The sequence below is a fragment of the Polynucleobacter sp. UB-Raua-W9 genome (assembly GCF_018687435.1).
Classification (GTDB): domain Bacteria; phylum Pseudomonadota; class Gammaproteobacteria; order Burkholderiales; family Burkholderiaceae; genus Polynucleobacter.
The window spans coordinates 1,229,362-1,287,032 of sequence record NZ_CP061290.1 but is presented as its reverse complement, the minus strand read 5'-3'; the positions used below and the strand labels follow the sequence as shown (position 1 = coordinate 1,287,032).

The 57,671-nt window shown below is 46.7% G+C and carries 49 protein-coding genes and 1 pseudogene (1 of these 50 running past the window's edge); 34 read left to right on the top strand and 16 right to left on the bottom strand.

All coding sequences use genetic code 11. The features are described from left to right. From AOC07_RS06595 to AOC07_RS06565, 7 genes are all read left to right on the top strand, one after another. On the top strand, nt 1–516 hold the 3' portion of the coding sequence (locus AOC07_RS06595; RefSeq protein ID WP_215357204.1) for a Crp/Fnr family transcriptional regulator. It extends 102 nt beyond the left edge of the window; 516 of the gene's 618 nt are visible here — the last part of the coding sequence; its start codon lies off the left edge, out of view; the stop codon is at nt 514–516. A gap of 212 nt (nt 517–728) precedes the next feature. Beyond that, nucleotides 729–2,438 (top strand): oxalyl-CoA decarboxylase, encoded by a 1,710-nt coding sequence (gene oxc, locus AOC07_RS06590; protein ID WP_215357203.1) that lies wholly within the window; start codon nt 729–731, stop codon nt 2,436–2,438. Nucleotides 2,439–2,528: 90 nt separating this feature from the next. Next, nucleotides 2,529–3,779: a formyl-CoA transferase gene (gene frc / locus AOC07_RS06585; protein WP_215292459.1), complete on the top strand. Its 1,251-nt coding sequence runs from the start codon at nt 2,529–2,531 to the stop codon at nt 3,777–3,779. Between the two features lie 83 nt (nt 3,780–3,862). Continuing rightward, nucleotides 3,863–4,291, top strand: coding sequence for a PAS domain S-box protein (locus AOC07_RS06580; RefSeq protein ID WP_215357202.1), 429 nt, complete (start codon nt 3,863–3,865; stop codon nt 4,289–4,291). 139 nt (nt 4,292–4,430) lie between these two features. Next, complete coding sequence (frc, locus tag AOC07_RS06575) at nt 4,431–5,678, top strand: formyl-CoA transferase (RefSeq protein WP_215357201.1); 1,248 nt, start codon at nt 4,431–4,433, stop codon at nt 5,676–5,678. A gap of 1 nt (nt 5,679) precedes the next feature. After that, the gene (locus AOC07_RS06570; protein ID WP_215357200.1) at nt 5,680–6,612 is read left to right on the top strand and encodes a methionyl-tRNA formyltransferase; all 933 of its coding nucleotides are present in this window, start codon (nt 5,680–5,682) and stop codon (nt 6,610–6,612) included. Between the two features lie 31 nt (nt 6,613–6,643). Continuing rightward, the gene (locus AOC07_RS06565; protein WP_215292452.1) at nt 6,644–6,844 is read left to right on the top strand and encodes a hypothetical protein; all 201 of its coding nucleotides are present in this window, start codon (nt 6,644–6,646) and stop codon (nt 6,842–6,844) included. Nucleotides 6,845–6,864: 20 nt separating this feature from the next. Here AOC07_RS06565 and panC read toward each other — a convergent pair whose 3' ends face one another. The 4 genes from panC to metG form a co-directional block, all read right to left on the bottom strand. Next, nucleotides 6,865–7,716, bottom strand: coding sequence for a pantoate--beta-alanine ligase (gene panC, locus AOC07_RS06560; protein WP_215357199.1), 852 nt, complete (start codon nt 7,714–7,716; stop codon nt 6,865–6,867). Then, on the bottom strand, nt 7,713–8,576 hold the full coding sequence (locus AOC07_RS06555) for a ScpA family protein (protein ID WP_215357198.1): 864 nt from the start codon (nt 8,574–8,576) through the stop codon (nt 7,713–7,715). The genes panC and AOC07_RS06555 overlap by 4 nt, the downstream gene beginning before the upstream one ends. Next, nucleotides 8,569–8,757, bottom strand: coding sequence for a DUF3460 family protein (locus tag AOC07_RS06550; RefSeq protein ID WP_215292446.1), 189 nt, complete (start codon nt 8,755–8,757; stop codon nt 8,569–8,571). The genes AOC07_RS06555 and AOC07_RS06550 overlap by 8 nt, the downstream gene beginning before the upstream one ends. 103 nt (nt 8,758–8,860) lie before the next feature. Then, nucleotides 8,861–10,531, bottom strand: a complete 1,671-nt coding sequence (gene metG, locus AOC07_RS06545; RefSeq protein ID WP_215357197.1) for a methionine--tRNA ligase — start codon at nt 10,529–10,531, stop codon at nt 8,861–8,863. Between the two features lie 154 nt (nt 10,532–10,685). Between metG and AOC07_RS06540 the strand changes: the two genes are divergently transcribed. The 4 genes from AOC07_RS06540 to AOC07_RS06525 all read left to right on the top strand — a co-directional run bounded on the left by AOC07_RS06540 (nt 10,686) and on the right by AOC07_RS06525 (nt 15,346). Next, nucleotides 10,686–11,516, top strand: a complete 831-nt coding sequence (locus tag AOC07_RS06540; RefSeq protein ID WP_215357196.1) for a formate dehydrogenase accessory sulfurtransferase FdhD — start codon at nt 10,686–10,688, stop codon at nt 11,514–11,516. A 71-nt stretch (nt 11,517–11,587) separates the two neighbouring features. After that, nucleotides 11,588–12,154, top strand: coding sequence for a dCTP deaminase (gene dcd / locus AOC07_RS06535; protein WP_068948880.1), 567 nt, complete (start codon nt 11,588–11,590; stop codon nt 12,152–12,154). A 13-nt stretch (nt 12,155–12,167) separates the two neighbouring features. Further along, nucleotides 12,168–13,082, top strand: coding sequence for an ion channel (locus AOC07_RS06530; RefSeq protein WP_215292435.1), 915 nt, complete (start codon nt 12,168–12,170; stop codon nt 13,080–13,082). Then, the gene (locus tag AOC07_RS06525; RefSeq protein WP_215357195.1) at nt 13,079–15,346 is read left to right on the top strand and encodes an arginine/lysine/ornithine decarboxylase; all 2,268 of its coding nucleotides are present in this window, start codon (nt 13,079–13,081) and stop codon (nt 15,344–15,346) included. Before AOC07_RS06530 ends, AOC07_RS06525 begins: the two co-directional genes overlap by 4 nt. Nucleotides 15,347–15,387: 41 nt before the next feature. On the opposite strand, the gene argH is transcribed toward AOC07_RS06525, so the two are convergent. Next, nucleotides 15,388–16,806, bottom strand: a complete 1,419-nt coding sequence (argH, locus tag AOC07_RS06520) for an argininosuccinate lyase (RefSeq protein WP_215357193.1) — start codon at nt 16,804–16,806, stop codon at nt 15,388–15,390. Nucleotides 16,807–16,849: 43 nt separating this feature from the next. Between argH and hemC the strand changes: the two genes are divergently transcribed. Together hemC and AOC07_RS06510 are read left to right on the top strand one after the other, a co-directional pair. Then, nucleotides 16,850–17,815, top strand: a complete 966-nt coding sequence (gene hemC, locus AOC07_RS06515; protein WP_215357191.1) for a hydroxymethylbilane synthase — start codon at nt 16,850–16,852, stop codon at nt 17,813–17,815. A gap of 13 nt (nt 17,816–17,828) precedes the next feature. Further along, the gene (locus tag AOC07_RS06510) at nt 17,829–18,653 is read left to right on the top strand and encodes a uroporphyrinogen-III synthase (RefSeq protein ID WP_215357189.1); all 825 of its coding nucleotides are present in this window, start codon (nt 17,829–17,831) and stop codon (nt 18,651–18,653) included. A gap of 4 nt (nt 18,654–18,657) precedes the next feature. Here the strand turns inward: AOC07_RS06510 and AOC07_RS06505 are convergent, their stop codons facing one another. The 3 genes from AOC07_RS06505 to AOC07_RS06495 all read right to left on the bottom strand — a co-directional run bounded on the left by AOC07_RS06505 (nt 18,658) and on the right by AOC07_RS06495 (nt 22,390). Further along, a complete protein-coding gene (locus tag AOC07_RS06505) occupies nt 18,658–19,221 on the bottom strand; it encodes a chorismate lyase (RefSeq protein ID WP_215357187.1) in 564 nt (187 codons plus the stop codon). 2 nt (nt 19,222–19,223) lie between these two features. Then, complete coding sequence (locus tag AOC07_RS06500) at nt 19,224–20,756, bottom strand: DEAD/DEAH box helicase (RefSeq protein WP_215357186.1); 1,533 nt, start codon at nt 20,754–20,756, stop codon at nt 19,224–19,226. A 236-nt stretch (nt 20,757–20,992) separates the two neighbouring features. Continuing rightward, the gene (locus AOC07_RS06495; RefSeq protein ID WP_215357185.1) at nt 20,993–22,390 is read right to left on the bottom strand and encodes a coniferyl aldehyde dehydrogenase; all 1,398 of its coding nucleotides are present in this window, start codon (nt 22,388–22,390) and stop codon (nt 20,993–20,995) included. A gap of 49 nt (nt 22,391–22,439) precedes the next feature. Here AOC07_RS06495 and msrA point away from each other — a divergent pair, with 49 nt between their 5' ends. After that, nucleotides 22,440–23,012, top strand: a complete 573-nt coding sequence (msrA, locus tag AOC07_RS06490) for a peptide-methionine (S)-S-oxide reductase MsrA (protein ID WP_215357184.1) — start codon at nt 22,440–22,442, stop codon at nt 23,010–23,012. Here the strand turns inward: msrA and pdxH are convergent. Then, nucleotides 23,009–23,644 carry a pyridoxamine 5'-phosphate oxidase gene (pdxH, locus tag AOC07_RS06485; RefSeq protein ID WP_215357183.1) on the bottom strand — a complete coding sequence of 212 codons (636 nt, stop codon included), beginning with the start codon at nt 23,642–23,644 and terminating at the stop codon, nt 23,009–23,011. The genes msrA and pdxH overlap by 4 nt on opposite strands. Before the next feature lie 20 nt (nt 23,645–23,664). Between pdxH and AOC07_RS06480 the strand changes: the two genes are divergently transcribed. From AOC07_RS06480 to AOC07_RS06455, 6 genes are all read left to right on the top strand, one after another. Then, nucleotides 23,665–24,417 (top strand): ThiF family adenylyltransferase, encoded by a 753-nt coding sequence (locus AOC07_RS06480; protein WP_215292416.1) that lies wholly within the window; start codon nt 23,665–23,667, stop codon nt 24,415–24,417. Between the two features lie 245 nt (nt 24,418–24,662). Next, nucleotides 24,663–26,045 (top strand): amino acid permease, encoded by a 1,383-nt coding sequence (locus AOC07_RS06475; protein WP_215292414.1) that lies wholly within the window; start codon nt 24,663–24,665, stop codon nt 26,043–26,045. A gap of 12 nt (nt 26,046–26,057) precedes the next feature. Continuing rightward, entirely contained in the window at nt 26,058–27,176 is a 1,119-nt protein-coding gene (gene ald / locus AOC07_RS06470; protein ID WP_215292412.1) for an alanine dehydrogenase, read from the top strand. Between the two features lie 105 nt (nt 27,177–27,281). Then, a complete protein-coding gene (locus tag AOC07_RS06465; RefSeq protein WP_215357182.1) occupies nt 27,282–27,857 on the top strand; it encodes a TMEM165/GDT1 family protein in 576 nt (191 codons plus the stop codon). Between the two features lie 51 nt (nt 27,858–27,908). After that, nucleotides 27,909–30,518, top strand: a complete 2,610-nt coding sequence (gene pepN / locus AOC07_RS06460; RefSeq protein WP_215357181.1) for an aminopeptidase N — start codon at nt 27,909–27,911, stop codon at nt 30,516–30,518. Between the two features lie 69 nt (nt 30,519–30,587). Further along, nucleotides 30,588–31,586: a class 1 fructose-bisphosphatase gene (locus tag AOC07_RS06455; RefSeq protein WP_215358501.1), complete on the top strand. Its 999-nt coding sequence runs from the start codon at nt 30,588–30,590 to the stop codon at nt 31,584–31,586. Nucleotides 31,587–31,606: 20 nt separating this feature from the next. Here AOC07_RS06455 and cphA (AOC07_RS06450) read toward each other — a convergent pair whose 3' ends face one another. Further along, on the bottom strand, nt 31,607–34,177 hold the full coding sequence (gene cphA, locus AOC07_RS06450; protein WP_215357180.1) for a cyanophycin synthetase: 2,571 nt from the start codon (nt 34,175–34,177) through the stop codon (nt 31,607–31,609). A 9-nt stretch (nt 34,178–34,186) separates the two neighbouring features. Further along, nucleotides 34,187–36,370 (bottom strand): annotated as a pseudogene (cphA, locus tag AOC07_RS06445) (cyanophycin synthetase); the annotation flags it as partial. A 199-nt stretch (nt 36,371–36,569) separates the two neighbouring features. On the opposite strand from cphA (AOC07_RS06445), the gene AOC07_RS06440 reads away from it, so the two are divergent. From AOC07_RS06440 to AOC07_RS06395, 10 genes are all read left to right on the top strand, one after another. Continuing rightward, nucleotides 36,570–38,915 carry an ABC transporter ATP-binding protein gene (locus AOC07_RS06440; protein ID WP_215357178.1) on the top strand — a complete coding sequence of 782 codons (2,346 nt, stop codon included), beginning with the start codon at nt 36,570–36,572 and terminating at the stop codon, nt 38,913–38,915. Then, nucleotides 38,912–39,379, top strand: a complete 468-nt coding sequence (locus tag AOC07_RS06435; protein WP_215292402.1) for a DUF1854 domain-containing protein — start codon at nt 38,912–38,914, stop codon at nt 39,377–39,379. The genes AOC07_RS06440 and AOC07_RS06435 overlap by 4 nt, the downstream gene beginning before the upstream one ends. Nucleotides 39,380–39,749: 370 nt before the next feature. After that, nucleotides 39,750–40,748 carry a tripartite tricarboxylate transporter substrate binding protein gene (locus tag AOC07_RS06430; protein ID WP_215294340.1) on the top strand — a complete coding sequence of 333 codons (999 nt, stop codon included), beginning with the start codon at nt 39,750–39,752 and terminating at the stop codon, nt 40,746–40,748. An 85-nt stretch (nt 40,749–40,833) separates the two neighbouring features. Next, entirely contained in the window at nt 40,834–41,361 is a 528-nt protein-coding gene (locus tag AOC07_RS06425; protein ID WP_215357176.1) for a tripartite tricarboxylate transporter TctB family protein, read from the top strand. A gap of 41 nt (nt 41,362–41,402) precedes the next feature. Continuing rightward, complete coding sequence (locus AOC07_RS06420; RefSeq protein WP_215292398.1) at nt 41,403–42,899, top strand: tripartite tricarboxylate transporter permease; 1,497 nt, start codon at nt 41,403–41,405, stop codon at nt 42,897–42,899. A 95-nt stretch (nt 42,900–42,994) separates the two neighbouring features. Next, nucleotides 42,995–43,366 (top strand): DUF2946 family protein, encoded by a 372-nt coding sequence (locus tag AOC07_RS06415; protein WP_215292397.1) that lies wholly within the window; start codon nt 42,995–42,997, stop codon nt 43,364–43,366. Between the two features lie 72 nt (nt 43,367–43,438). Then, nucleotides 43,439–45,586, top strand: coding sequence for a TonB-dependent receptor (locus AOC07_RS06410; RefSeq protein ID WP_215357174.1), 2,148 nt, complete (start codon nt 43,439–43,441; stop codon nt 45,584–45,586). A 56-nt stretch (nt 45,587–45,642) separates the two neighbouring features. Then, on the top strand, nt 45,643–46,827 hold the full coding sequence (locus AOC07_RS06405) for a sialidase family protein (RefSeq protein ID WP_215357172.1): 1,185 nt from the start codon (nt 45,643–45,645) through the stop codon (nt 46,825–46,827). Beyond that, nucleotides 46,827–47,303: a TlpA disulfide reductase family protein gene (locus tag AOC07_RS06400; RefSeq protein ID WP_215357171.1), complete on the top strand. Its 477-nt coding sequence runs from the start codon at nt 46,827–46,829 to the stop codon at nt 47,301–47,303. The genes AOC07_RS06405 and AOC07_RS06400 overlap by 1 nt, the downstream gene beginning before the upstream one ends. Before the next feature lie 44 nt (nt 47,304–47,347). Then, complete coding sequence (locus tag AOC07_RS06395) at nt 47,348–47,824, top strand: copper chaperone PCu(A)C (RefSeq protein ID WP_215357169.1); 477 nt, start codon at nt 47,348–47,350, stop codon at nt 47,822–47,824. Between the two features lie 69 nt (nt 47,825–47,893). On the opposite strand, the gene ilvD is transcribed toward AOC07_RS06395, so the two are convergent. After that, nucleotides 47,894–49,585 carry a dihydroxy-acid dehydratase gene (gene ilvD, locus AOC07_RS06390; protein WP_215357167.1) on the bottom strand — a complete coding sequence of 564 codons (1,692 nt, stop codon included), beginning with the start codon at nt 49,583–49,585 and terminating at the stop codon, nt 47,894–47,896. Nucleotides 49,586–49,812: 227 nt separating this feature from the next. Here ilvD and AOC07_RS06385 point away from each other — a divergent pair, with 227 nt between their 5' ends. Both AOC07_RS06385 and AOC07_RS06380 read left to right on the top strand, forming a co-directional pair. Then, on the top strand, nt 49,813–50,442 hold the full coding sequence (locus AOC07_RS06385; RefSeq protein ID WP_215357165.1) for a response regulator transcription factor: 630 nt from the start codon (nt 49,813–49,815) through the stop codon (nt 50,440–50,442). Between the two features lie 78 nt (nt 50,443–50,520). Continuing rightward, nucleotides 50,521–51,510 carry a helix-turn-helix transcriptional regulator gene (locus AOC07_RS06380; protein ID WP_215357163.1) on the top strand — a complete coding sequence of 330 codons (990 nt, stop codon included), beginning with the start codon at nt 50,521–50,523 and terminating at the stop codon, nt 51,508–51,510. Nucleotides 51,511–51,535: 25 nt separating this feature from the next. Here the strand turns inward: AOC07_RS06380 and AOC07_RS06375 are convergent, their stop codons facing one another. From AOC07_RS06375 to ppa, 3 genes are all read right to left on the bottom strand, one after another. Continuing rightward, nucleotides 51,536–51,874 (bottom strand): P-II family nitrogen regulator, encoded by a 339-nt coding sequence (locus AOC07_RS06375; RefSeq protein ID WP_215292382.1) that lies wholly within the window; start codon nt 51,872–51,874, stop codon nt 51,536–51,538. 72 nt (nt 51,875–51,946) lie between these two features. Continuing rightward, complete coding sequence (locus AOC07_RS06370; protein WP_215357161.1) at nt 51,947–53,566, bottom strand: NAD+ synthase; 1,620 nt, start codon at nt 53,564–53,566, stop codon at nt 51,947–51,949. A gap of 40 nt (nt 53,567–53,606) precedes the next feature. Continuing rightward, nucleotides 53,607–54,143, bottom strand: coding sequence for an inorganic diphosphatase (gene ppa / locus AOC07_RS06365; RefSeq protein WP_215292378.1), 537 nt, complete (start codon nt 54,141–54,143; stop codon nt 53,607–53,609). Between the two features lie 171 nt (nt 54,144–54,314). Between ppa and AOC07_RS06360 the strand changes: the two genes are divergently transcribed. Then, on the top strand, nt 54,315–56,375 hold the full coding sequence (locus AOC07_RS06360; protein WP_215357159.1) for a sodium-translocating pyrophosphatase: 2,061 nt from the start codon (nt 54,315–54,317) through the stop codon (nt 56,373–56,375). Between the two features lie 69 nt (nt 56,376–56,444). Here the strand turns inward: AOC07_RS06360 and trxB are convergent, their stop codons facing one another. Next, a complete protein-coding gene (gene trxB, locus AOC07_RS06355) occupies nt 56,445–57,401 on the bottom strand; it encodes a thioredoxin-disulfide reductase (RefSeq protein WP_215292374.1) in 957 nt (318 codons plus the stop codon). A gap of 39 nt (nt 57,402–57,440) precedes the next feature. Between trxB and AOC07_RS09415 the strand changes: the two genes are divergently transcribed. Beyond that, the coding region (locus AOC07_RS09415) for a DNA translocase FtsK 4TM domain-containing protein (RefSeq protein WP_251371651.1) at nt 57,441–57,671 on the top strand (231 nt) is incomplete at its 3' end.

Below are 57,671 nucleotides of genomic sequence, written 5' to 3'. Positions count from 1 at the left end.
GAGCGCCATCTAGAGATCTCAGACCTCAAAAAATCAGAAATTCTGTTGCACCAAGGTGATCACCAAATGGAGCAGTACTTTGTGCTGGATGGAATCCTGAAGCGCATTGTTTCGAGTGCGGATGCAAAGGAAATGATTCTGCGCTTTGCCATTGAAAAAGATATCGAGACAAGCTACGCCGCTTGGCGTCTAAAGACTGCTGCGCCCTACAGCATTGCTAGCGTAACTAAAGCCCGTGTTGCGCGGATGCCCCTCAAAAAGTGGGCTGAATTCTTGGACGAGCATAAGCCTTTGAAGGAAAGCTTTGAGTTCGAAGTCATGCGCTTGATGAGTGAGATCATGGCTCATACCATCACTTTGCACATGCTCGATGCTCCAGGCCGAGTAGAGCGCTTCCTGCGCAAATATGAAGACTTATTTGAGCTTCTCCCAAAAAAAGAGTTGGCCGCCTACCTTAATCTCTCTCCTGAGACCTTGAGCCGTCTTAAAACAAAGCATAAAGAGCTCTTTATCTAGGTTTTTTGGGTTTGCGCCCCCTCGGAGAGCTTGATTTAAGGGGAAATTGACCGAAGTCAATGATGAACCCCCACCCCGAGCCTAATATTCATTTCTGCCTAAGCGGGGACTAATACCCGCAGTGCAATTAATAACTTCATTGGAGACATTAGCGTAAGCTAAATTGCATAGATCCATCACTAAATGGTGACCTGCAATTCACATAAAAATCTATGACTACAGATAACCAAAACACACAATTAACCGACGGCTTCCATCTCGTCATTGACGCTTTAAAAGCAAATGACCTAGACACCATTTTTGGACTCGTTGGTATTCCAATTACCGACCTCTGCCGCTTAGCTCAGGCAGAAGGTTTGCGTTTCATTGGCTTCCGTCATGAGCAGCATGCGGGTAACGCTGCTGCGATTGCTGGCTACATGACGCAAAAGCCCGGTATCTGCATGACAGTTTCTGCACCTGGCTTCTTGAATGGCTTAACAGCATTGGCAAATGCCACTGTGAACTGCTTTCCAATGATTTTGATTTCTGGCTCAAGCGAGCGTGAAATCGTTGACTTGCAGCAAGGTGACTACGAAGAGATGGATCAGCTCAATGCCGCCAAGCCGTATTGCAAGGCTGCATACCGCATCAATCACATTGAAGATATCGGCATTGGTTTTGCCCGTGCGATTCGCGCTGCAGTTTCTGGTCGTCCAGGCGGTGTTTACTTAGATTTGCCGGCACAGTTGCTTGCGCAAACAATGCCTGCTGATGAAGCGAAGAAATCGATCTTTAAAGTAATCGACCCAGTGCCACGTCAAATTCCAGCTCCTGATGCAGTTGCGCGCGCATTGGATGTATTGAAGGGCGCTAAGCGTCCATTGATTCTCTTGGGTAAAGGTGCAGCTTATGCACAGGCCGATAAAGAGATTCGTGACTTGATCGAGAAGTCTGGTATTCCTTACCTGCCAATGTCGATGGCTAAAGGTTTGTTACCAGACAATCATCCACAATCTGCTTCTGCAGCACGTTCATTTGTATTGGCTGAAGCTGATGCAGTGTTATTGGTTGGTGCACGTTTGAACTGGTTGCTGGCTCACGGTAAAGGCAAGACTTGGGGTAAAGATCCTAAGAAATTTATCCAGATCGATATTCAAGCAAACGAAGTGGATAGCAACGTGCAAATCGCCGCTCCATTGATTGGTGATGTTGGCTCATGTGTTGAGGGGCTCCTGAAGGGTATCGCTTCTGTACCTAAGCCAAGTGCCGAGTGGATCAACGCAATCAATGAGAAAAAAGATAAGAACATGGCTAAGATGGCTGAAACATTGGCCAAAGAAGCTAACCCAATGAACTTCCATGGTGCATTGCGTGTAATACGTGATGTCATTAAGAAGAACCCAGATGTGAACTTGGTAAACGAAGGCGCAAATACTTTGGATTATTGCCGCGCCATCGTAGATATGTACAAGCCACGTAAGCGTTTTGACTCTGGTACTTGGGGCATTATGGGTATTGGTATGGGTTACTCCATTGGAGCAGCTGTCATCAGTGGTTTGCCAACTGTTGCAGTCGAGGGCGATAGTGCATTCGGCTTTAGCGGCATGGAGCTCGAAACTGTTTGCCGTTACAACTTGCCAATCACGACTGTGGTATTCAATAACAACGGCGTATATCGTGGTACCGATATAAATCCAACGGGTGGCGCTGATGTAGCTCCAACCGTATTCGTAAAAGATGCGCGTTACGACAAGATGATTGAAGCATTTGGTGGAGTGGGTTACTACGTAACCACCCCAGCAGAATTAGAGGCGGCGCTAACAGAGGCAATTGCTGCCGGTAAACCAGCCCTCATCAATGCTGTTATTGATGAGACTGCAGGTACTGAGAGTGGCCGTTTGACGAACTTGAACCCATCTACTGCAGCTGCTAAGAAATAAAGATTGATTAGAAATTAAAAACGGTAATAAAAAGTTAATATTTTTAGACTAAATTTGTAGCAAACAAGAAATACTTAAGGAGAAACAAACATGACTAAACCATTAGACGGTATTCGCATTATTGACTTCACCCACGTTCAAGCGGGTCCTGCATGTACTCAGCTTTTGGCTTGGTACGGTGCTGACGTTATCAAAGTAGAGCGTCCAGGTTCTGGTGACGTAACCCGTAGCCAATTGCGCGATATTCCAGGTGCAGATGCTTTGTACTTCACCATGCTCAACGGTAATAAGCGTTCTTTGACTCTCGATACTAAGACTCAAGAAGGTAAAGAAGTTTTAGAAAAAATGATCAAAACTTCTGATGTGATGGTTGAGAACTTCGGTCCTGGTGCTTTGGATCGCATGGGATTCTCTTGGAAGCGTATCCAAGAATTGAACCCAAAAATGATCATGGCATCTGTTAAAGGCTTTAGCGATGGCCACTCATACGAAGACTTAAAAGTGTATGAGAACGTTGCTCAGTGTGCTGGTGGTGCTGCTTCCACAACCGGTTTCTGGGATGGTCCTCCTACAGTTTCTGCTGCAGCTTTGGGCGACTCCAATACTGGTATGCATTTGGCAATCGGCATCTTGACAGCCTTGATGCAACGTGAAAAAACTGGCAAAGGTCAAAAAGTATCTTGCTCAATGCAAGATGCTGTATTGAACTTGTGTCGTGTGAAGTTGCGCGATCAACAACGTTTGGACAAAATTGGTTACTTGGAAGAGTATCCACAATATCCACACGGTTCATTCACTGACGTAGTGCCACGTGGCGGTAACGCTGGTGGTGGCGGTCAGCCAGGTTGGGTGTTGAAGTGTAAGGGTTGGGAAACTGATCCAAACGCATACATCTATTTCACCATTCAAGGTCACGCTTGGGAGCCAATTACTAAGGCTTTGGGTAAGCCAGAGTGGGCAACTGATCCAGCGTACATGACTGCTGAAGCTCGCCAAGACAAGATTTTTGACATCTTCGCAACGATTGAAGATTGGCTCAAGGACAAGACTAAATACGAAGCTGTGGACATTCTCCGCAAGTTCGATATTCCATGTGCTCCAGTTCTCTCTATGAAAGAATTGGCTGCTTCACCTGACCTGCGTAAGAGCGGTTCAATCGTTGAAGTCGATCACAAAGTACGCGGCAAGTATTTGACCATCGGTAGCCCAATCAAGTTCTCTGATTTGGAAATCGAAGTGAAGCCATCTCCTGTATTGGGCGAGCACACTGATGAAGTGTTGGCTGATCTTGGTTACAGCGCTGACGACATCGCTAAGTTGCATACTGCTAAAGCAGTTTAATTATTAGTAGTTAGCATCAAAGTGAAGGCGCTCCTCGTGAGCGCCTTTTTTATTTTCCATGAAAACTGCGATAGACTAACCTCATGAATACAAGTGTAGATTTGCATCAGTTGGTAGAGTGTGTTGGTGATGCGATTGTCGTAGCGGATGCCAATGAAAAAATTGTATTGTGGAACCCTGCTGCCACACGAATCTTTGGTTACTCAGAAGCGGAGGCGCTCGGCAAGACTTTAGATTTGATTGTTCCTGAACGTCAACGTCAAAAGCACAAGGAAGGCTATAGCAAGTCTATGGAGACCGGCACCACCCGCTATGGCACTTCCTTGTTGAAGGTGCCAGCCAAACATCAAGATGGCAGCACACTATCGATTGCATTTACCGTCGGCATGCTTTTTGATGGCAGTCAGAAGGCAAATGGAGTGGTGGCTATCATTCGGGATGAAACACAGCGTTTTGCGGAAGAGAGGGCGCTCAAAAAGCAAATCTCCGATCTTGAAAACCCCGATTCATAGCTTCATGCAGTCCCTAGGAATGGCTAATTTAGTCTGAAGCGGCATATATGCCTAATAATTAGGCGCACTATATTTATCCTGATTACCCGCTGGTAAAATTGCCGGAATTCAAAATTTCATTCTTATTAGGACTTAAACCATGGCAAAAGCACTAGAAGGGGTCAAAATCCTCGACTTTACGCACGTTCAATCTGGACCAACCTGTACTCAGTTGCTGGCTTGGTTTGGTGCAGATGTGATCAAGGTAGAAAAATCAGGCGAAGGGGATGCTACACGCGGTCAACTCCGCGACATTCCGGATGCAGATAGTTTGTATTTCACAATGCTCAATCACAACAAGCGTTCCATTACTGTCAATACCAAAACCCAAAAGGGTAAAGAAATTTTGGAACGTTTGATTAAAGAGTGTGATGTTCTGGTGGAAAACTTTGCACCAGGCGCACTGGATCGCATGGGTTTTTCTTGGGAGCGCATTCAAGAACTCAATCCGATGATGATCATGGCCTCTGTAAAAGGTTTTGGTCCCGGCCCATATGAACATTGCAAAGTGTATGAGAACGTAGCGCAATGTGCTGGTGGCTCCGCTTCGACAACGGGTTTTGATGATGGGCCTCCCATGGTAACTGGCGCCCAAATTGGTGATAGCGGCACTGGCTTACATTTGGCATTAGGCATCGTCACTGCACTTTACCAGCGCACCCATTCTGGTCGTGGTCAAAAAGTATTAGCAGCTATGCAAGATGCGGTACTGAACTTGTGTCGTGTGAAATTACGTGATCAACAGCGTCTTGAGCGCGTAGGTTTGATGCAAGAGTACCCACAATTCCCGAATGGTGAGTTTGGTGACGCTGTACCCCGCGCCGGTAATGCCTCTGGCGGCGGTCAGCCTGGTTGGATTGTGAAGTGTAAGGGCTGGGAAACTGACCCCAACTCATATATCTATGTCGTGGTGCAAGCCCCAGTGTGGGAGGCGATTTGCAAAGTCATTGGTCATGAAGATTGGATTACTGATGTGCGCTTCGCATCTCCAATGGCACGCTTGCCACATTTGATGGAGATTTTTGGCGAGATTGAAAAATGGACCATGACGTTGACGAAGTTCGAGGTTATGGATACATTGAATAAGTACGACGTTCCATGCGGCCCAATTCTTTCTATGAAAGAGATTGCTGAAGAGCCTGCCTTGCGCTCAACTGGTACGGTGGTTGAGGTCGATCATCCAATTCGCGGCAAGTATCTGACTGTTGGCAACCCCATTAAGATGTCTGATAGCCCAACGGAGGTGACACGTTCACCATTGCTTGGTGAGCATACTGATGAAATTCTCAGTGAGTTAGGTTATTCCACAGATGAATTGATCGCTCTTCGTCACGATAAGGTTATCTAAGATGCGGGTTGCCTTGATTGGGAGTGCTGACTTTGGTAAAGCTACATTGGAAGCTTTTTTAGATCGTGGCGATGAAGTCGTTGCCGTTTTCTGCCCGCCAGATAATCCCAAATCAACTAAGCCAGAAGTCCTTAAAGAGGCAGCTCTAGCGAGGGGCTTAACCCCCTTGCAGTTTGCTTCCTTAAAGAGTCCTGAGGCTGCTCAGGCCATGATCGATAGCAATGCTGATATTTGTGTCATGGCGTATGTATTGCAGTTTGTGCCGCAAGAGCTCTGCAAAATTCCGGAGCACGGCACGATTCAATATCACCCATCGCTCTTACCAAAATATCGCGGCCCTAGCGCTATTAATTGGGCGATTGCATTAGGCGAAGATAAAACTGGCCTAACCATTTTCCGGCCATCCGATGGCTTGGATGAGGGCGAAGTCATTTTGCAAAAAGAAGTGGTGATTGGCCCTGATGACACTTTAGGCAAGATCTACTTCGACCATCTATTTCCGGTAGGCGTCAAAGCCCTCATGGAGGCTGCCGACTTGGTGGTTTCAGGTAAGCACCAAGAAGTCGTTCAAGATGAATCCAAGGCCAACTATGAGGGCTGGTTTGATGCCAATGCCGCGCAGATTCATTGGTCGACACATATTAGTCAAATCTATAACTTGATTCGTGCCTGCAACCCTGCTCCTGGTGCATGGACGAAATTTGGCGAGCAAAAGGTGCAGATCTACGATTGTCATAAGCACGTAGCTGCTACCTTCAGTGCAGTCAAAGGCAAACCTGGTGAGGTAACACAAATCACCTTAGATTCATTCTTCATTACCTGCCATGGTGGGCAAATCGAAGTTCTCAAGGCGAAGGGTATCTCGGGAAAAGTGACTGGCGCTGAATTGGCGAAAGAATTGAATCTACAAGTAGGGCAGTTCTTCGGGCTCTAACCTTTTTCTCGGCCGCTTACTTAATCTAGCTATGGCAAATCAATCAAAATTAGAGTCTGAAGATGGATTAAAGCCTCAAACACCTGCCGATATCAGAAAAGAGCAAGTCGAGGTTACCGTTGATCATGGAAGTTCGACTGCGACTGGACCCGCAACCTCAAGGAGAGCTGGGCTGAGTAAGCGTGAAATTATGGAAGAATTATCTCGTCAACGATTTCCCTGGGACGAGTAAGCTGCAGGCAGGCCTAAAGATTAAATCTCTAGGTTATCAATTAGGCGGGTTTTACCAAGCTTTGCTGCAGTGAGAATCACGAGTGGCTCACCGGCCTCAAGGCTTTCATTGGAGGCTGGTGCTAAATCACTCTGCTGACGAATGGCAATGTAATCTGGATTCCAGCCACGCCCAGCCAGCAATGCAACGGCAACTTTTTCAATTTCAGAAAGAGATTTTGCATCCCGCGCACTTAAATCGAGTACCCGTTGGCGCACCTCTTTTAATGCTTTCATCAGTTCAGGCGCCTCTGCTCGTTCTTCGGATGAGAGATAGCCATTACGGGAGGAAAGGGCTAGGCCATCATCAGCACGAATGGTTTCGCCAGGAACGATGTCTACGGGCAAAGCGAATTGTTTGGCCATCTGACGAATAATCATCAGTTGTTGATAATCTTTTTTACCGAATACTGCAACCTTGGGCTGCACGCAGGAAAAAAGTTTTAGTACAACTGTACATACACCTTTAAAGAAGCCGGGTCGGAATTCACCTTCAAGGATGTCACCAAGTTGCTGAGGTGGGTCAACGCGGTACTCTTGAGGTTGTGGGTAGAGATCGCGCTCAGTAGGCGCAAATAGAATATACACACCTTCCTTTTCAAGCTTCTCAATATCCGCTTGCATAGTGCGTGGGTAGCTATCAAAGTCTTCGTTTGGACCAAATTGCAAACGATTAACGAAGATGCTGGCAACTACTGGATCTCCATGTTGCCTTGCAAGGCGCATGAGCGATAAATGGCCTTCGTGCAAATTACCCATCGTTGGCACAAATGAAGCACGGTTTTGGCCACGCAGGTGGTCACGCAACTCCTGAATGTCGCTAATAATTTTCATGCAACGGGTGTGTAGGCCAGTCGAACGTAAATTGGGGCGTAGGGCTCAGCTTGAGTAATTTCTACTAAGGCTTCGCGTGAGAGTTCTAACATCGCGATGAAATTGACGATCACAACAGGGATGCCTTTCCCAGACTTAATGGCATCTTCAAATAACTCACCAAACTCGATGAAACGCGTGCTTTGCAAACGACGCAGAATACGAGTCATAAAGTCACGGACAGAGAGTTCTTCACGAGTAATGGTGTGATGTTGATTAAGCTTAGCGCGGTGTAAAACATCACGCCAAGCCATCTGCAGGTCTTCTAAGTTCACTTCTGGCCATGTGATGGCAACAGTGGTGTCTACAAAACCATGCGCTACTTGAAAGTCACGGCCTTGTTGTGGAATTTGATCCAGTTCTTGGGCTGCAAGTTTCATGCGCTCATACTCTAGGAGACGACGAACTAATTCTGCGCGTGGATCTTCCACTTCCTCTTCGCTATCTGCCTTCTTCATTGGTAGCAGCATGCGAGATTTAATCTCAATCAACATCGCTGCCATCAATAAATACTCTGCGGCAAGCTCAAGGTTTGAATGGCGAATTTGATCGATATAGCTCAAGTACTGTTGAGTAACCTGAGCCATTGGAATATCAAGTACGTTGAAATTCTGTTTACGAATTAGATACAACAACAGATCTAAAGGACCTTCAAATGCTTCTAGAAAAACTTCTAATGCATCCGGCGGAATATAGAGATCAGTAGGAAGCTTGAAGAGAGGCTCGCCATAGAGTTTGGCAAATGCTTCCGACATCCCATCAGTTACTGACGAGGTGCTATCTAGTAAGTCGGATATTGGCTGAGTACTTGGCTCAGTCATTCGAATAAACGTAAGCGCGTTGTTTTAATTTGGCGGCCTTAGCACGGCGCTGGTCCTCAACGGTGAGGGGTTCCTTATCCCATAAGAGGGCGCGGCCAGCTTGCTGCTCCGCCTCGAGATTAGGTTTCTCGGATTTAAGTTCATTTAAGAACTGGGTGAATTCGGATTGATATCTTGCCATGGTATTTCCTAAAATACTCAATAAATTCAATAACTTATATAATTAATACCAAAAGTCATCTAAAGACTGCGATCACTATTATAGGTGCTTTTTAGGGTGATTTTTACAAGTTTGCAGCCAGCAAAGCCTCAATTTGAGGGGCTTCAACCCGAGTCATGAGGTGCTTGTAAGCTTTGATTGGGTTCTTGCTAGAAAGCGGAGTATTGATATCACTCCAAGATTGCGGTGGCAGGGAGAGAAATTCTTCTACGCCAGTGGCAACTTGTGGAATGACCGGCTTGAGATACAAGCTAAGCATGCGGAAGGCTTCTAGGGTAACGCTACAGACGCGTTGCAAATCTGCTTCGCGCTCTGGGTCTTTAGCAATTTCCCAAGGTTTATTTTCATCCACGAAACCATTGACCATGTCAGCGAGCTCCATGATCGTACGCAATGCTTTTGCATATTCGCGCCCTTCATAAAGCTCGGCAATCTTTTCACTAGATGCAGTAATTTCTTTTAGCAAAGGATTATTCATGGCTTCATCAGACATAACACCGCCAAAACGTTTTACTAAGAAGCCGGCGCTACGACTAGCAATATTGATGTATTTGCCTAATAAATCGCTATTCACGCGTGCTACAAAATCTTGAAGATTTAAATCTAAATCTTCCATACTGTCATTGAGTTTGGTTGCAAAGTAATAGCGGAACCACTCGGGATTAAAGCCGCACTCAATCACGCTATTGGCAGAGATTAATGTGCCACGTGACTTGCTCATCTTTTCGCCATCAACGGTTAAGAAGCCGTGCGCAAATACATTGGTGGGAGTGCGATAGCCAGAAAATTTCAGAGTAGCCGGCCAGAACAAGGTGTGGAAATACAAAATATCTTTGCCAATGAAATGGTATTGCTCGGTGGTCGTATCTGGTTTGACCCACTCGTCAAAGTTTAAGCCTTTAGCCTGGCAGTAATTGAGGAAGCTAGCGTAGTAGCCAATTGGAGCGTCAAGCCAGACGTAGAAGTACTTGCCGGGTGCATCCGGGATTTCAAAGCCGAAATAAGGGGCATCGCGGGAGATGTCCCAGTCACCCAGCTTGCTTTCGCCTGGCTGACCAACCCACTCTTTCATTTTGTTGCGTGCTTCGGGTTGCAATGGCGTTTTGACTTGAGTCCACTCACGCAAGAACTCTTCGCAGCGCGGATCGGATAACTTAAAGAAGTAGTGATCAGAAATCTTTTTGATGGGCGTTGCGCCACTGACGACCGAGAAGGGATTCTTCAGATCAGTAGGTGAGTAGGTGGCACCACATTTTTCACAGTTATCACCATATTGATCTTTAGCGCCACACTTAGGGCATTCGCCTTTAATGAAGCGATCAGGCAAAAACATCTCTTTAACTGGATCGTAGGCTTGTTCGATAGCCCGCTTTTCAATTAGCCCGGCGTCACGTAATTTCAGATAGATACTTTGCGCTAGCTTTTCATTCTCAGGGCTATCGGTGGTGTAGTAGTTATCAAATGAGATGAGGAAGTTATCAAAGTCGCGCTTATGTTCCTTCCAAACTGTGGCGATTAATTCCTTTGGGGTGACCCCTTCTTTTTCTGCTCGCAACATGATTGGCGTGCCATGGGTATCATCAGCGCCAACATAGTGAACCTCATGACCGCGCATCCGTTGAAAACGGACCCAAATATCAGTTTGCACATATTCCACCAAATGACCAATGTGAATCTGGCCATTGGCGTAAGGCAAGGCTGAGGTAACAAGAATGCGACGCTGGGAGCTACTCATGTAATGCGGACTTAAATAAGAAGGTTAAATTAGGGGTAATGCTCAATTATGCCGAGCTTGTGCAGTGATTTTAGTCTGCGGTTAAAGTAAAACACCGCGAAGTCTTCATAAACCCCGATAAACTCCAATTTCCACTCAATTTAGAAAGTGTTTTATGGTCGTAAAACCCAATATTCAGATGTCTAGCGCCTCCGTGCCCTTGGTGCACGAGGTGGAGATATTGGATGAGGCGGGCAGGAAAAAGCTAACCCATATTCCCGGGGAGCGCTCGTTGACGATCTACTTAGATAAGCGCGAAGTCGTTACTTTGATGACCCTCGGAAGCGCTCCTGAGGCTTTGGTACTGGGGTATTTACGCAATCAGCGTTTGGTGCAGTCGCCGGATGATATCGAAAGCATCCAGGTTGACTGGGAGACAGATTCTGCTGCAGTTAAGACTCGCCGCAGCACTGTGGATATTGATGCCTTAACAAGCAAGCGGGTTGTGACTACTGGGTGTGGTCAGGGCACAATGTTTGGTGGCCTAATGGAGGAGATATCCGAAATCGCCCTTCCAGAGGGGCCCAAACTGTCTCAAGAGGCAATCGTTGCCTTAATTGATGCGATTCGGGTTCACGATTCGATTTACAAGCAGTCTGGATCTGTTCATGCCTGCGCAGTATTTGAGAGGGATGGCGATGATGGCGTGAAACTCCTCCACTTTATTGAGGATGTAGGTCGCCACAACGCAGTCGACTCCATTTCTGGTTTGATGTGGTTAGCCAATAAGCCAGGCAAAGATTTGATCTTCTTTACTACCGGCCGCTTAACTTCTGAGATGGTTATTAAGGGGGCTCAGATGGGCGTTCCTTTTCTCCTAACCCGCTCAGGTGTCACCCTGATGGGTTTGGAGCTAGCTCGTAAAACCAATCTCACCATTTTGTCTCGTTGCTCTGGAAAACATTTTGAGATTTATAACGCCCCTGAGCGGGTGATTTTTACCTAAAACAGCGCATTTTTAGTGCCCAGGCCTCGATAAATGGTGGGTTGAGTCAGCGAAGGTTTTACAATTCGCCCATGACTATTAAATCTGACCACTGGATCCGCCGCATGGGTGAACAAGGCATGATCAGCCCGTTCGAGCCTGGACAAATTCGTCAAGACGCTGCTGGCAACAAAATCGTGAGTTATGGCACATCAAGCTATGGCTATGACATTCGGTGCGCAGACGAATTCAAAATCTTCACCAACATCAACAGTACGATTGTTGACCCGAAGAACTTCGATGAGCAATCTTTCGTTGATTTCAAGGGTGATGTTTGTATCATCCCTCCAAATTCATTTGCGTTAGCAAGGACTGTTGAGTATTTTAAGATTCCACGCAGTGTATTAACGGTTTGCGTTGGTAAGAGTACGTACGCTCGTTGCGGCATTATTGTGAACGTCACTCCATTCGAGCCTGAGTGGGAGGGTTATGTCACTTTAGAGTTTTCAAACACCACGCCGTTACCTGCAAAGATTTATGCTGGCGAGGGATGCGCACAAGTTCTCTTCTTTGAGAGCGATGAAGTCTGCGGTACATCATATAAAGATCGTGGCGGTAAGTATCAAGGTCAGCGGGGCGTGACCCTGCCTAAGACCTAAGCTATTCACGGTAGTGCGTAAATTTCTTTTCAATCGTCGCCCCGCGCGTATTGACTTAGATGAATATCGTGCCACCCTTACGCGCTCGGAAGTAGCGCGCCCCGAAAACAATTTTTATCATTGGCTTCTTGGCACCAGCTGGGCAAGCTTTATGCTGCTGGTGGTCTTGGTGTATCTGGGCACCAATCTTGTATTTGCATTTGCATATCTTGCTTGTGGCGATGGGGCAATTACCCACGCTCAGTCTGGATCGCTCTTAGATGTTTTTTTCTTTAGCGTGCAGACCATGGCGACGATTGGTTATGGGCGTATGACGCCAGTTGGTTCTTGGCCGAATGCAATTGTGACCTTTGAGGCATTTTTTGGCATCGTCTATTCTGCTTTAACAACCGGCTTAGCCTTCGCACGCTTCACCAGGCCGACTGCCGGTGTGCGGTTTTCAAAGGTGGCAGTAGTTGGCAATCACGATGGTATTAAAACCTTGAAGTTTCGGGTCGCCAATGATCGAAGTTCCCATATTGTTGAGGCCCAGCTGCGGCTTTGGTTAATCGCCGAGAGCATGACTTCAGAGGGCGAGCGCTATCGTCGATCTGTCGAGCTCGCCTTACATCGCTCTGAAAGTCCGGTCTTTTCTTTAACCTGGACGGCCATGCATAGTGTTGATGAGACGAGCGCCTTAAATGACTATCTGGGCAATAGTGCTCTTAATGGCCGCTGGCACTTACTCATCACCTTTACTGGCTATCACGAGAGCCTTGCAAACCAGGTTTATGCCCGGCATGTTTACTTACCTAGAGATGTCCAGCAAAATGCGACATTTGTCGATATAGTCACGGTTTCGTCAGACGGCGGTCGGATAATTGACCTTTCTAATTTTGAGCAGTGGGTTCCGAATGCATCGGACCGCATAGCAGGGGAGTTTTTATGAAATTTCGTTTCCCAATCATCATTATTGATGAGGATTTTCGTTCCGAAAATATTTCGGGTTCGGGTATTCGCGACCTTGCCGAGGCAATTGAGCATGAGGGCATGGAGGTCATTGGTTTAACGAGCTACGGTGACCTGACCTCTTTTGCGCAACAAGCTTCCAGAGCATCCTCTTTCATTGTTTCGATTGATGATGAGGAGTTTGTATCCGATTCTGAAGACCATGATCTTCCTGCTTTAAATAATTTGCGCGCCTTTATCACTGAGGTTCGTAAGCGTAATGAAGATATCCCTATCTTCTTATATGGTGAGACTCGCACCTCACGCCATATGCCAAATGACATCTTGCGTGAATTACATGGTTTCATTCACATGAATGAAGATACCCCAGAGTTTGTGGCGCGTCATATCATTCGTGAAGCAAAGGTGTACCTCGATTCATTGGCACCCCCATTTTTCCGTGCATTAACCAATTACGCTTCCGAAGGCTCCTATTCTTGGCACTGTCCTGGACACTCTGGTGGTGTTGCTTTCTTAAAGAGCCCAGTCGGTCGGATGTTCCATCAGTTCTTTGGTGAGAACATGCTGCGAGCTGACGTTTGCAATGCTGTAGAAGAATTAGGTCAACTGCTAGACCACACTGGCCCAGTGTTGCAGAGTGAACGTAATGCTGCGCGCATCTTTAATGCCGACCATTTGTTCTTTGTCACCAACGGCACGTCCACATCAAACAAAATTGTCTGGCACTCCACTGTAGCCCCCGGAGACGTGGTCTTGGTAGATCGTAATTGCCATAAATCGGTGATTCACTCAATCACCATGATGGGTGCAATTCCGATTTTCCTTATGCCAACCCGCAATCACCTTGGCATTATTGGTCCAATTCCAAAAGAGGAATTCGAGTGGGCCAATATCAAGAAGAAGATTGACGCTAATCCATTTATTAAGAATAAAAATGTTGTCCCACGCGTCATGACGTTGACCCAGAGTACCTATGATGGCATCGTCTACAACGTTGAGATGATTAAAGAGATGCTTGATGGCAAGGTGGATTCCTTGCACTTTGATGAAGCATGGTTGCCGCATGCCGCCTTCCACCCATTCTATAAAGATATGCATGCCATTGGCTCTGATCGCAAGCGTACCAAGAAGAGTTTGATGTTTGCGACCCAGTCTACGCATAAGCTGCTGGCTGGTTTGTCACAAGCTTCGCAAGTATTGGTTCAGGATGCCGAAGAGACCAAGCTTGATCGTGATTGCTTCAACGAAGCCTATCTCATGCACACCTCAACTAGTCCGCAGTACGCAATTATTGCCTCCTGTGATGTCTCTGCTGCCATGATGGAGTCACCAGGCGGCACTACCTTGGTAGAAGAGTCGATTGCGGAAGCAATGGACTTCCGTCGCGCGATGCGTGAGGTGGATGACAAGTTTGGTGCAGACTGGTGGTTCAAGGTCTGGGGTCCAGATCACTTAGCAGAAGAAGGAATTGGCGAGCGTTCGGATTGGGTTTTAGAGCCGAACGCCTCTTGGCATGACTTTGGTAAGCTCGCTAAAGACTTCAATATGCTTGACCCGATCAAAGCTACAGTCGTCACGCCAGGACTGGATATCGAGGGTCACTTCGGTTCCATGGGTATCCCTGCAAGTATTGTGACTAAGTACCTTGCCGAGCATGGGGTAATCGTGGAGAAGTGCGGCTTGTACTCTTTCTTCATTATGTTCACGATCGGCATTACTAAAGGCCGCTGGAATACTTTGGTTACAGAGCTGCAACAGTTTAAGGATCACTTTGACAAGAATGCGCCATTATGGAAAGTGCTTCCGGAGTTTGTCGCTAAGCACCCACGTTATGAGCGTGTTGGCCTGAAAGATATTTGCCAGCAGATTCATGAGTTCTATAAGAGCCGTGACGTAGCCCGTATGACTACGGAAATGTATACCTCTGATATGGAACCAGCAATGATGCCATCAGAGGCATGGGCAAAGATGGCTCATAAGGAGGTAGATCGCGTTCCCCTGGATCAATTGGATGGTCGTGTAACTGCCATGCTGGTTACTCCCTATCCTCCAGGCATTCCACTATTAATTCCAGGCGAGCGTTTTAATAAGCGCATTGTTGACTATCTTTACTTTGCCCGTGACTTTAATGAGAAGTTCCCAGGCTTCGAGACAGATATTCATGGCTTAGTGAAAGCGGATGTCGATGCTCGTAGTGAATACTATGTTGATTGTGTCAGGCAAGAGCGCGACATCACGCTTTAATCAAGAGACTATATCTGGCGAGGAGCAGGCGCGCAGGTGATCTAGAGATCTGCGCGGCCTCGTTTGATTGCGGCAAGCACTTGAGAGGGCGATGTCCCTCCAGCGTGCTGGCGGGACTGTACCGAGCCATCCACTGTCAGCAAAACAAAGACATCATCTCCAATAAGTTCAGGGCGCGTGTCTAGGCCACAGGCAAAGCGTAATTCTGAGAGGCTTAAGTCAGTGAGCATGCAGTTTCTACCGACGCACGCTTTAACGGCGTGAGCAACAGCCTCATGGGCATCACGGAAAGCGAGGCCTTTTTTAACAAGGTAGTCGGCTAAGTCAGTTGCTGTGGCAAAACCCTCTTCAGCAGCAGCTTTCATCACGTCAGCCTTCACTTCGATGTGAGGAACCATATCGGCAAAAATACGCAGCGTATCTTGCACTGTGTCCACCGCATCGAATAGAGGTTCTTTATCTTCTTGGTTATCCTTGTTGTAGGCGAGGGGCTGACTCTTCATCAGCGTTAACAATGAGATGAGGTCGCCATAAACACGACCAGTCTTGCCCCGCGCCAATTCAGGGACATCAGGGTTCTTCTTTTGCGGCATGATGGAGCTGCCAGTACAGAAGCGATCTGGTAAATCAATAAAGCCAAAGCGTGGACTGAGCCAAAGTACGAGCTCTTCTGAAAGGCGTGATACATGCATCATCAGGATGGACGCAAAAGCGCAAAACTCAATGGCAAAGTCACGATCTGACACAGCATCCAATGAGTTATTGCAAATGCCATCAAAGCCCAGGATCTTGGCAACCTGCTCCCGATCAATTGGGTAGGTGGTGCCAGCTAAGGCGGCAGCACCTAATGGTAGATGATTAAAACGTGCACGCAAATCAGTCAAGCGGCTGGCATCGCGGCTAAACATTTCGTAATAGGCCATTAAGTGATGACCAAAGGTAATTGGTTGTGCAACTTGCAAATGCGTGTGACCAGGCATGATTGTGCCAGCATGTTTTTCTGCCAGATCCAATAGTGCAGTTCGTAAAGTTTTGAGGGTGGCAGCAATTTCATCCACGCTGGCGCGTAACCATAAACGCAAATCTGTTGCCACCTGGTCGTTACGTGAGCGACCAGTATGTAAACGCTTTCCCGCATCGCCAACCAATTCAGTCAGGCGTGCTTCAATATTGAGGTGAACATCCTCTAAGGCCAATTGCCAATGAAATTGGCCAGCCTCGATCTCGCTCTTAATTTGCGCCATGCCATTTTGAATATCAGCCAAATCTTGACTGCTGATGATCTTTTGGGAGGCCAACATTTGGGCGTGTGCCAGGGAGCCTGCAATATCGACCATTGCAAAACGCTGATCAAAGCCGATGGAGGCCGTATAACGCTGGACAAGCTCGTTAACCGGTTCGTCAAAACGGGCCGACCAAGCTTGGGCTTTGTTGGCTAAGGAATTTTTAGATGAGCTCATAAACACAGTATATTGGTGTAGGTCTTTGATTATTTTAAATGTTATGTCCCAAACCCTGAATTCTTCCTCCCTAGCAGCCCCTCAGCGCCTAGTAATTGCCTCTCGTGAAAGTCGTCTAGCCATGTGGCAGGCTGAACACGTCCAAGATTGCCTAAAAAAGCTCTATCCAGACTGCGATGTCCAGATTTTGGGAATGACTACCCGCGGGGACCAGATTTTGGATAAAGCCCTCTCTAAAGTGGGCGGCAAGGGTCTTTTTGTGAAAGAGCTCGAAACTGCTCTTGAGGATGGGCGCGCTGATTTGGCGGTTCATTCCCTAAAAGATATGCCCATGGTTATGCCGGAGGGATTTGATCTTGCTTGCGTTATGGCAAGAGAAGATGCGCGTGATGCATTTGTCTCAAATGATTTTGCAAGCCTTGAAGATTTACCCAAGGATGCGATTGTGGGTACTTCCAGTTTACGTCGGGAGTCAGTGCTGCGAGCAAAATTTCCTCATCTAGAAATTCATCCCTTGCGTGGCAATTTAGATACGCGCATGGCTAAGTTAGATCGCGGTGAGTATCAGGCAATTATTTTGGCTGCTGCAGGTTTGAGGCGTTTAGGTTTAGAAAGTCGTATTCGTACCTACCTTCCTTATGACCCATACACACCAGCTGCTGGTCAAGGAGCCTTAGGTATTGAGACTTTGAGCAAGCACCCGAATATCAAACAATGGCTGGCCCCCCTCAATGACCTGGCAACTTGGTATGCAGTTTCCGCTGAGCGTATGGTGTCTCGTCAACTTGGGGGTTCTTGTGAAGTACCCTTGGCGGCCCATGCAGTATGGGGCGCAGGCCAAATGCAAATCCATTCATTTGTTGCAAGTGTTGATGGCAAAGCGATTTGTTTGGCCAATGGCAAAGCAGCAGTGCAATCGATTGAAGATGCAGAAGCCTTGGGCCTTGCTGTCGCCCAAGACTTACTAGCCCAGGGCGCTGCAGATCTAATTCCTAAGATTTCCAAATAAAAAAACAGTAGCGATGAGTACGAAAACCATCGTCGTCACTAGGCCTAGTGGCCAAGCTCGTCAACTCATTGAGTTGCTGACCAATAGCATCGAAAAGAGTGGGGTTGCTAAGCGTAGCCTACCTGAGATTATTTCACTCCCTTTGCTGACGATCGTCCCCAAGACGGATGATCATTTAGCTGATCACATTGCCACCGCTTTAAAAGATGCAGATCTTGCAATCTTCGTTAGCCCCAATGCAATTGAATGCGTGATGCGTTTACTAGAGCGCGATTGGCAAGCATTTTCTAAAAAGATTATTCCAATTGGGGTGATGGGTGGAAGCAGTCGGTTTGCATTAGAAAACCATGGCATTGGCCAAGAAAAGACTCCTACCCCGATATTGATTCCCGAGAACAATGAGCAATGGGATTCAGAAGGTTTATGGCAAGAGCTCCAGGCTCTTAAGTGGGATTGGACAGTCAAAAAGATCGTTATCTTTAAGGGCGAGGGCGGCCGAGAATGGCTAGCTGATACCTTAGTAAAAGCGGGGGCTAAGGTAGAGGCAATTTCTACTTACACTCGTGTACCTTTAGATCTTGATAGTCCTGCTTGGGATGCAATTCATGAGATAGATTTTTCAAAATCCCTTTGGTTACTCACCTCATCTGAGGCTGTGCGTTATCTAGGTCAAGTGGGTAAAGATCAATTTCCTCAAAGCCTGCAACGTGCAAGCGCCTTATGTCCACATCACAACATTGCCGATACAGCCGACATGATTGGATTTGGTGAAGTGTTTACGACTGAGCCTGGTGATGAGGCTCTCATTAAAGCGAGCCTAGCCTGGCTAACACTCTAAGCTTTTAAAAGCTCAGTAAAGCTGGCAAGAAAATTTCATTCACCAGGACTGGATGACCCTTTAATTGATAGAGGGTGCGACGAGCCCATAGGGGTGAGCTTAATTCAGGGTAATTCCTGGAACATCGTTTCCACAAGTCACTACTTTTATCTAAACGCGCAATATCTCGCGGCGGTTTTACTTTGGAATGCTTGCGTGTTTTGGCAAAGAGTACAGCCCCAAGAGGCTTTGTTCCCAGCCGTAGAACAGCATAATTGCTACCGCTAGAGCTAAGGGTCGGTATAACGCTACGCGCCATTACTAAGGGAACATTATTTGCGCACAAAAGTACTTCGCGTACTCTGCAACGTCTTAGCTTGAAATGGAAATAGCGACTTTCGTCGCTATTGAGTGATTGAGGGCAATCTCGCAAAATCTGTACTTCTAGTTTTTGACCAATTATCTTCTCAAGTTTTTGGGTGAGAGACCCAGTGTCACTAAGCCATGGTTGCCACTTCCGTGGCGCCCGATGAATTTCACCGGAACCGACTCGATTCCATGCAGAACGGAGACGATTACGGTGAATCATTTTTAGCTACCGCTAAAGTTCCGACGTTGACCGCCAGACTTTGGTTTGGCAAAACGCGGGCCACCCGCTGGGCGTGCTGGACGCGAGTCCGCAGAACGCGCAGGGCGTGAATCAGCAGAGCGAGCTGGACGTGAGTCAGTAGAGCCAGTCGAACGCGCCTCGAAATGATTGCCCGAACGATTACCACCACCAGAGCCACCACCACCAGAACGAGATTCAGAACGTGCGCCTGAACCATAGCGACCACCGCCACCACCAGAACGATTGCCACCACCGCCGCCTGAGCGACCACCACCAGCACGACCACCGCCACCACCAAAGCTAGGCTTGGCTTGCGGCTCGAGACCAGCAATGACTGATGCCACGATATCTTGCTGTGTAAAGCGCTCAATATTGCGGATCTTGGCACGATCGCGATGTTCAACCAAGGTGATGGCTACGCCATTGCGACCAGCGCGACCAGTACGGCCGATACGGTGCGTATAGTCTTCTGGTTTCATTGGTAGGCCGAAGTTAATGACGTGACTGATACGTGGCACATCAATACCGCGAGCCGCTACGTCCGTTGCAACCAAAATCTTGGTGTGGCCTTTACGTAAAGACTCTAGGCGACGCATACGCACAGCTTGAGGCATTGCACCGTGAAGGGCGCTAGCTTCGTAGCCATTAGCACGCAAGGTATCGGCGATTTTTTCGCTTTCAACCTGGGTGCTAGCAAACACAACTGCCTGATCCAAAGTGGCATCAGCCAAAATGTGCTCAAGTAACTTGTGCTTATGTGACATGCTGTCAGCCCAATGTAACTTCTGTTCGATGTTGGCATGCTTTTCACCTGCGTGAGCAAGTTCAATGCGCTTGGGATCTGTAGTCAATTCATTTGCCAAAGACATAATCTTTGGTGCAAAGGTTGCAGAGAACATCAAGGTTTGGTTACGGCCTGCACAACGTTTATCAATTGCCTCGAGATCATCCGCAAATCCCATGTCTAACATGCGATCGGCTTCGTCAATAACGAGTTGTTTTACATCATCTAGACGAATTGCTTTGCTGTCGCATAGATCGAGTAAACGGCCTGGAGTTGCGACTACTAGCAATGCACCCTTCAGGGCTTGGATTTGCTTGCCGTAAGGCATGCCACCCATGACAGTTGCAATACGGATGCCTTTCATGCCGCGAACTAGGTTCACTGCATCAGCGGCAACCTGTTGAGCTAACTCACGAGTAGGGCAGAGCACTAACACTTTAGGTTGTGCGCGACCTGGTACAGGTGAGTTATTCGGGTTGTCTTCAATGAGTTGATTGATTAAAGGTAATAAAAAGGCTGCAGTTTTACCGCTACCAGTTTGGCTACTGACTAATAAGTCACCACCAGCCAAGGCTGCAGGAATAACCTGAGCTTGTACAGCAGTAGCTTGGGTATAACCCAGTTCAGCAACGTTTTTAAGGAGTGATGCCGCTAAGGCAAAAGACTGGAACTCAGTTCCAGCGTGCTTTGAGTCATGTGACTCGTGTTTAGTTTCTTTAGAAAAAGTCATGCTATTACACATCCCCTTTAAGGGATGTCTCCGTATGTTGCACCCATGGTTTTGTAGGGTGCGATGGTCAAAGGCATCGACCATCAGACAGGCGGCAGCGCGTTTTTTGACTTCGGTGTTTATAACTTCTAAACGGAACGCTGAAATATAGCTGGGGGGCGATGAATCAAATTGCTTTAAAAAGCCTCTCATTATGGCAGTTTGAGAGGGTGATTACAAGGGTTTTCCCGAATTAATTACTTTAGATGACGAATAAGACGCTCTGTCTTCTTGTCGTAGGGCGGGTGTGCAGCTTGCGTGCCTTTAAAAAGACTTGTGCCTAATAAGCCACGCACTTCCAGAATAGGCTTTGCATGGCTAAAAGCGTCAAAGCCAGCTTTACCTTTGCATGCGCCCATACCACTTGCGCCAATTCCGCCGAATGGTAATGACTCGACTACTGCATGCAATAGCGTGTCATTGATAGTGACGCCACCAGAGCGAGTTTCTTCTAAAACCCGCTGCATATTCTTTTTGCTTTTACCAAACCAGTAAAGCGCTAAAGGATTGGGCCTACTGTTGACATAGGCAATTGCTGCAGCAGTATCGGTAACGGGCACTATGGGAAGTATTGGCCCAAAGATTTCTTCATGCAGGACGCGGGCTTGGGGTGAGACGTCAATCAGTACTACAGGCTCAAATCTGCGTGCACCTACTGCAGGATTGCTGAGCAATGGAATTGCTTTTGCCCCACGATCAACGGCATCACTAACTAAGTGTTGCCAGTGCTGCAACTGGTCATCATCAATCGGACCAGTCAATTCTTCGGGATTGCTAAATTGGGATTGTGCTGCAGTTTGCAGTTCTTGAATAAAAGTAGCTTGAATGTTTTGTTCAATCAATACGTAATCTGGAGCAATGCACGTTTGACCGCTATTCAGTAATTTTCCATAGACAATAGAAGCAGCCGCCTCTTGGAGTTTGGCGGTGGAATCAATGATGGCTGGTGTTTTGCCGCCAAGCTCTAGGGTTACTGGAGTAAGGTTTTCAGCAGCAGCGCGCATTACTTTTTTACCAATAACTTCTGAGCCAGTGAATGAGAGATGGTTAAATGCAAGTGCAGCAAATTGTTCTGCTACTTCAATGCCACCAGTAGTGACACAAAACTCACTAGGGTGAAAATACTCTTGAATTAAGCTCGCTAAAAATCCAGAAGTACGAGAACTGCGATCAGAAGGTTTGAGCCAAACTCGGTTACCAGCGGCAAGTGCAGCTATTGCAGGAACGAGCGCCAATTGAATTGGGTAATTCCAGGGGCTGATGATGCCAACAACACCAATGGATTGACTTTGAATCCAGGCTTCTGAGGAGCTCAAATACAAAGGCACTTCCACTTGCACGGGTTTCATCCACTCTTTGAGATGTTTGCGGGCGTACTTACAAGCCTGATACACCATCTGAAGCTCGGCGAGCTGGGTTTCAATGGGGTGACGGATGCCAAAGTCTGCGATGAGTGCTTTACAGATTTTTTCTTCATTGGCCCGAAGCATCTTTTCGATGCGAACAATGCGCTCCAGTCTGACTTCAAGACTGGGGTTTGGTTCTGCAGCATAGGCCGCTTTAATTTCATCGAGTTGTATGGTGAAGCGATTCATAGGTGATTAATAGTTGGCAGATATTGAAATAAGGCATTAGGATAAAGCCATGAACCAAAGCTTAGATAAAAACCAGCCTACTCCAGAGCGTGCTACCTTAGGTGGCGGCTGTTTTTGGTGCCTAGAGGCTGTTTACCAGCAAATTTCAGGGGTCAAATCAGTTGTTTCCGGATACGCTGGAGGCGCTAGACCTAACCCCACTTATGAAGCAGTTTGCACAGGGGTTACTGGACATGCAGAAATTGTAGACATGATGTTTGATCCGGAGATCGTCTCATTTAAGGATTTGTTGGAGATCTTCTTTGTGATTCATGATCCCACCACCTTGAACTATCAAGGCAATGATCACGGTACGCAATATCGTTCGGTGATCTTTACGCACAGCGATGAACAATCTAAGGTTGCGCATGAAGTGGTGAAGGAGCTTGATGATTCAAAAATCTATTCTAGACCCGTGGTAACGCAGATTGATGCGGCGCCAACCATCTTTCCTGCTGAAGACTATCACCAGCATTACTTTGTGCAGCACCCAAATCAAGGCTACTGCATGGCAGTGGTTGCACCGAAGTTGGCAAAGTTCAGGGCGAAATTTAAAGCGCTGATAGCGCCCCAATACTCTTAGGGAGCTAGGCGGTTTACCTGCCAAGTTGACCCATCTAGCTTGTAGTGGATACGATCATGCAGCCTGGAAGGGCGTCCCTGCCAAAATTCAATTTCAGTTGGTTGTAAGCGATAACCACCCCAATGATCAGGGCGCGGCGGCGCATCCCCAAACTCTGCTTTAAAGCGTTTTTCAGCTTCTTCTAAAAATTCACGATTGGGGATGGCTGCGCTTTGCGGTGAAGCCCAGGCGCCAATTCGCGATGCGGGAGGGCGAGAATGAAAGTATTCATCGCTTTCAGCGGCGCTCACCCGCTCCACCGCTCCTTGAATGCGGATTTGACGCTCTAGCTCGTGCCAATGAAAAAGTAGGGCGGCTTGCGGACGGGCCGCTAAATCTTTACCTTTTTGGCTTTCATAGTTGGTGAAAAAGGTGAAGCCCTTTTGGTCGGCACCTTTTAGTAAGACAATACGAGCTGATGGGTTTCCCGCTTGATCGGCGGTAGCCAAGGTCATGGAATTAGGTTCAGGACACTCTGCTCTTACGGCTTGGTCAAACCAAAGCTGAAAAAGAGGAAATGGATTGCTTGGAACATCGGTTTCCGATAGCTGGCCAAAGGTGTAGTTTTTGCGAAGTTGGGCAATAGAGTCCATTTATTCAGTATAAAGAAGCCATGGCAGAAGACAAGAAAGAAACAAATATCGAAGATCGTCGTTTTGGCGGGGTCTCTAGACTCTATGGTCCTGAGCTGCGCGAGCGCTTTCACAATGCGACGGTGGTGGTAGCTGGTTTAGGTGGAGTCGGTTCTTGGGCGGCAGAAGCATTAGCTCGAACTGGAATTGGGCACCTAGTCTTAGTTGACTTTGATCACATTGCAGAGAGTAATACCAATCGTCAATTGCATGCCTTAGAAGGCCAGTATGGCAAAGCCAAAGTAGAGGCAATGACTCAGCGCATTTTGCAAATTAATCCCGAGATCCACTTGACACCCTGCGATGAGTTTCTAACACCAGAAAATTTAGATGTACTCATACCGCGTGATGCTTTGGTTTTGGATGCCACAGATTCTGTACAAACGAAAATTGCTTTATCAGTATGGGCAACCGCTCATCATCGTGCGCTAGTGATGTGTGGTGCCGCTGGTGGTAAGTCCGATCCAACTTCGGTGCGTTGTGATGATCTCTCTCGAACTGAGCAGGATGCATTATTGGCAAAGGTGCGCCAAGGACTCAGACAAGATCATGGTTTTTCAAGAAACCTGAAGAAAAAAATTGGTATCCGCGCTATTTACTCTCATGAGCCCAGGGCCGGCGCGGCCAATGGTGGCTTAGCTTGCTCTGGCTACGGATCCACCGTTATGGTGACCGCAGCCTGTGGCCTTGCGGCTGCTGCTGAGATTTTGAATCTCATTGCCGCCAAAGCTTAATTGCAATTTGTATGCGGTAAATCCTTAAGGGGATTCCCTGTAGGAAATTACTGATTCTTTTGCAGTCGGGAATATTTTCTGGTGTGCTCCGGTCTTGATTTATATGACATTTCATTCCTAAGCAAATTATTTTTTATTGTTTTAACAACTTTAGGCATTTTTAGCCCCTAGTGCATCTGCCTGGCACTCCCTAGACTTTGCCTCGTTGGTAAATCAGCCAACGACAAATCGAAAGGGGGTCTCTTTTGCAGACTGAACACACTGGCTTAAAACGCCATCTCAAAGTAAGACACATTCGCTTGATGGCATTAGGCTCAACGATTGGCGTTGGATTATTTCTAGGCTCAGCAAGTGCAATCAAAATTGCTGGGCCATCGATTCTCCTGGGCTACCTATTGGCGGGGATCGTGGCTTTCATCGTGCTGCGCACCCTCGGTGAAATGGCAGTGCATGAACCGGTTGCCGGATCTTTTGCAGCTTATGCCAATAATTATGTGGGGCCATTAGCTGGCTATATGGTTGGCTGGGGGTATTGGACCTATTGGATCGTGGTTGGCATTGCTGAGGTCACAGCAGTTGGCATTTATATGGGTATTTGGTTCCCCGAAACGCCACAGTGGATCTGGGCACTGTCATCGATTGTAATGATGGGTTTAATCAATCTCATTGCCGTCAAAGTGTTTGGTGAGTTTGAGTTCTGGTTTGCCTTAATCAAGGTGGTGGCGATTGTTGCCATGATTGCGCTGGGTGGTTCTGTCATTTTATTTGGGTTTACTAATGATTGGCAGCCAATTGGCTTGAGTAATTTGTGGCAGCATGGCGGCTTCTTTCCCAATGGCATCAGCGGTATGTTGCTCTCCTTACAGATGGTCTTATTTGCCTACGTTGGCATTGAGATGATTGGTTTATCTGCAGGCGAAGCTGAGAACCCACGCAAAACAATCCCCATGGCAATTGATTCATTGGCGTGGCGCATCTTGATTTTTTACATGGGTGCAATCTTAGTCATTCTGGCAATCTTCCCTTGGAATGAGGTAGGACAACAGGGCAGTCCTTTTGTGGTGATGTTTGAGCGCATTGGTTTGCGTGAGGCAGCTGGCTTGATTAACTTTGTTGTCATCACGGCAGCGCTTTCATCCTGCAATGCTGGCATCTTTAGTGGCGGCCGACTTCTGTACTCTTTATCGAGCAATGGTTATGCGCCAGCACCTTTTGCAAAGTTATCCAGGTATGGTGTTCCTCATCGTGCGGTAATGGCTACTGTCGCTGTTTGTATGACTGGCGTTATTTTGAATTACTTTGTTCCTGACAAGGCTTTTCAATACATCATGGCTGCGGTGACCTTTGTTGGCTTGATGGTCTGGATTGCAATCTTGTTTACGCAACTCAAATTCCGCCGCTCATTAACTAAATCCCAGGTTTCTGAACTTGCGTATCGCACTCCTTGGTATCCATATTCCTCATGGTTTGCTCTGGCATTCATTTTTCTTGTCGTTGTGCTGATGGGTTTCCATGAGGATGCACGGATTGCATTGATATTAGGCCCGTGCCTATTGGCGGTGTATCTGGCGATGTTCTACATCGTTGGTTTGCACCATAAAACAAAAAGTAATCGTGAATTCAAATAACAGGAGATAGAAATGATTATTGGCGTACCTCAAGAAGTAAAAAATAATGAGTTTAGAGTGGGCTTAACCCCGGGCAATGTCAGCGGGCTCTGTAAACAGGGCCACACTGTTCTCGTTCAACGTGGCGCAGGAGAACAGATTGGCCTAACGGATGAGTCCTATCGGATTGCAGGTGCTTCACTCATCAACAGCGCAGCAGAAGTATTTCATAAGGCCGAGATGATTGTGAAGGTCAAAGAGCCGCAAGCGCAAGAATGTGCCATGCTGCGCGAGGATCAAATTCTGTTTACTTATCTGCATTTAGCTCCAGATCCAAAGCAGACAAAGGCATTAATTGACTCTGGTGCCACCTGTATTGCCTATGAAACAGTGACTGCCATCAACGGGGCGCTGCCGCTGCTAGCCCCGATGAGCGAAGTGGCTGGTCGCATGTCAATTCAGGCGGCTGCATCTCATCTAGAAAAAACGCATGGTGGTTTGGGTGTTTTGATGGCTGGGGTGCCTGGCGTATCACCAGCCAAGATCGTCATTTTGGGCGGCGGGGTGGTGGGCCGTAATGCTTTGCAGATGGCAGTAGGTATCGGTGCTGATGTGTGTATCTTTGATCGTGATATTGATCGCTTACGTCAAATCGATATGCTTTACGGTAATCGGGTACGAACTTTTTACTCAGATAACTTGCTAATAGAGCAAGAAGTTTGTGAGGCAGATGTTGTGATTGGTGCAGTACTACTCCCTGGTGGTGCAGCACCAAAGTTAGTGACGCATGAGATGGTGAAAAAGATGAAGCCAGGCTCAGTCGTGGTAGATGTTGCAATTGATCAGGGTGGGTGCTTTGAAACCTCCAAGCCCACTACTCATGCTGACCCCACCTTCTTAGTGGACGGTGTATTGCACTATTGCGTTGCTAATATGCCTGGAGCAGTTGCAAGAACTTCTACCTTTGCATTAACGAATGCTACCTATCCATTTGTGGAGGCTTTGGCTAATCGAGGGGTGATGGAAGCTCTATCGATTGACCATCACTTGCGTAATGGTCTGAGTGTGCATAAGGGTGTATTAACCTCTAAGCCAGTAGCGTTGGCGCAAGGCTTAGACTTTGCTTTGGCAGAGGAGCTCTTGGTCGCATAAGTTGTTTTGTATGGATTTGTAGTTTTGCATCATGTGGACACATTGGGGATTTAAACTGTCCCCAATGTATTACTCATTGCTGCATTTACTGGAACAACTAGATCCATGGACTTTTCTACTCTAATCCTCTCTGCTGGCGTTGTCGCCTTAGCGGAGATGGGTGATAAAACTCAACTCCTTTCATTAATGTTGGCTGCGCGTTATCCCAAGCAAGCTTTAGCCATCATTGCCGGGATATTTCTTGCTACCATCGCAAACCATGCATGCGCCGCCCTCTTGGGCCATTGGTTAACGACCTTGGTATCACCAGATGTAATGCGTTGGATTTTGGGATTGAGCTTCCTGGGCATTGGTTTGTGGCTTCTGGTGCCCGATCATATCGATGATGCTGCTGGATCGAGGGTAGCCGATCGTGCTTGGCAAGTATTTCTGCTGACAGTTGGCCTATTCTTTTTGGCCGAGATGGGGGATAAGACCCAAATTGCGACGATTGCTTTAGGCGCAAGATATGAAGATGTTTTCTCTGTAACGGTTGGCACCACATTGGGGATGATGTTGGCGAATGTCCCAGCAGTTTGGATCGGTCAAAAATTTACCAAGCGTATGCCGATCAAGTGGGTGCATGCGGTGGCGGCGGTAACCTTTATTGCCATTGGTATCGCCACGCTGATTTGGAATTAGTGGGATCTTGAGGGGTCTGCAGCGACTCTAGCCAAGGCTTAAAATAAGACTATGAAAACTGATCTGCCACAGAGCTTTCGTCGACTCGAATACCGACCTCCCGTTTATACCTTTGATCAAGTAGAGCTTGATATTGCACTAGATCCTGCACGTACGATTGTGAAGAGTCGGATTGAGGTTTTGCCGGGTAAGGGTTTTGCAGCCGGAGCACCATTAGTTTTGGTGGGCCAAGAATTGGAGTTTGTGAGTTTGCGTATTAATGGTGAGGCACATCGTCACTTTGAACTAACTCCTGAATTTTTGACAATTCATTCTTTGCCAAATGAAGGTAAAGATAAATTCATTGTTGAAATCATTTGCGTTTGCGTACCCGAGAAAAATACTTCCCTCATGGGCTTGTACGTTTCTAATGGAAACTTCTTTACGCAATGTGAGGCTGAAGGTTTCAGAAAAATTACTTACTTCTTAGATCGTCCAGATGTGATGGCACGCTATCGTGTGACATTGCGTGCACGCGAAGCGGAATACCCAGTCCTCTTATCGAACGGCAATCTATTAAATACTGAAAAGTTACCCAATGGTTGGCATAGTGCCACTTGGGAAGATCCTTTCCCAAAACCTTCCTACCTGTTTGCCTTGGTGGCTGGTAAGTTGGAATGCATCGAAGAAAGCATTACCACCGGTAACGGCGCCAAGAAGTTATTGCAGATCTGGGTAGAGCCCCATGATCTTAAGAAAACCCGTCATGCGATGGATTCTTTAATTGCCTCGATTCATTGGGATGAAAAACGTTTCGGTCTTGAGTTGGACTTAGAGCGTTTCATGATTGTGGCAGTGGGTGATTTCAATATGGGCGCAATGGAGAACAAGGGATTGAATATATTCAATACCAAGTTTGTACTAGCGCAACCCGAAACTGCAACCGATGCAGACTTTGCCAACATCGAGAGTGTTGTTGCCCATGAATATTTCCATAACTGGACGGGTAATCGGGTGACCTGCCAAGATTGGTTTCAGCTATCCTTGAAGGAAGGCTTAACCGTATTTAGAGATCAAGAGTTTTCAGCTGATCAAATGGGTAGCGAGTCTGGCAGGGCTGTAAAGCGCATTGAAGATGTGCGCCTACTTCGTCAACTACAGTTTCCTGAAGATGCAGGTCCGATGGCTCATCCGATTCGTCCTGATGAATATCAGGAGATCAGCAACTTCTACACGGTGACCGTGTATGAGAAGGGCTCCGAGGTAGTACGGATGTATCAAACCCTGCTGGGCAAAGAAGGCTTCCGCAAGGGCATGGATTTATATTTCAAGCGCCATGATGGTCAGGCGGTAACTTGTGATGATTTCTTAATGGCAATGGCCGATGCTAATGGTAGAGATCTTACTCAATTCAGAAATTGGTATAGCCAGGCAGGTACACCGCGCGTCAAAGTGCAAGAGCATTACGACCCGACAAAAAAACAATATCAAATTACATTGACTCAAAGCTGTGCCCCCAGTCCTGGGCAGCCAGAGAAGAAGCCTTTTCATATTCCATTGAAGATGCGCTTGATTACAAAGAGCAATGATCAAGCAGAGCAATTATTAGAGCTAACTCAAGCAAGTCAAAGCTGGACTTTTGACAATATTGATGAGCGCCCAGTGCTTTCGATTAACCGAGATTTTTCAGCCCCAGTAAATTTAGATTTTGAGCAAAGTGAAGCAGACCTTTTAACGCTGTTCTCGTCTGACGATGACCCATTTAATTGCTGGGAAGCGGGTCAGAAATTGGCCATGCAAATGATTTTAAACAATCGCTTGCCCGACGCTCAATTGATTGAAGCCTACCGCAATCTTTTGCTTGATCCTAATCTAGATCCAGCCTTCAAGGAGCTTGCACTAACGCTGCCTGCCGAGTCTTATTTATATGAACAGTGCACTAGCGTAGACCCACAGAAAATCTTTACTGCACGCCGCGCCTTCCGAAAAGAGCTTGCTAAGCAGTTACAACTAGAGTGGGCTGCCTTGTATCAACAAATGCAAACACCCGGACCATTCAAGTCTGATGCGGTGGATGCTGGCAAACGTGCTCTGAAAAACTTGGCGCTCAGTATGTTGCTGGAAGCCAATCCAGCGATTTGGTCTCCGCTGGCGGTCAATCAGTATCGAATCGCCGACAATATGACTGATCGTTATGCTGCTTTAGCGGGATTGGTCATTCATGGAGCCAAGGAAGCAAAAGATTGCTTGATTGACTTCTATGAGCGCTTTGCAAATGATGCATTGGTAATCGATAAATGGTTTGGCTTGCAATCGAGCCGCCCACCCGTTGATGGTCAGGATTCCACATTGAGTAATGTAAAGGGCTTGCGTGATCATCCTGCATTCAAAATGAATAACCCCAATCGAGTACGCAGCGTGATTCATGCTTTCTGCTCCAACAATCCTGCGAGCTTTCATCAGGCAGATGGCAGTGGCTATGAATTTTGGGCTGATAGTGTTGTCGCTTTAGATCCGATTAACCCTCAGGTAGCTGCTCGGTTGGCTAGAGCCTTAGATCGCTGGCGTCTATTTGCTCAACCCTATCAAGATAAGATGAAAGCGGCCTTAGAGCGCGTAGCCGCCTGCCAAACCCTCTCTCCAGATACCAGGGAGGTAGTAGGCAAGGCATTAGGTCACTAGTCTTTTAGATAACAGGGCAAAATAGAGCCTTAAAGTACGATATTGGCATCAACAATCGGAGAAACACCTTTGTCCTCAAGCATCAATCACACGTTCAAGCAGTATTTAGTCAGCGCCAAACCAAAAGGTGCTGCCATACCTTTAGGCCTTCAGGATTTGTTGCTTGCAGTGGTCAATACTTGCTCGACCTTAAGTCATGAAGTAGCACAGGGCGCCTTGATTGGTTTATTAGGCTCAGCTGGAAGTGGCAACGTTCAGGGTGAAGTACAGCAAAAGCTAGACATTATTGCTAATGATCAATTGATAGATGGTGTGAAGGGCTGCAAATCGCTGGCAGGTCTCGCCTCCGAGGAAATGGAACTACCTGTGCCAGTCCAAGGTACTGGTGACTACCTTCTCTTGTTTGATCCACTGGACGGTTCATCCAATATTGATGTGAATGTTTCTATCGGAACAATCTTTTCTGTTTTGAAGAAGCAAGATCCAAAAACTCCTTTACAAACTTCTGATTTCTTATTGTCAGGACGCAACCAAGTGGCTGCAGGTTATGTAGTGTATGGTCCGCAGACCACTATGGCCCTGACATTGGGTGATGGCGTGGTGATGTTTACTTTAAATAAAGAGACTGGCGACTTTTTGCTTATTAAAGATGCCGTCACTATCTCGCCTTCAACCAAAGAGTTTGCAATCAATATGTCCAATATGCGTCACTGGGCCGATCCAGTCCGTCGCTATGTTGAGGAGTGCTTAGCCGGCACCACGGGTGCACGTGATAAAGACTTTAATATGCGTTGGATTGCATCAATGGTGGCTGATGTTCATCGCGTTTTATCTCGTGGTGGTGTATTTATGTACCCTTGGGATAAGCGTGATCCAAGTAAGGCTGGTAAGTTGCGTTTAATGTATGAAGCAAATCCAATGAGCTTCTTGGTGGAGCAGGCTGGTGGGGCTTCTATTAATGGTACTCAGACCATTATGGATCTGCAACCAACAGGTTTGCATGAGCGTGTTTCAGTCATGCTAGGATCCAAAGAAGAGATTGATCGCTTGCGGCAATATCACGCTTGAGCTAAATGCCTGGTTTAATCTTAGGGCTTCACTTGTTTCTTGAGGTAGGCGAGCGACTCTTCTACTTGGTCAATCAGAATAAGGCAGATATCTCCTGCAGAGATGTCGTTTAGGGCAGTATCGATTGCCTTAAATTCTCCATGAATTTCTTTCACTTGCTTGGCTTTAGTTGCGCCTACTAGACCTTCTTGCAGGAGCTTGAGCACTTCACCATCTTCACGACCACGTTGGCAAGCATCTTGATACAAGATGACATTGTCAAATGAATTACCTAAGATGCGGGTGAGATCGCGGATATCTTCATCACGTCGATCCCCAGCGCCGCTAATTACAACGTGACTCTTCTTTGGCTTCATGGCTTCAATGGCGCTCGCTAAGGCGCGCATGGCATCTGGGTTGTGGCCATAGTCAGCAATTACGGTTGCACCGTTGTGTTGGAATTGATTAAAGCGACCTGGTACAGAGCTTGCATCACTCTCAAAACTATGAAGACCACGTGCAATTTTTTCGGCGTCAAGTCCGAGGGCCCATGCTGCTCCAATTGCAGCCATAGTATTTTCCACTTGGAAGCCAAGCACACCATTTTGAGTAAGCGGAATTTCGCTAACGGGGAAGCGGTACATCACCCGCGAACCTTTTGAGGCAACAATATAGGTGCCATCAAAGTAGATCACTTTCTTATTTTTCGCGCGATGCGCAGCAATCACTGGGTGATGTTGGTTTTGAGCAAAGAAAATGACCCGTCCAGAACACTTGTCACCCATCTTAACGACCATCGGGTCGGCAGCATTCAGGACGGCTGCGCCAGTTGGTGCAACGTTTTGCACAATTACCCGCTTGAGAATAGCCAGATCTTCCACGCTAGTAATGTAGTTCAGGCCCAAGTGATCGCCTTCGCCAATATTGGTAACTACAGCCACTTCACAACGATCAAAACCAAGACCTTCACGCAGCATCCCACCGCGAGCAGTTTCTAATACGGCAGCATCCACATCTGGATGCATTAATACATTGCGCGCGCTCTTCGGTCCGCTGCAATCACCAGAATCAATTAATCGATGGTTGATATAGACGCCATCGGTAGTAGTCATGCCAACGCGCAGTCCAGTCTCATTTAGTAAATGAGCAATCAAGCGTACGGTAGTTGTTTTGCCATTGGTACCAGTGACCGCAACAACTGGAATACGGCCATCTTCACCGGGCGGAAACATCGTATTCACAATATCTTCACCAACGGGACGGCCTTTTCCGTAAGACGGCTTGAGGTGCATGCGTAAGCCAGGTGCGGCGTTGACTTCAACGATGCCACCACCTTGTTGCTCTAAGGGTTTGTAGATAGATTCACACAAAATATCTACGCCTGCAATATCAAGACCAATCATTTGTGCTGCAGCCACTGCGCTAGCGGCAACATCAGGGTGGACATCATCAGTTACATCAGTTGCAGTTCCGCCTGTACTCAAGTTTGCATTGTTACGAAGGAGGACGCGTTCCCCGGTTTTAGGGATGTACTTGGGGGTGAGTCCGTTGCTAGCTAAGTGGGCGAGGGCAATATCATCAAACCGAATTTTGGTTAGTGCAGTGGCATGCCCATCGCCTCGTAATGGATTTTTATTTTCTATCTCAACGAGTTCAGCAACGGTATGGGTGCCATCTCCAACAACTTGAGCGGGTTCACGACGGGCCGCCGCAGAGAGGCGATTTCCAACCACGAGTAAGCGATAGTCAGCACCCGGGAGGTAGCGCTCAACAATCGTTTCGCGACCAAAGCTTTGGGTTACTTCAAAGCCGGCACGGATTTCTTTTTCCGTTTGAATATTGGCAACAACACCTTTACCTTGATTACCGTCTTTTGGCTTTAATACGACCGGACCACCAATTTCTTGTGCAGCACGCCATGCATCGTCAGCTGAAGTGACCACCTCGCCAGTTGGTACTGAAACACCTGCTGCGGCTAGTAAATTTTTGGTGAGATCTTTATCTTGAGCAATCGCTTCAGCAATGGCACTGGTATCACTGGTCTCAGCAGCTTGAATTCGCTTTTGTTTGCTGCCCCAGCCAAACTGCACCATACTGCCTTCAGTCATGCGACGGTATGGAATGTTGCGCTGTACTGCTGCATCAACAATAGAACCAGTACTGGGGCCAAGACGGACATCTTCATAGAGGGCTTCTAGTTCAGAGAGGGCTGCAGCAAGATCAAAAGGTGCATCATTCAATGTGGCTTGAATGAGGGCAAAGCCAAAGTCAAAAGCCATGCGACCGACAACTTCTTCGGTATATTCCACAATCACCTGATATACGCCAACATCCACAGTCTGGACAGTGCGACTAAAAGTAACAGGGCAACCAGCTTGCGCTTGCAAGCCAAGGGCAGCATGTTCTAGGGCATGAGCAAGCGAGAGTACTTCATTGTGACCGCCACGACGCATACTGCCAAGTTGTGGAAAGCGTTCGCGAATCTTGGTTTCAAACTGGGGGATGGAATCGATGGAGCGCTCAGCCTCATCGCAAGAGACGATTGCTTCTAGGGCAGTGTGGCGGCTCCATAAATTAGGGCCGCGCAACATACGAATACGGGTGATTTCCAATTAAGCCCCTGGTGCAGTAGTGAGGTCTGGCACAAATGTTTCCGCACCAGCTTCGATAACATTAAATGGTATATCTAGTGCCCAGGCAGCGGCAATGGCAGCACCTAAGTTCATACCTTTCCATGGGGCGCTATCGTCTGATTCGGAGTGGCGTGGTACGGGAATTGATTTCTGATCCAACTTACCAGACTTGAGAGTAATTTGTTGTTTGCCAACTAGCACAACACGACCTCCGTTTTCCAGATGAGTTTTGACAACATCAGAATTCGGTTTTTCACTAAACAAGATCACTTGACCATCACAGAGCTCTGCCATCTGCACACACATCGGATCGTCAGCATTGAGAACGCCAACTCCAGTTGGGAGTACCACATCAATCTGGGTGCGTATAACGCTAAAGACTTGCTCTTCATCATAAATAGCGTATTTAGGAAAGTTAGCCTTTGGGTCTACATTAAGGACTACGCCAACTTGGCAGCGATCATAAGCTAAGCCTTCAATCAGCATAGAGAGATGATTATTTTCAATGACGACCGCTTCTACGGCGCGATTGAGTAAAGTGCGGCGCGCATTTTCCCAATTGGATGCATTGGTATTAGGGATCGCGCGATTGCCAAAAAACAAGCCTTTACTGCATGAGAGGCCAACATACACATTGGTTAGACGTAGGAAGTGGGCAATCATTTCTGCAACAGGCGTTTTGCCATTTTCACCACAAATACCTACAACTGGAATACGGAAATCTGCCCCTGGAGGGAAGAGGTGTTGAGCAATTTCTTTGCCAACGGGTTGTGGTTTTCCACTCGCAGGCTTCAAATGCATTAAGAGGCCGGGGCCAGCATTTACTTCCACGATGGCAGCATTTTGTTCTGCTAGTGGGCGACTGATATCTTGTGCAACCAAATCGACACCGGCTATCTCAAGGCCAACTACGCGTGCTGCTAGGGCCACTTGGTGAGCTACGTCTGGATGAATCAGATCGGTTACATCAAAAGCGACATTGCCGTTACTTTGAATGAGCACTTTGTGATCTGCGGTAGGAATACTATCGCCTGTGAGTTGTTGACGTGCGAGCTCAAGCTCTACTGCTGAATCAATGCGAACTGGATTGAGCGGATGCTCTTCTGCAGTACCGCGACGGGGATCTGAATTGATTTGTATTTGAATGAGTTCGTAAACAGAGTGCTTACCGTCACCAGTAACCCAAACGGTTTCTCCTTTGGCGGCAGCAACGACTTTATTGCCAACTACCAGTAAGCGATGTTCATCACCCACAATGTGGCGCTCTACTAAAACTTCGCTACCTTCATCAATCGCTACTGCATAAGCAGCCTCGATCTCTTGTTGGGTGTAAAGGTTAATGAATACGCCACGACCATGGTTGCCATCAATTGGTTTAACAACAACAGGTAGGCCAATGTCTTGTGCAGCTTCCCATGCATCGTCAGGGCTAGTAACAGTTCTACCTTCAGGAGTGGGGACGCCAGCACTCCGTAATAGGCTCTTAGTTAAATCTTTATCTCTAGAGATGGTTTCGGCAATCGCACTAGTTTGATCGGTCTCTGCGGTCCAGATACGACGTTGCTTGGCGCCGTATCCCAGTTGGACTAAGTTGCCTTCTGATAAACGAATCGAGGGAATGCCACGCTCTTCAGCTGCATTGACAATACACGCTGTGCTTGGCCCAAGCAAAAGATCATCGCCAAGGTCGCGGAGCTTTTCGATGATGTCACTCACCAGCGCAACACTATCTTGATTGTCTTGCGCTAAAGCTAAATACAAATCACGTGCATATTTGAGAGCAGTTAGGGTGACCTCTTCATTAATGGCGCTCACCATGACTTTATAGACACCTCGTCTATCACCATCACGTGCTTTGCCAAAGCCGCCTGGAATACCGGCTAAATTTTGTAACTCAAGCGTAAGGTGTTCCAGAATATGCGCAGGCCAAGTACCTTCTTCGACGCGCTTTAAGAAACCGCCGGTCTCTCCATAACTGCAACGATGTTCAACGAGACTCGGTAGAGCCTGAACTAGTCGCTCATAAAAACCGGGAATGAGGTTAGAGGGATAGTCCTCCAAATCACCAATATCTAGCCAAACCTCAATGACGGGATGGTAGGTCCACATATTGGGGCCACGGAGATGCTTAACACTCAGGATCTCGATGGATTTATCTAGTAATTGGGGCATGGGGTATTGCGAGTTCTGGGGCCTGGGTTTGGCTATGACGCGTCAGACAGTCTCTCTGTTTATAGTTTTTATTTAAAACTCACAAAATTAGCAAAAGTACATAAAAAGGGCTAGTTCATTAATTTAACGTTTTTACAGCCCTAAAGTTGACAGGATCTATAAATCTAAAAAATCTAGCTCCACTATACTTTTAGTGTCAATGAAGCCAGAAATCCTACCTTTTGCTCCCGCTTTGCCAAGCTATTGGCAAGCTATTTTGCAGGACCATAAATCTCCAGTCCACAGCTTTGATGCTTTGCTAGCATGGGTTGAACTCGATTTGGGTGCGGATCTTCGCTTTGAAAAAAGCCTGATTTGGCTGAGCGAAGAAGGTCTTTTTTGGACCGATGGTAAGCAATTTGAGTCTTGGTCTATAGGGAAGAAAGAGCATTTGATTCATGGGGATCATGCTGGGGTGGGGCATTTAAGGCTAGAAACTGCCGATAGTTTGCTGCGAGCTTGGTATTTCACCTTGGCAGTAAACCCACAAGTTCTCCGCTTGCAATCAAGCTTTAAGCAACTCACTAGAGGAGAGGCGGAAAGTAAGAGCGAGTCAAGTGAATACGATAAACAAGTTTGCCCAGTTTGCTTAAGTCCAAAACCGGCCAATTCAGATTTATGCCCTACTTGTGACCCAGAGGACGACACTCCACCGTCTACCTGGACTTTATTCAAGCTCTGGCGTTTTGCAAGACCCTATAAGAAACAACTTGCGCTGGGTTTTGTGTTGACCTTGTTATCTACTGGCGCAACGCTTATTCCACCTTATCTCACCATGCCTTTAATGGATCACGTGTTGATTCCATATGAGCGTGGCAACCCAATAGATTTTCATTTAGCAAGTATGTATTTGCTGGCTTTATTTGGGGCAGCAATTGTTGCCTGGGGTCTGGGTTGGTGGAAAACATACTTACTTGCATTGGTGAGTGAACGTATTGGCGCTGACCTACGTAATACCACTTTTGAGCATTTACTTAAGCTTTCTCTAGAATATTTTGGCGGCAAACGTACGGGTGACCTGATTGCGCGCATTGGCGCAGAGACTGATCGTATCTGCGTTTTCTTGTCTTTGTACGCTTTAGATTTTGCAACTGATGTACTCATGATCACCATGACTGCGGCAATCTTGGTGTCGATTGATCCTTTACTTGCTTTAGTGACATTAGCTCCATTGCCATTCATTGTTTGGATGATTCATGTAGTACGTGATCGCTTGCGTTTTGGCTTTGAAAAGATTGATCGTATTTGGTCTGAAGTTACCAATATCCTAGCTGACACTATTCCGGGTATTCGGGTAGTGAAAGCCTTCGCTCAAGAAGACCGTGAACTCAAACGCTTTGTTGATTCAAATAAACACAACTTACAAATTAACGATCGCGTGAATCGTGTTTGGGGATTATTTTCTCCAACCGTGACATTACTCACAGAAACTGGATTATTGGTTGTCTGGGGTTTTGGTATTTGGCAGGTTGCGCACCAAAAAGTAACAGTTGGTGTATTGATTGCCTTTTTAGCTTACATCGGACGTTTTTATATTCGATTAGATTCAATGAGTCGAATTGTTTCTCATACACAAAAAGCAGCCGCAGGCGCGAAGCGCATTTTTGATATCTTGGATCACGTATCGAGCGTTCCCGAGCCAATCAACCCGGCGCCATTAGGACAAGTTCAAGGCCGCATCGCCTTGCGTGGCGTGGGCTTCCGCTATGGAAACCGCGCTGTATCTAAAGGCATTGATTTGGATATTGCCCCCGGAGAAATGATTGGCCTGGTAGGGCATAGCGGTTCAGGCAAGAGCACTTTGGTGAATTTGATCTGTCGTTTTTATGATGTGAGCTCTGGTTCAATTTCCTTAGATGGGCGCGATATTCGCAGCATCCGGATTGCCGACTATCGTAAGTGTATTGGTCTAGTTTTACAAGAGCCATTTTTATTCTTTGGCACGATTGCTGAGAATATTGCTTACGGTAAGCCTGATGCTACTCGTGAAGAAATTATTGAAGCAGCTCGCGCAGCCCATGCCCATGAATTTATTTTGAGATTACCGCTGGGCTATGATTCTTTAGTGGGCGAGCGCGGCCAATCACTGTCTGGTGGAGAGCGTCAGCGTATCTCAATCGCACGTGCGCTTCTCATTAATCCAAGTATTTTGATTTTGGATGAGGCAACATCATCCGTTGATACCACTACCGAAAAAGAAATTCAGCGCGCATTAGATAACTTAGTTAAAGGCCGCACAACAATCGCGATTGCGCATCGTCTTTCAACCCTTAGAAAGGCTGACCGTCTGGTAGTTCTTGATAAGGGAGAGATTGTGGAGATTGGTTCACATGACCAGCTGATGGAGACCCAGGGGGCTTACTACACCTTGTATCAAGCGCAGTTGCGTCATGCTGCCGAGTTGGTTGAGGGTGGCGCTATCGGTGAGAGTCTTGAAGAGGCTCATGCGGAAAAGCAAGAAGAGCAACGAGAAGTGATTGCGAAAAATATTGGAGGTGGCGTATGAGTAAGGCGCATCAACTAGAGCGCGATGCACTTGGCCATTTAGTATTTATCGACGCAAAAGGTGAACGTCATATTGGAGTTCATCCAGTTCGAGCATTTCCAATTACCGCACCTGCTGCCGGTATTGGCATCATGAATCAATCCGGCAAAGAAGTATGTTGGTATCCAGATGTTTCGCTCATTCCAGAGGCAGAGCTTGCTCTGATTGAGGAAGAATTGGCTGCCCGTGAATTTATGCCGGTCATCGAGAAAATTACCAAGGTGTCGACATTTGCAACGCCCAGTATTTGGGATATTGAAACGGATCGAGGTCCCACTCGTATTCGTCTCAAGGGTGAAGAGGATATCCGCAGAATCGCCGGAAATACCCTGCTGATTGCCGACTCCAACGGCCTGCAGTTCCTGATTAAGGACTCTACCGAGCTGGACAAGGTCAGCAAAAAGCTCCTAGATCGCTTCCGGTAGTAGGTCGGTGTATTGGCAATGAAAAGGTCGCCAGCTCGATTCCTGCAAGCGGCACCAATGGATAACTAGGGTAATTACCTAGATATTTAGCCCCGAATTACCCCTGACAAATCTCGCTAAATAGCCATTATCATTTTGTGCATTTAATGTGTATTTAATGCGGTTTTTAGGTCCAAATGTAAGTACACTAAACGCAGTCCGTAGCTTGATTGATCAGGGTTTCCACTAGATTGCAGAAGCTTGCACGTAACGATTTTGAAATAATTGATGGCAGTCAAGTTCTGATAGCCTATCTTGTTTAAAAATCACAGACACATTAAATAAGCCAAAAATAAATTGGCAAACCATTACAGGAGCACACATTATGAAGATGAAGTTAAAAGGGGCATTGATTTCCACCGCCTTAGCCCTCGGTGTCGCTGGCGTTTCACCTGCATTTGCAGCATGGGAGCCAAGTAAGCCTGTTGAATTCATTATTCCTGCCGGTCCTGGCGGTGGTGCCGATCAAATGGCGCGCATGATTCAAGGGATCATTACCAAAAATAATTTAATGAAGCAGGCGATTATCCCTGTGAATAAAGGTGCTGGTGCTGGTGCAGAGGGTTTCTTGGCAATGAAAGAAGCTAAGGGTGATCCAAACAAGATCGTGATCACACTCTCGAACTTGTTTACCACTCCATTGGCTACTGGTGTTCCATTTAATTGGCAAGACATCACTCCAGTTGCCATGTTGGCGCTTGATCAATTTGTTTTGTGGGATAACGCTGAAAAGCCATACAAAACAGCAAAAGAATATATTGATGCCGCTAAAGCAGCGGGCCCAGGTAAATTCAAAATGGGCGGTACAGGTTCTAAGCAAGAAGATCAAATTATTACCGTAGCGATTGAAAAAGCAACCGGCGCTAAATTCACTTACATTCCATTCAAAGGGGGTGGCGACGTTGCTGTTCAGCTCGTTGGTAATCATATTGATTCTTCTGTGAATAATCCAATTGAAGCAGTTGCGCAATGGCGTGCTGGCAAGTTGCGTGCCCTCTGTGTATTTGATGACACGCGCATGCCTTACAAAGAAAAGATTACCGATACGCAATCTTGGTATGACGTTCCAACTTGTAAAGAAGCGGGTGTTTCAACTGACTACACCATGTTGCGTGGCATCTTCATGGCTCCTGGCGTGACACAAGAGCAAGTTGATTTTTATGTGGAGTTATTCAAAAAAGTACGTGCGACAGCTGAGTGGAAGAAGTTCATGGCTGATGGTGCTTTCAACCAAACATTTATGTCGGGCAAAGAATTTAGAAACTGGCTCACCTTGAATGAGGCACTTCACAAGCAATTAATGACCGAAGCTGGATTCTTGGCTAAGTAATCAGTAGGAAATCAGATAGGACCTCCATCAGGGGGTCCTATTTTTTAAGTAGTGCGTTAATCAACTTTATTAATGAACAAAGCAAATGTCTGAACATACAAATAATTCAAATCAAGACTCAGTGATCAGTATGCGATCAATGGATATCATCACCGCCTTCCTGTTTATGGTGGTAGGGCTGATCGTGATGGTAGGTAGCATCAAGCTTGGTGCTAGCTGGGGTAGTGATGGCCCAGAAGCGGGATATTTCCCATTCTATATTAGCTTAATCATCCTTCTTTCAAGCGCGGTGACTCTTTACCAAGCGGCGATCGTGAATAAGAAAAAGAAAACAGAGTCATTTGTTGATAAAGAATCCTTCAATCAGGTGATGGCTGTATTGTTGCCAGCGGTTGTGTTCGTGCTTGGCGTTCAGTTAATTGGTATTTATGTCTCCTCAGTGTTTTATATCGCCATTTTCATGGTTTGGCTTGGCAAATATCCGCTTTGGAAGGCAATTGCAGTATCAGTTGGGGTGAGCGTAGCCCTATACCTCATGTTCGAGTTTTGGTTCCAAGTTCCATTGCCACATGGTTCATGGTTTAACCCGCTCGAGTTTGTTGGTGTGAACTAAAAAAATATAAATAAAAAAGATTAGAGAAAAAGGAGTTCAAGTTGGAAGAAATTAGCGCTCTATTCAACGGCTTTGCTGTTGCAATGACCCCATTTAACCTGCTGCTGATGCTGGTAGGTGTAACACTCGGTGTGATTATTGGCGTACTACCAGGATTGGGTGGTGCCAACGGCATTGCAATTCTGTTGCCATTGACATTCACAATGCCACCAACATCAGCCATCATCATGCTCTCTTGTATTTACTGGGGTGCATTGTTTGGCGGTGCGATTACATCTGTTCTCTTCAATATTCCAGGTGAGCCCTGGTCAGTTGCGACAACTTTCGATGGTTACCCAATGGCCCGCAACGGCAAAGCAGGTGAGGCGCTAACTGCAGCCTTTACCTCTTCTTTCGTTGGCGCATTCTTTGCGATTGTGATGATTACCTTCTTGGCGCCTTTGGTTGCTAAGTTTGCTCTGCAGTTTGGGCCACCTGAGTTCTTCTCGGTGTACTTGCTAACCTTCTGTAGTTTCGTGGGCATGAATAAAGGATCGCCGTTCAAGACAATCTCCGCCATGATGTTGGGCTTTGCCTTGGCCACTGTCGGCATGGATACTGTTACTGGTCAATTGCGTTTGACATTTGGTCACCCTGAACTCATGCGTGGCTTTGACTTTTTGATCGCTGTTATCGGTTTGTTTGGTATCGGTGAGATATTGCTCTCGATGGAAGAGGGTCTTGCATTCCATGGTGCAGCAGCTAAGATTCGCCGCCAAGTGGTTCTCGAGACCTGGGCAAAGTTACCTAAGTATTGGGCTACTTCATTACGTAGCTGCTTAATCGGTTGCTGGATGGGTATCACCCCAGGTGGCGCGACACCTGCCTCATTTATGGCTTATGGCGTTGCAAAGCGCGTTTCTAAGAATGGTGAGAACTTTGGTAAAGGCGAGATGGAGGGGATTGTTGCTCCTGAAACTGCAGCCCACGCTGCAGGTACTTCAGCACTGCTTCCAATGTTATCTCTTGGTATCCCAGGCTCACCTACGGCAGCGGTATTGCTCGGTGGCTTGTTGATCTGGGGTCTACAACCTGGCCCATTGCTTTTCGTGGAGAAGCCAGACTTTGTTTGGGGCTTGATTGCAAGTATGTATTTAGGTAACTTGGCTGGCTTGTTTGTAGTATTAACTTGTGTGCCATTGTTTGCTTCAATCTTGAGAATCCCATTCTCAATCATTGCACCAGTCATTATTGTGATTTGTGCCGTGGGTGCTTACACCGTTCACAATGCGACATTTGACGTTTGGTTGATGTTGGGCTTTGGCGTACTGGGCTATGTCTTTAAGAAACTTGACTATCCAATGGCCCCAATGGTCTTAGCTTTGGTCTTGGGTGACCGCGCAGAAGACTCCTTCCGTCAGTCCATGTTGATCTCACAAGGTAGCTTAGATGTTTTCTTCTCTAACTATCTAGTGGCTGGTATTTCATCTGTTGCTTTGCTCCTGTTGTTCTGGCCATTAATAGGCAAGTTCATTGGTAAGAAGAAGGTGGCCGCATAAAGCTTAGCTGGTCAAAAGCCAGTCTGATCTGATTAAAAAGGGGCGCAAGCCCCTTTTTATATGGCACATCATAAAATCCGATAAAATTATCCATCATGAATTCCCGCAAAAACCACCTCGTTCACTGGATTGCTGCAATTGCAATTGCAATGAGTGCGCTGGCACCTGCAATGTCTCAGGCGGTATCGTTGGCAAAGCATGGGCAAGGTTTTTCGATGGAGATTTGCGTAGCCGACGGTATCAAAATGCAAATTGATGTTCAGGATGATGGCAAAGACCTTGCGGAGCAAGTTCAACCATGCCCTTTTTGTATTGCCCAAAGCAGCATTACTCCTGCATTTAATACCAACCTCAAATTTCAGGCACCGCAAACCTTTGCATTTCTGCCGCAGCTTTTCTATCAATCTCCCAAACCACTCGTTGTTTGGGTAAAACCGCCATCAGCAGCACCTCCAGCACAAGCCTAAGAAATTATTAGGGCATAGCAATGCTATGTATTTGGTAACAAATCAGTTGCCGTGTTTTGTGCGGGGAAATTCATGTTGTTTCAGAAAAAGAATGTGAGCGTATATGCGAGCATGCTCGTCGGCTCATTTCTCATCAATGCTAGTGTGCAAGCTCAAATAGCGCCACCGCCTAATTATGACCAGAAGCTATCTGACATGGTAGTTACTGCGACAAAATCAGGGACTACTCTGCGTGACATGACTCAGAATACGACCATCTTGACTAAAGAGGAATTAGAGATTGCTCCGGATCAAACAATCGACCAGATCTTAAAGAATCAGACAAGTGTATTTTTAAATGATCAACCTTTTTATGAGAAGGACCCAACCGGGCAAAGCATTAATGTACGTGGATTAGGCAATGCTAGAACATTAGTTTTGATTGATGGGGTACCCGCAAATGATGCTATGTATGGAACTGTGCAATGGAATTTAGTACCCATGTCAGCCATTCAGGATGTTGAATTTATTCGCGGTGGTGTCTCGGCTTTGTATGGAAATATGGGCATGGGTGGAGTAATCAATATCACAACCAAGCCTATTGACGGCAATAAGGGGGAGGCATCAGCCAGTATTGGATCTTACTCAACAGGCACTGCAGCAGTATCAAAAGAATTTGCATTGAACGACTCTTTTAAATTAAGAGCTTCTGCTGACTACTTTAGTACTGAGGGTTATCAGAATATTGCATCCATCTCTCCATCATCACCGAGCGCTGTTAAACCAGGAATGGGAAATGAAAGCGCGGAAAATGCAAACTACAGGTTACAAGGTTCAGCAAAGCTAAGCCGAGATACTGATGGCTTTTTCAATCTTGGCCTGCATTCAATGTCAAATCTACCTACGGGTGGTTACAGTTTTGCCAGAAAATCCACCAATGAGATGACTCTTTCGGGTGGCACAACTACAAAGCTAAATTCTAGCGAGCAGGTTCAAGTGAATGGTTATTATGAAAATACGACATTACAACAGCAAAATGTGAGCTCTACTAATCCGTATATTAATGCCTCCTTTCATAATCCCTACTATCAACTTGGAGGATCTGCCCAATACACAAGTAATCTTCAAAATCTAGTAATTGATCAATTCATCATGAGCGTGGATGCGAAGCAGTTATCAGCATCTAATTTTCAGAATAACTACGCTTCACCTGGAGCGGCAAATTACCAAACAAGCAAAATGGGGGCGCTTACTTCACAGGTAGTTGCACAGGGCACCCAAAATTTTGCAGGCGTTCTAGGGCAAGTTAAATCAACATTACCCTCAGCCCCTCTTGAAGCAACTTTATCTGCTAGGGTCGACAGATGGAACAGTGAGGTTCCCATAAATTACACGCAAGCTGTTGGAAGCTCGCAGATCAATCAGGCTGTGCCAGATCAATCAAGAACAAAATTTAGCCCAAATTTAGGGTTGCTTTATAACGCAACGAAAGAGTTGGATTTTCGGGCTGCTGCCTATCAAGCATTTCATGCGCCAGGCCTCAACAATACGATACGTAGTTATGGTTCGGGATCTAGCTATGTTGGAAATAATCCATATCTTTCGCCTGAAAATATGACTGGCTACGAATTAGGTTCCGACTATCGGTGGAGCTCCGGCTTTATTCAGGTAACGGGTTACAACGCAAGCGTTACCAACGCAATTGCTACCTATACTCTAACGAGCGCTCAAATTGCCAGTACTTGTGCTCCAGTATGTAGTGCTGGTGCCAAATCCTATAGTAACGACCAATCGCTTCGGAGCACCGGTCTAGAGCTGCAAGCACATTACGATATGAGCACAAAATGGGCGGCCGATCTTGGGTATACGCTAACCAAAGCGGTACTCACCTCGACCTATGGTGCAATTGATCAAACACTGAATCCTACTGGCGTTCAGATTGCCGGAACACCCAAAAATATGGGGAGTGCAAATATCACCTACTATCCAATTTCAAAAACAAGCTTGACTGCTTCGGTTCGTTATGTCGGAAACTCTTGGTATGACACAGCCCATACTCTACCAATTCCGGCCTATGCCGTATTGGGTGCAAGGGTCAACCATGAGGTGACTACAAATACCTCAGTTTATTTAAGCGCAGTTAACCTTTTGAATCGTAACTACATTACCTTTGGATCGGGTTCGCAATATATTGCTGGCCAACCTCAGACAATTACGGTTGGTGCACGTATCATCTTCTAGCTATGAGATTTCACTTACATTCTTTTTCGCGCTTGACCATATTAGGCGTCGTCCTAATGGGCCTGTTTGGCCGTGCTCAAGCCCAAATGGATCATTCATCCTCGAAGATGCCTAATAAGGCAAGTAATACCTGCCAAGGATTTGGATTGGATTGCGCCAATGCAGCTACCCCATATTTTTCTGATGATGGAAATTTGCTCCTTGCATGGACAGCAAATGGAGTGGTATCCCTAGGACAGTCTTCCGATCTAGGTAAAACATTGACGTCGACTGTCAAAATTGCAGAGCACGGTAAGTCATTAGATATTGGTAGTGATGCGCGTCCGCAGATTGTTGCTGATAAACAGAACAATGTTTTTTTGGCTTACGCTTTTTTCAAAGACGCCAATTGGAATGCCCAGATTAATGCCGCTAGATCAACTGATGGCGGTAAGACTTTTACTGCCCCAGAACCTTTAGTTCAAGATGGATCTAGTCAGCGCTTTCCCTCGGTCCTAATGAGGGCTGATGACTCCATTTTTATTTCTTGGATTGATAAGCGACTTGTTGCTGCTGCAAAGCAGGGTGGTAGCAAACGCTTGGGCGGTTCAATTGCCTACTCATTTTCAAGTGATAGTGGAAAAACATTTGAAGCCGAGAAATTTGCTAATGAAAATAGTTGCGAATGCTGTCGAATTGGTGGCGCTTTAGATGCGCAAAATCAGCCGGTGATTGTGTATCGAGCTATATTTCCTGGAGGTATTCGGGACCATGCAAGCCAAGTGATTTCCGCTAAAGGTGCTGGGCCAATTCGTAGGGTAGCAGATGATGACTGGAAGACGGATGCCTGTCCGCATCAAGGCCCGTCGATTGCGGTATCTGGATCTGGAAAATTCCATGTGGCGTGGTATACCCAAGGGACAAAGCGCGCAGGCGTCTTTTATGCGAACTCTAGCAATCAAGGCATCAGTTATTCCAAGTCTGTCAAAATCGGCTCAGAAGGGGCTAATGTCTCTAGGCCTTATCTCTTCGCTCTAGGTCAGCAGGTATGGTTAGCGTGGAAAGAGTTTGATGGCGCGCATTCATTGATTTACATCAAACAATCAACCGATGATGGTAAAACGTGGAATACACCACAAATGATTTCTAAAACAAATGGGTATAGTGATCACCCTCTGTTGATCAGTCAAGGTGATACAGTATTTTTATCCTGGCTTACTAGGATTGATGGGTATCAATTGATTAAGGTTGGACAAAAATAATGAAACAATGTGTACTCGCCTTAATCATTGCGATTGGATCAATGAATTTTGCGTTTGCAGATAAGGCAGTCATGAAGCCATATCAGAGCGGTGATTGGTCTAGCTTGGTGAAGAGTGCAAATGGTGCGCCAATGGCAATTCATTTTTGGGGTGTTACTTGTCCTTCGTGCGTTAAGGAGATGCCGCTCTGGGGAAATTTTCTGAAGGGTAATCAAAACGCAAAAGTAATCTTTATTCAGGTGGATGACGTAACTTCTGAAAATATGCAAAAAATGCTTAATAAGGCCGGTCTTGATTATGCGAATAATTACTATGTTGCAGGCCCTTTTGATGAGCGCTTACGTTACGAGATTGATCCAAAATGGCATGGTGAGACCCCGACTACTATTTTGATAGATAAAAATGGTAAGCCCTCCAGAAAAAGTGGATTAATTGATTTTCGTAAACTGCAGAGCGCATTGAATGGTGGCGCTTAAATTATGAATATAGGCGTATCAAAAATAACTAGGAGGATTTGGAAATGAAATCAAAATTATTTGTGGTGATGTGTGCAGCAATGGGTATTGCCTTAAGCGGTAATACCTCAGCGCAAAATGTTTCACAAACTGTCAGCACTAGTGCGATCAAAATTGAGAATGCCTATACGCGCGCTACGATGCCAGGTCAACAAGTAGCTGGTGGTTTTATGAAGATTGAAAATAAGGGTAACTCTACCGACCAATTGTTATCAGCGAACTCACCAATAGCTGGTGAAGTGCAATTGCATGAGATGGCAATGGAAGGCAATGTGATGAAGATGCGGCAGGTGAAAGACATTGCGGTACCAGCGGGTGGCGCTGTTGAATTAAAACCAGGCGGCTTACATCTCATGTTCATGAATATTAAAGCTCCATTAAGCGCTGGTGAGACAGTGCCCGTGAAGCTGAAGTTCGCTAAAGCAGGTGAAGTCGAGGTGAAGATGCCGGTGAATGCAATGGGCCAGAATGCAAAACACTAACCTTTAGGTGCTCAGTGACGCCAATAAAAAAGCCCCTAAATTCAGGGGCTTTTTTTATGACTCGCTCTTTTATAGATCGAGATTCAGATCGGTAACTGCGCCTTTACTTGCACTGCTTGCAAGGCTTGCATATTTAGCAAGCAATCCACGGGTATAACGTGGCTTTGGTTGCTTCCAGGCCGCTTTGCGCTTAGCAATTTCTTCATCACTCACATTGAGTTGGATGAGGAGTTTATGGGCGTCGATCGTGACAGAGTCACCTTCATGAATGAGGGCGATGACGCCGCCAACATAAGCTTCAGGAGCCACGTGACCAACTACCATGCCCCAAGTGCCACCAGAGAAGCGGCCATCAGTGATCAGGCCAACAGACTCACCCAGGCCTTGACCAACCAGGGCAGAGGTAGGGGCGAGCATCTCACGCATACCAGGGCCACCTTTAGGGCCTTCGTAGCGGATGATCACAACATCGCCGTCCTTGATCTTTTGGGCCATGATGGCAGCCATAGCGTCATCCTCAGAATCAAAGACACGGGCTGGACCAGTGATGGATGGATTTTTGAGGCCAGTAATCTTGGCAACACAGCCTTCTGGAGAAATATTGCCTTTCAGAATAGCGAGGTGACCTTGCTTGTACAGAGGATTATCTAAAGTGCGAATGACCTTTTGATCAGCTCGTGGCACCGAGGGAATATCTTTCAATGTTTCAGTAATGGTTTTGCCAGTGATCGTCATGCAATCACCGTGTAATAAGCCGCCATCTAACAAAATCTTCATCACCTGCGGAATGCCGCCAGCCTGATGTAAGTCAGTTGCTAAATAGGTGCCAGATGGTTTCATATCCACAATGACTGGAACGCGTTGACGAATACGCTCAAAGTCATCAATGGTCCAGTCGATCTCTGCTGCACTGGTAATGGCCAAGAAATGCAATACCGCATTGGTAGAGCCGCCTACTGCCATGATCACGCTCACTGCGTTCTCAATGGATTTTTTAGTGATGATGTCGCGTGGACGTAAGTTATTTTTGATTGCTTCAACCAATACACGGGCTGATTCGGCAGCGCTAGCTACTTTTTCAGAATCTTCGTTAGCCATGGTTGAGGAATAAGGCAGACTCATGCCGAGTGCCTCAAAAGAGGAGCTCATGGTGTTCGCTGTATACATGCCGCCACATGATCCGCTGCCCGGGCAGGCGTGCTCTTCAACGCCTTTTAAATCTTCGGCACTTAATCTGCCGGACGTAAATTCCCCAACCGCCTCGAATGCAGAAACAATATTGAGATCTTTTCCTTTGTAATGGCCAGGCTTGATAGTGCCGCCATAGACATAGATTGCTGGCACATTGGTACGTGCAATTGCCATCATGCCGCCTGGCATATTTTTATCGCAACCACCAATGACAACAACGCCATCTTGCCAAAGACCGTTGACGCAAACTTCAATACTGTCCGCAATCACTTCACGAGAGACGAGGGAGTATTTCATACCCTCGGTGCCCATGCCAATGCCATCAGAAACGGTGGGAGTGCCAAACATTTGCGCTTTTGCGCCTGCCTCTTCCAAAGCATCCACTGCAGCATCTGCTAATTTTTGTAATCCGCTATTACAAGGGGTGATAGTGGAATGACCATTAGCAACGCCAACCATTGGCTTTGTGAAATCCTTATCTTTGTAGCCCATTGCGTAATACATCGAACGGTTGGGTGCGCGTGCGACCCCTTCGGTGACCATGCGTGAGCGTTCATTAAGGCGTTTCATGCTTTATTACTCCAAAAGGTTGGTGATGAAAGGCTCTATTGTGCCGTGAGAATTGAATGATGGCTCAGCTTCTGTGCGGCCTTAAACACCATCGAAATATATTGCAATGCAATATAAAAAAACATCAAGTCATCAATATTTGACGGCATTATTAGCTACTAAGCTAATAGCCTGGTTTAACTTACTCCTGTAAATTAGGCAAATCATGACTTTCCCCTTTGGATTCAATGACTAAAGTCGGCCACATTTACTTAATTGATGATGATGAATCGATGCGTATCTCCCTAGCGAGAATGCTTCGTGAATTGGGATATTTGGTTGAGGATTACGCTTCAGCCAGTGTTTTTTTGGAAAAGTCTGTCCCAGTCTCGCCAGCAGTCATTCTTCTGGATATGCAAATGCCTGACATCACTGGGTTAGATCTCCAAGAAAGGCTGCTTAAATTAGGTCGCAAAACTCCGATTGTCTTTGTCAGCGGCCAAAGTCACCCCCATCAAATTGTGCAAGGCCTGAAGAAGGGGGCGGTAGATTTTCTATTTAAACCCTTCAATTTGGAGGAGTTGCTCAAGGCCGTAGCCGATGGGGTGGATTTTGATAGTCGCCAGCTAAAGCGTATTTCCTTGGATGTGGAGACTAGAAGGGACTACGTAAGCCTTACACCGAGAGAGCGTGAAGTCTGTGGCTGGTTAGTTAAGGGACTTCTCAATAAAGACATTGCTGTTGTATTGGGCACAACTGACGCCACAATTAAGGTGCACAAAGCGCGAATCATGGATAAGATGCATGCTGACTCAGTGCAAACTTTGGTAAAAAAGTACCTTGAGTCAGATCTTGAGAATCACCCCTTAAACCATTAGCCTCATAGCCAATTATTCCCGTAACATTTTGGGATTTGTATCAGTTTTATTATTTACTTAAGAGACAGACGATCAGTCGTGAATAATTCAGCAAAGTTACCGGAGATTCGCAAAGAAGCTTTTATCAAGGCTAGAGAAGGTCTTGGTTTGAGCACAAAAGAGTTATCTGGCATGGCATGTCTCTCTGTCCGCCAAATACAGCAGATTGAAAATGGCGAGACAAATACTTTTTATAGCCCTCAAGTCAAAGTCACTGCGGCCAAAAAAGTTGCCCGTCTACTTAAACTAAATATAGAAGATGCTTTTGATTTTGGGGAGCAAGCTTCACCAGTAAAAAATATTCCAGAAAAATCAGTGGAGCGGGCAACTGAGAATCTAGAAAAATCAGCTGCGCCAGAAAAAACTCCCAAGCCACAGCAAGACAAAGAAGCGCCAAAAGAAGCCATTAAAATCCCTAATCCGCTGAAACATCTTGAAAGCGGTAAAGCGCTTATACAAAGCAATCCAAAAAAGAAGCTCTTTGTTTTATTGGGTATTGGAGCGGCCTTAGCATTCTCTATGGTGAACTTACGCCCAGTATTTTTTCCTGAGCCGCCCAAAGAAGAGCTTGTGTTGGTGGAAGCGGTAGAAGAAGCCCCTCAAGCTAATGCGCCTCCAGAAGAGGCCAAGCCTATGGTGCCAACTCTAGCAGCAGCCCCGGTAGTAGCAGAGCTTGCGCTTCCTGCGGCAATTTCTACCGAGTGTCCAGTAGCCGATATGGCGGCGCTGACCTACAAGCCTGAGGCTCCTAAAAAGGCCGGTGATATGGTGTATGTTCAATCAAAAACAGCGCAAACTGTTTGCGTGATTGATGCAAGCGGTAAAAGTCAAAATAAAACCCTAGAGCCTGGTGTTGGGGCAAGTATCCGTGGCAAGCCACCTCTTAAGGTGCTCACATTTGGTTTGAATCAAGTGGATTTGTATTTCCAGGGTGGAAAAGTACGTTCAGATCCTGCTGGCAAAACAATTATTTTGGAGGCGGCTGAAATCAGTCAGCCTGGACCTCCAGCAGATTCTCAGATGCGCTGAGAATCTGTATTAGCTAAAACAACAATCAAACTGCAGATTCGTTAGTTTCGCCTGTGCGAATGCGGATGACCTGTTCAACTGCGGTCACAAAAATCTTTCCATCACCAATTTTTCCAGTGCGCGCAGCTTTGGTAATGGCTTCGATTGCAACTTCAACGCGATCGCCGGGCACGACTGCTTCCACTTTTACTTTAGGCAAGAAGTCCACGACGTATTCGGCACCACGATAGAGTTCGGTGTGACCCTTTTGGCGTCCAAAGCCCTTCACTTCAGTGACGGTGAGGCCGGTAACACCAACTTCTGCCAAAGCTTCTCGAACTTCGTCTAGCTTGAACGGTTTAATGATTGATGTGATTAATTTCATTTATTCCCCCTAATGCAGTAATCATACCTAGAACTCAAGGATATCGTCAAAAACAACCCTCTATAGCAATGATTAGGCCCTAAATTGCGAGGTAATGGGGTAGCGCCAGTCGCGACCAAAAGCGCGGGTGGTTACGCGAACCCCTGGAGGTGCTTGGCGACGCTTATATTCATTTAATTTGATGAGGCGGGTGACCTTTTCGACACTCTCGGGATCGAAGCCGGCGGCAATGATTTGGGCTATGGATTGGTTCTGTTCCATGTACCGCTCTACGATGCCATCTAACACTTCGTAAGAGGGAAGGCTATCTTGGTCCGTTTGGTCGGGGCGCAATTCGGCAGAAGGTGCGCGAGTGAGAATGCGTTCCGGAATAACTTGTTGAATGGTATTGCGGTATTCGCACAGTCGATAGACCAAAGTCTTGGCAATATCTTTGATGACTGCAAAGCCGCCAGCCATATCGCCATACAGCGTGCAATAGCCAACCGCCATCTCACTTTTATTGCCGGTGGTTAAAACCAAGCGGCCAGTTTTATTGGAGAGCGCCATGAGGAGGGTGCCCCGCACGCGCGCTTGAATATTTTCTTCAGTAGCATCGACTTTCAAACCCTCGAACTGGGCTGCCAAAGCTTCTTCGAGAGCATCTACTGGACCGCTAATGGGAATCTCGTCGTATTGCACGCCTAAAATGTTGGCTAATTCCTGGGCATCAATCCAGGAAATGTCTGCTGTATAGCGTGAGGCCATCATGACGGCTCGGACTTTATCCGCACCCAGGGCATCAACTGCAATGGCTAATACCAAAGCGGAATCTACGCCACCAGATAGACCAATAATGACTCCCGGAAAATGGTTCTTGGTGACGTAGTCACGTACCCCCAGAACCAATGCTTGATAGGCTTGCGCTTCAACACTTTGGGGTGGGCTGATAAAACCTTTTTCTAACTGGCCAGAGGGACTGACATCAACAATACCCAGGCCAATCTCAAACTGAGGCATCGCCATGAGCACTTCACCTTGGCTATTTAGTGCAAATGATCCACCATCAAAGACCAACTCATCTTGACCGCCAACGGCATTGACATAGACCAACGGCATTTTGGTTTGCGCAATATGCCCACGTAATACTTCGATGCGAAGAGTTTCTTTTTTCAGGTGATAAGGCGAAGCATTTGGGACCAGTAATACTTGCGCGCCAGCTGCATGGGCTTGTTTGGCAGGGCCAGCATGCCATGCATCCTCACACAAGATTAAGCCGTAACGAATTCCTGCGCATTCAAATACACAAGCTTGATTGCCAGGAACGAAATAGCGAACTTCATCAAATACTTCATGGTTGGGTAATTCTTGTTTGGCATAGCCTGCAATGACTTTGCCATTTTGTAAGACCGACGCAAAGTTTTGCAGACCGATTGAAGTTTGTTTTGGATGACCCACCACTACGGTAAGGTCGGGGTATTGTGCCAACTCTTTCATTAAGAGATCTAGCTGCTGCTGCGCCGCTTGAATGAAAGCGGGGCGGAGTAACAAATCTTCAGGGGGGTAGCCGGTGAGTGAAAGCTCAGGAGTAACTACGAGTTTGGCGCCTTGCTTAAAGGCATCCAGGGCGGCTTTGTGAATCAGTTGCGCGTTACCAGCCAGATCACCTAGTAAGGGGTTCATTTGGGCTAGGGCAATTTTTTGTGCGCTCACTCCGGTTCACAAAGCCTTTACTAATAAGGAAGGTTAAGAATTATTTTGACTCTTTGTTGTAGCGCTCGATGCCTTCCATAATTTCTGCATGGGCATCTGCAACCCCGCCCCAGCCTTTAACCTTGACCCACTTGCCTGGCTCGAGATCTTTGTAGTGCTCGAAGAAGTGTTGGATTTGGTTTAAACGCAATGGGTTGATATCTTCTGGTTTCTGCCAGTGTGTGTAAATTGGTAAAATTTTATCTTCTGGCACTGCTAATAATTTAGCGTCTTGCCCACCTTCATCTTCCATTTGCAAAACACCAATAGCGCGGCAACTGACAACTACACCAGGGATTAGTGGAAATGGAGTAATGACAAGAACATCAACAGGATCGCCATCACCAGCGATGGTTTTGTTGATGTAACCATAGTTGCATGGATAGTGCATTGCAGTACCCATAAAACGGTCAACGAAAATTGCGCCACTTTCCTTGTCTACTTCATATTTAATTGGATCCGCGTTCATTGGGATTTCAATAATGACGTTGAAGCTCTCAGGGATCTTTTTGCCTGGCTTGACGTTGTCGAGACTCATAAATACTCCGAATAGTGATTAGTAAATACCCTGATGCCGGCAAGGAGGCGTAGGGGTGATTCTGCTACATACTGATACAGCTTAAAGACCCTAGTTTAAAGCTTTCTAAAACCTGGTCGAACTAAGCGCTAGATATACAAAACGATAAGATCAACTTTAGGGAGTTCAAGCATGAGTAATATCACTTTAGGCTTGTATTTTGCCTTGGCGTGCGGTGTCCTGGCCGTAATTTACGGTTTTGTGATGCGCGGCTGGATTTTGAAGCAAAGTACAGGTAACGCCAAAATGCAAGAAATTGCAGAGGCGATTCAGCAGGGCGCGGCGGCTTATTTATCGCGCCAATATAAAACCATTGCCGTGGTTGGCGTGGTACTCACTATCCTTATGGCGCTCTTCCTCGACTTCGCGACTGCGATTGGTTTTGTGATCGGTGCCGTGCTATCTGGAGCATGCGGCTTTATTGGCATGAACGTTTCAGTGCGCGCTAATGTGCGCACAGCTGAAGCAGCTACTAAAGGAATGAACGAGGCACTCAATGTTGCATTTAAAGGCGGCGCAATTACTGGTATGTTGGTAGTTGGTCTTGGTCTCTTAGGTGTCAGCCTCTTCTTTATGTTTCTCGTATCGATTGGTGCAGGACGTGATCTCTCTGCTGTATTGCATCCCCTTATTGGCTTGGCATTTGGCTCATCTTTGATTTCGATCTTTGCGCGTCTTGGCGGCGGGATCTTCACTAAAGGCGCAGATGTTGGTGCTGACTTAGTTGGCAAGGTAGAAGCCGGTATTCCGGAGGATGATCCGCGTAATCCAGCAGTGATTGCCGATAACGTAGGTGATAACGTAGGTGACTGTGCAGGAATGGCGGCCGACTTGTTTGAAACTTATGCAGTGACATTGATTGCCACTATGGTGCTTGGTTCATTGATGGTGGCTGGTGCGCCGGTAGCTGCGATTGTTTATCCCTTGGTACTGGGTGGCGTTTCTATTATTGCCTCCATCATTGGTTGCTCTTTTGTAAAAGCAACGCCTGGCATGAGGAATGTGATGCCAGCTTTGTATAAGGGTTTGATCATTGCAGGTGCTTTATCGCTAGTAGCCTTCTACTTCGTGACCAACTTCATCATGCCTGATGATGCCTTGGGTATTCCGGGTAGCCAGTGGCGTTTGTTCGGCTCAACAGTGGTGGGTCTCTTATTGACTGCTGGTTTGGTATGGATTACTGAGTACTACACTGGTACTCAGTTCAAGCCAGTGCAGCATATTGCTGAAGCCTCTACTAAAGGTCACGGCACTAACATCATTGCAGGTTTAGGCATCTCCATGAAGTCCACTGCTTATCCAGTGCTCTTTGTCTGTGCCGCTATTTTTGCAGCATATTGGTTGGCTGGTTTGTATGGCATTGCAATTGCAGCCACAGCAATGTTGTCTATGGCAGGTATTGTCGTTGCACTGGATGCTTATGGCCCAATTACTGATAATGCAGGCGGCATTGCAGAGATGGCTGGTTTGCCGCAATCAGTGCGCGATATCACTGACCCACTGGATGCGGTGGGTAATACTACTAAAGCAGTTACCAAAGGTTATGCAATTGGCTCGGCTGGTTTAGCTTCACTTGTTTTGTTTGCTGACTACACCCATGCTCTAGAAGGTATTGGTCAGCAAGTCTCTTTTGATTTATCGAACCACATGGTGATCATTGGCCTCTTTATTGGCGGCATGATTCCTTACTTGTTCGGTGCGATGGCAATGGAAGCAGTAGGTCGCTGTGCTGGTGCGGTAGTGGAAGAGGTACGTCGCCAGTTCCGTGAGATTCCAGGAATCATGGAAGGCACTGCTAAGCCTGAATACGGTAAGGCAGTAGATATGCTTACGAGCGCAGCCATTAAAGAAATGATTGTTCCTTCGCTCTTGCCGGTAATTGCGCCTATCGTAGTAGGTCTCTTATTGGGCCCTGCTGCATTGGGCGGCTTACTCATGGGTACGATTGTGACTGGCTTGTTTGTAGCGATCTCGATGTGTACTGGTGGCGGTGCTTGGGATAATGCCAAGAAATATATCGAAGAGGGTAACTTTGGCGGTAAAGGTTCTGAAGCGCATAAGGCAGCGGTGACTGGTGACACTGTAGGTGATCCCTACAAAGATACTGCCGGTCCTGCGGTAAACCCTCTCATCAAAATCATTAATATTGTGGCATTGCTCATCGTGCCCTTGTTGCCGGTGATTTCACGTTAAGCAATACAAGGCAACAAACAAAAACGCCTAGCAATGCTAGGCGTTTTTTATTGCCAAAACTAAGAAAACTTAATTCAATGTTTCCAAATAGCGTTGTGCATCGAGTGCGGCCATGCAACCAGTGCCAGCGCTCGTAATTGCTTGACGATAGATATGGTCTTGCACGTCACCAGCAGCAAACACACCAGGGATGTTGGTTGCTGTGGCATTGCCCTCAAGTCCTGAGTGGGTCTTGAGGTAGCCGTTGTTCATATCTAGCTGACCAATAAAGAGTTCTGTATTGGGTTTGTGGCCAATCGCAATAAAGGCGCCAGTGACAGCAACATCTTCTGTGCTGCCATCTTGTTTCTTGATGCGCACACCAGTAACCCCTTTTTCATCGCCAAGTACCTCATCCAATGTTGAATTGAGTTTGAGTTCGACTTTGCCTTCAGCAACTTTCGCCATTAAGCGATCGTTCAAGATTGGCTCAGCACGGAATTTATCGCGACGGTGAATGACCGTTACTTTTTTAGCAATGCCAGTGAGGTAGAGTGCTTCCTCAACTGCAGTGTTACCACCGCCGACTACGCACACATCTTGATTGCGGTAAAAGAAGCCATCACAGGTTGCGCAACCAGAAACACCGCGACCCATGAATGCTTCTTCACTCGGCAAACCAATGTATTGGGCAGATGCTCCAGTACAAATAATCAAGGCATCGCAGGTATAGGTGCCAGAGTCACCAACCAAGCGAATGGGTTTCTCTTTGAGTGCTGCCGTATGAATATGGTCAAAAATAATCTCGGTATTAAAGCGTTCAGCATGCTTCAGAAAGCGGTCCATCAGCTCTGGGCCTTGGACCCCGTCTGCATCGGCAGGCCAGTTTTCGACGTCAGTAGTGGTCATTAATTGACCACCTTGAGCCAGGCCGGTAATGAGGGTAGGCTTTAAATTGGCTCGGGCAGCATAGACGGCGGCGGTATAGCCAGCAGGGCCAGATCCGAGGATAAGAACTTTGGAGTGTTTTGGGGTATTTGTAGTCATACCCAAATTATAGGTTTGCTTGTTTACAATCGGTAGAACATGGCTAGAACTGTATACCCGAAGTCCAAGGCTCCATTGAGCCCTCCGCCTCCAGAGATGGACGGGCCGGGCAGAATGCCCCGCCTTCTCCTAGAGGCCCGCTGGTTCATCTCCGTGGGTTTGTGCCTGGGTTTATTTGCCATTTTGCTAACGTATTCAAAGGCTGATCCCGCCTGGTCACACGCCAGTTTTGAGACTCCTAGAAACCTTGGCGGTCGTTTTGGGGCCTAT

Excerpts from the sequence above, each read along its gene's own strand:
- AOC07_RS06565 (WP_215292452.1), top strand. The coding sequence starts at position 6,644 with ATGGCAAATCAATCAAAATTAGAGTCTGAAGATGGATTAAAGCCTCAA.
- AOC07_RS06495 (WP_215357185.1), bottom strand. The coding sequence starts at position 22,390 with ATGAATCGCTTCACCATACAACTCGATGAAATTAAAGCGGCCTATGCT.
- AOC07_RS06410 (WP_215357174.1), top strand. The coding sequence starts at position 43,439 with ATGTTGTTTCAGAAAAAGAATGTGAGCGTATATGCGAGCATGCTCGTC.
- ppa (WP_215292378.1), bottom strand. The coding sequence starts at position 54,143 with ATGAGTCTCGACAACGTCAAGCCAGGCAAAAAGATCCCTGAGAGCTTC.
- argH (WP_215357193.1), bottom strand. The coding sequence starts at position 16,806 with ATGAGCTCATCTAAAAATTCCTTAGCCAACAAAGCCCAAGCTTGGTCG.
- AOC07_RS06440 (WP_215357178.1), top strand. The coding sequence starts at position 36,570 with ATGAAGCCAGAAATCCTACCTTTTGCTCCCGCTTTGCCAAGCTATTGG.
- metG (WP_215357197.1), bottom strand. The coding sequence starts at position 10,531 with ATGAGTAGCTCCCAGCGTCGCATTCTTGTTACCTCAGCCTTGCCTTAC.
- oxc (WP_215357203.1), top strand. The coding sequence starts at position 729 with ATGACTACAGATAACCAAAACACACAATTAACCGACGGCTTCCATCTC.
- ald (WP_215292412.1), top strand. The coding sequence starts at position 26,058 with ATGATTATTGGCGTACCTCAAGAAGTAAAAAATAATGAGTTTAGAGTG.
- pdxH (WP_215357183.1), bottom strand. The coding sequence starts at position 23,644 with ATGGACTCTATTGCCCAACTTCGCAAAAACTACACCTTTGGCCAGCTA.
- AOC07_RS06580 (WP_215357202.1), top strand. The coding sequence starts at position 3,863 with ATGAATACAAGTGTAGATTTGCATCAGTTGGTAGAGTGTGTTGGTGAT.
- AOC07_RS06510 (WP_215357189.1), top strand. The coding sequence starts at position 17,829 with ATGAGTACGAAAACCATCGTCGTCACTAGGCCTAGTGGCCAAGCTCGT.
- panC (WP_215357199.1), bottom strand. The coding sequence starts at position 7,716 with ATGAAAATTATTAGCGACATTCAGGAGTTGCGTGACCACCTGCGTGGC.
- AOC07_RS06540 (WP_215357196.1), top strand. The coding sequence starts at position 10,686 with ATGGTCGTAAAACCCAATATTCAGATGTCTAGCGCCTCCGTGCCCTTG.
- trxB (WP_215292374.1), bottom strand. The coding sequence starts at position 57,401 with ATGACTACAAATACCCCAAAACACTCCAAAGTTCTTATCCTCGGATCT.
- AOC07_RS06435 (WP_215292402.1), top strand. The coding sequence starts at position 38,912 with ATGAGTAAGGCGCATCAACTAGAGCGCGATGCACTTGGCCATTTAGTA.
- AOC07_RS06385 (WP_215357165.1), top strand. The coding sequence starts at position 49,813 with ATGACTAAAGTCGGCCACATTTACTTAATTGATGATGATGAATCGATG.
- AOC07_RS06480 (WP_215292416.1), top strand. The coding sequence starts at position 23,665 with ATGGCAGAAGACAAGAAAGAAACAAATATCGAAGATCGTCGTTTTGGC.
- ilvD (WP_215357167.1), bottom strand. The coding sequence starts at position 49,585 with ATGAAACGCCTTAATGAACGCTCACGCATGGTCACCGAAGGGGTCGCA.
- AOC07_RS06415 (WP_215292397.1), top strand. The coding sequence starts at position 42,995 with ATGAATTCCCGCAAAAACCACCTCGTTCACTGGATTGCTGCAATTGCA.
- AOC07_RS06425 (WP_215357176.1), top strand. The coding sequence starts at position 40,834 with ATGTCTGAACATACAAATAATTCAAATCAAGACTCAGTGATCAGTATG.
- AOC07_RS06405 (WP_215357172.1), top strand. The coding sequence starts at position 45,643 with ATGGGCCTGTTTGGCCGTGCTCAAGCCCAAATGGATCATTCATCCTCG.
- AOC07_RS06430 (WP_215294340.1), top strand. The coding sequence starts at position 39,750 with ATGAAGTTAAAAGGGGCATTGATTTCCACCGCCTTAGCCCTCGGTGTC.
- AOC07_RS06555 (WP_215357198.1), bottom strand. The coding sequence starts at position 8,576 with ATGACTGAGCCAAGTACTCAGCCAATATCCGACTTACTAGATAGCACC.
- pepN (WP_215357181.1), top strand. The coding sequence starts at position 27,909 with ATGAAAACTGATCTGCCACAGAGCTTTCGTCGACTCGAATACCGACCT.
- AOC07_RS06570 (WP_215357200.1), top strand. The coding sequence starts at position 5,680 with ATGCGGGTTGCCTTGATTGGGAGTGCTGACTTTGGTAAAGCTACATTG.
- AOC07_RS06550 (WP_215292446.1), bottom strand. The coding sequence starts at position 8,757 with ATGGCAAGATATCAATCCGAATTCACCCAGTTCTTAAATGAACTTAAA.
- AOC07_RS06505 (WP_215357187.1), bottom strand. The coding sequence starts at position 19,221 with ATGATTCACCGTAATCGTCTCCGTTCTGCATGGAATCGAGTCGGTTCC.
- hemC (WP_215357191.1), top strand. The coding sequence starts at position 16,850 with ATGTCCCAAACCCTGAATTCTTCCTCCCTAGCAGCCCCTCAGCGCCTA.
- AOC07_RS06400 (WP_215357171.1), top strand. The coding sequence starts at position 46,827 with ATGAAACAATGTGTACTCGCCTTAATCATTGCGATTGGATCAATGAAT.
- AOC07_RS06375 (WP_215292382.1), bottom strand. The coding sequence starts at position 51,874 with ATGAAATTAATCACATCAATCATTAAACCGTTCAAGCTAGACGAAGTT.
- AOC07_RS06360 (WP_215357159.1), top strand. The coding sequence starts at position 54,315 with ATGAGTAATATCACTTTAGGCTTGTATTTTGCCTTGGCGTGCGGTGTC.
- msrA (WP_215357184.1), top strand. The coding sequence starts at position 22,440 with ATGAACCAAAGCTTAGATAAAAACCAGCCTACTCCAGAGCGTGCTACC.
- AOC07_RS06395 (WP_215357169.1), top strand. The coding sequence starts at position 47,348 with ATGAAATCAAAATTATTTGTGGTGATGTGTGCAGCAATGGGTATTGCC.
- AOC07_RS06525 (WP_215357195.1), top strand. The coding sequence starts at position 13,079 with ATGAAATTTCGTTTCCCAATCATCATTATTGATGAGGATTTTCGTTCC.
- AOC07_RS06465 (WP_215357182.1), top strand. The coding sequence starts at position 27,282 with ATGGACTTTTCTACTCTAATCCTCTCTGCTGGCGTTGTCGCCTTAGCG.
- AOC07_RS06500 (WP_215357186.1), bottom strand. The coding sequence starts at position 20,756 with ATGACTTTTTCTAAAGAAACTAAACACGAGTCACATGACTCAAAGCAC.
- dcd (WP_068948880.1), top strand. The coding sequence starts at position 11,588 with ATGACTATTAAATCTGACCACTGGATCCGCCGCATGGGTGAACAAGGC.
- frc (WP_215292459.1), top strand. The coding sequence starts at position 2,529 with ATGACTAAACCATTAGACGGTATTCGCATTATTGACTTCACCCACGTT.
- frc (WP_215357201.1), top strand. The coding sequence starts at position 4,431 with ATGGCAAAAGCACTAGAAGGGGTCAAAATCCTCGACTTTACGCACGTT.